The organism is Desulfomicrobium macestii, from assembly GCF_014873765.1.
In the GTDB taxonomy this organism is placed as follows: domain Bacteria; phylum Desulfobacterota; class Desulfovibrionia; order Desulfovibrionales; family Desulfomicrobiaceae; genus Desulfomicrobium; species Desulfomicrobium macestii.
The window spans coordinates 56,629-112,815 of record NZ_JADBGG010000007.1 but is presented as its reverse complement, the minus strand read 5'-3'; the positions used below and the strand labels follow the sequence as shown (position 1 = coordinate 112,815).

Annotated in this window: 57 protein-coding genes, 2 tRNA genes and 1 other RNA gene (2 of these 60 cut by a window edge); 37 read left to right on the top strand and 23 right to left on the bottom strand. The window is 58.6% G+C overall.

What is annotated here, in order from left to right; genetic code table 11:
* The 3 genes in view from H4684_RS06585 to H4684_RS06575 are tightly spaced (at most 52 nt apart) and all read left to right on the top strand, a layout consistent with a single transcriptional unit that may run on beyond the window.
* Positions 1-189 carry the end of a CDP-alcohol phosphatidyltransferase family protein gene (locus H4684_RS06585; protein WP_192623227.1) on the top strand. 399 nt of this gene lie to the left of the window's left edge, so 189 of the gene's 588 nt are visible here — the last part of the coding sequence; its start codon lies off the left edge, out of view; its stop codon occupies positions 187-189.
* Between the two features lie 52 nt (positions 190-241).
* The gene (locus H4684_RS06580; RefSeq protein WP_092193231.1) at positions 242-508 is read left to right on the top strand and encodes a hypothetical protein; all 267 of its coding nucleotides are present in this window, start codon (positions 242-244) and stop codon (positions 506-508) included.
* 17 nt (positions 509-525) lie between these two features.
* Positions 526-1,203 carry a phosphoribosylanthranilate isomerase gene (locus tag H4684_RS06575; RefSeq protein ID WP_092193233.1) on the top strand — a complete coding sequence of 226 codons (678 nt, stop codon included), beginning with the start codon at positions 526-528 and terminating at the stop codon, positions 1,201-1,203.
* 80 nt (positions 1,204-1,283) lie between these two features.
* Here H4684_RS06575 and H4684_RS06570 read toward each other — a convergent pair whose 3' ends face one another.
* From H4684_RS06570 to H4684_RS06555, 4 genes are all read right to left on the bottom strand, one after another.
* Positions 1,284-2,351 carry an oxidoreductase gene (locus tag H4684_RS06570; RefSeq protein WP_092193235.1) on the bottom strand — a complete coding sequence of 356 codons (1,068 nt, stop codon included), beginning with the start codon at positions 2,349-2,351 and terminating at the stop codon, positions 1,284-1,286.
* Positions 2,352-2,426: 75 nt separating this feature from the next.
* Positions 2,427-3,842 carry a PAS domain S-box protein gene (locus tag H4684_RS06565; RefSeq protein WP_092193237.1) on the bottom strand — a complete coding sequence of 472 codons (1,416 nt, stop codon included), beginning with the start codon at positions 3,840-3,842 and terminating at the stop codon, positions 2,427-2,429.
* A gap of 34 nt (positions 3,843-3,876) precedes the next feature.
* On the bottom strand, positions 3,877-4,515 hold the full coding sequence (locus tag H4684_RS06560) for a cysteine hydrolase (RefSeq protein ID WP_192623226.1): 639 nt from the start codon (positions 4,513-4,515) through the stop codon (positions 3,877-3,879).
* A 20-nt stretch (positions 4,516-4,535) separates the two neighbouring features.
* Entirely contained in the window at positions 4,536-4,988 is a 453-nt protein-coding gene (locus H4684_RS06555; protein ID WP_092193241.1) for a PaaI family thioesterase, read from the bottom strand.
* 200 nt (positions 4,989-5,188) lie between these two features.
* On the opposite strand from H4684_RS06555, the gene minC reads away from it, so the two are divergent.
* Genes minC through minE form a run of 3 tightly spaced genes read left to right on the top strand, consistent with a single transcriptional unit; the run spans position 5,189 to position 6,952 of the window.
* Complete coding sequence (gene minC / locus H4684_RS06550) at positions 5,189-5,872, top strand: septum site-determining protein MinC (protein WP_161949164.1); 684 nt, start codon at positions 5,189-5,191, stop codon at positions 5,870-5,872.
* A gap of 17 nt (positions 5,873-5,889) precedes the next feature.
* On the top strand, positions 5,890-6,696 hold the full coding sequence (minD, locus tag H4684_RS06545) for a septum site-determining protein MinD (protein ID WP_092193245.1): 807 nt from the start codon (positions 5,890-5,892) through the stop codon (positions 6,694-6,696).
* 1 nt (position 6,697) lies between these two features.
* Complete coding sequence (gene minE, locus H4684_RS06540; RefSeq protein ID WP_092193247.1) at positions 6,698-6,952, top strand: cell division topological specificity factor MinE; 255 nt, start codon at positions 6,698-6,700, stop codon at positions 6,950-6,952.
* 179 nt (positions 6,953-7,131) lie between these two features.
* Here the strand turns inward: minE and mutM are convergent, their stop codons facing one another.
* The 4 genes from mutM to H4684_RS06520 form a co-directional block, all read right to left on the bottom strand.
* Positions 7,132-7,944 carry a bifunctional DNA-formamidopyrimidine glycosylase/DNA-(apurinic or apyrimidinic site) lyase gene (gene mutM, locus H4684_RS06535; protein WP_192623225.1) on the bottom strand — a complete coding sequence of 271 codons (813 nt, stop codon included), beginning with the start codon at positions 7,942-7,944 and terminating at the stop codon, positions 7,132-7,134.
* Complete coding sequence (locus tag H4684_RS06530) at positions 7,944-9,188, bottom strand: ChaN family lipoprotein (protein ID WP_225940293.1); 1,245 nt, start codon at positions 9,186-9,188, stop codon at positions 7,944-7,946. The genes mutM and H4684_RS06530 overlap by 1 nt, the downstream gene beginning before the upstream one ends.
* The gene (locus H4684_RS06525; RefSeq protein WP_192623223.1) at positions 9,188-10,453 is read right to left on the bottom strand and encodes a phenylacetate--CoA ligase family protein; all 1,266 of its coding nucleotides are present in this window, start codon (positions 10,451-10,453) and stop codon (positions 9,188-9,190) included. The genes H4684_RS06530 and H4684_RS06525 overlap by 1 nt, the downstream gene beginning before the upstream one ends.
* Positions 10,454-10,595: 142 nt before the next feature.
* Positions 10,596-11,435, bottom strand: a complete 840-nt coding sequence (locus H4684_RS06520) for a tRNA (adenine-N1)-methyltransferase (protein WP_092193255.1) — start codon at positions 11,433-11,435, stop codon at positions 10,596-10,598.
* 277 nt (positions 11,436-11,712) lie between these two features.
* On the opposite strand from H4684_RS06520, the gene H4684_RS06515 reads away from it, so the two are divergent.
* From H4684_RS06515 to H4684_RS06495, 5 genes are all read left to right on the top strand, one after another.
* Entirely contained in the window at positions 11,713-13,185 is a 1,473-nt protein-coding gene (locus H4684_RS06515) for an Rne/Rng family ribonuclease (RefSeq protein ID WP_177192962.1), read from the top strand.
* Positions 13,186-13,193: 8 nt separating this feature from the next.
* Positions 13,194-13,742 (top strand): epoxyqueuosine reductase QueH, encoded by a 549-nt coding sequence (locus H4684_RS06510; RefSeq protein WP_092372377.1) that lies wholly within the window; start codon positions 13,194-13,196, stop codon positions 13,740-13,742.
* A 3-nt stretch (positions 13,743-13,745) separates the two neighbouring features.
* The gene (gene hemW, locus H4684_RS06505) at positions 13,746-14,900 is read left to right on the top strand and encodes a radical SAM family heme chaperone HemW (RefSeq protein ID WP_192623222.1); all 1,155 of its coding nucleotides are present in this window, start codon (positions 13,746-13,748) and stop codon (positions 14,898-14,900) included.
* 7 nt (positions 14,901-14,907) lie between these two features.
* Positions 14,908-17,187 carry a DEAD/DEAH box helicase gene (locus tag H4684_RS06500; protein ID WP_192623221.1) on the top strand — a complete coding sequence of 760 codons (2,280 nt, stop codon included), beginning with the start codon at positions 14,908-14,910 and terminating at the stop codon, positions 17,185-17,187.
* 238 nt (positions 17,188-17,425) lie between these two features.
* Positions 17,426-17,800, top strand: coding sequence for a PilZ domain-containing protein (locus H4684_RS06495; protein ID WP_161949166.1), 375 nt, complete (start codon positions 17,426-17,428; stop codon positions 17,798-17,800).
* Here H4684_RS06495 and H4684_RS21115 read toward each other — a convergent pair.
* Both H4684_RS21115 and H4684_RS06485 read right to left on the bottom strand, forming a co-directional pair.
* Complete coding sequence (locus H4684_RS21115; protein WP_318779619.1) at positions 17,769-18,248, bottom strand: methylated-DNA--[protein]-cysteine S-methyltransferase; 480 nt, start codon at positions 18,246-18,248, stop codon at positions 17,769-17,771. The genes H4684_RS06495 and H4684_RS21115 overlap by 32 nt on opposite strands.
* Entirely contained in the window at positions 18,245-19,204 is a 960-nt protein-coding gene (locus H4684_RS06485) for a TIGR01212 family radical SAM protein (RefSeq protein WP_092193265.1), read from the bottom strand. Before H4684_RS06485 ends, H4684_RS21115 begins: the two co-directional genes overlap by 4 nt.
* Before the next feature lie 190 nt (positions 19,205-19,394).
* Here H4684_RS06485 and H4684_RS06480 point away from each other — a divergent pair, with 190 nt between their 5' ends.
* The 21 genes from H4684_RS06480 (at position 19,395) to thrC (ending at position 39,337) form a co-directional block, all read left to right on the top strand.
* The gene (locus H4684_RS06480) at positions 19,395-20,435 is read left to right on the top strand and encodes a rod shape-determining protein (protein ID WP_015775515.1); all 1,041 of its coding nucleotides are present in this window, start codon (positions 19,395-19,397) and stop codon (positions 20,433-20,435) included.
* A gap of 4 nt (positions 20,436-20,439) precedes the next feature.
* Complete coding sequence (mreC, locus tag H4684_RS06475; RefSeq protein WP_192623220.1) at positions 20,440-21,456, top strand: rod shape-determining protein MreC; 1,017 nt, start codon at positions 20,440-20,442, stop codon at positions 21,454-21,456.
* A complete protein-coding gene (locus H4684_RS06470) occupies positions 21,453-21,959 on the top strand; it encodes a hypothetical protein (RefSeq protein WP_092193269.1) in 507 nt (168 codons plus the stop codon). The genes mreC and H4684_RS06470 overlap by 4 nt, the downstream gene beginning before the upstream one ends.
* Positions 21,946-23,739 (top strand): penicillin-binding protein 2, encoded by a 1,794-nt coding sequence (mrdA, locus tag H4684_RS06465; protein WP_092193271.1) that lies wholly within the window; start codon positions 21,946-21,948, stop codon positions 23,737-23,739. The genes H4684_RS06470 and mrdA overlap by 14 nt, the downstream gene beginning before the upstream one ends.
* Before the next feature lie 12 nt (positions 23,740-23,751).
* Complete coding sequence (gene rodA, locus H4684_RS06460) at positions 23,752-24,861, top strand: rod shape-determining protein RodA (RefSeq protein ID WP_092193273.1); 1,110 nt, start codon at positions 23,752-23,754, stop codon at positions 24,859-24,861.
* Between the two features lie 262 nt (positions 24,862-25,123).
* Entirely contained in the window at positions 25,124-25,546 is a 423-nt protein-coding gene (locus H4684_RS06455) for an ATP synthase F0 subunit B (protein WP_092193275.1), read from the top strand.
* A 60-nt stretch (positions 25,547-25,606) separates the two neighbouring features.
* Entirely contained in the window at positions 25,607-26,176 is a 570-nt protein-coding gene (locus tag H4684_RS06450) for a F0F1 ATP synthase subunit B family protein (protein ID WP_092193277.1), read from the top strand.
* A complete protein-coding gene (atpH, locus tag H4684_RS06445) occupies positions 26,173-26,727 on the top strand; it encodes an ATP synthase F1 subunit delta (protein WP_192623219.1) in 555 nt (184 codons plus the stop codon). Before H4684_RS06450 ends, atpH begins: the two co-directional genes overlap by 4 nt.
* 5 nt (positions 26,728-26,732) lie before the next feature.
* Positions 26,733-28,241 (top strand): F0F1 ATP synthase subunit alpha, encoded by a 1,509-nt coding sequence (atpA, locus tag H4684_RS06440; RefSeq protein WP_092193281.1) that lies wholly within the window; start codon positions 26,733-26,735, stop codon positions 28,239-28,241.
* A gap of 20 nt (positions 28,242-28,261) precedes the next feature.
* Positions 28,262-29,134 carry a F0F1 ATP synthase subunit gamma gene (locus tag H4684_RS06435; RefSeq protein WP_092193283.1) on the top strand — a complete coding sequence of 291 codons (873 nt, stop codon included), beginning with the start codon at positions 28,262-28,264 and terminating at the stop codon, positions 29,132-29,134.
* A 13-nt stretch (positions 29,135-29,147) separates the two neighbouring features.
* The gene (gene atpD / locus H4684_RS06430; RefSeq protein ID WP_015775525.1) at positions 29,148-30,557 is read left to right on the top strand and encodes a F0F1 ATP synthase subunit beta; all 1,410 of its coding nucleotides are present in this window, start codon (positions 29,148-29,150) and stop codon (positions 30,555-30,557) included.
* A 21-nt stretch (positions 30,558-30,578) separates the two neighbouring features.
* On the top strand, positions 30,579-31,007 hold the full coding sequence (locus tag H4684_RS06425; protein ID WP_092193285.1) for a F0F1 ATP synthase subunit epsilon: 429 nt from the start codon (positions 30,579-30,581) through the stop codon (positions 31,005-31,007).
* A gap of 242 nt (positions 31,008-31,249) precedes the next feature.
* Positions 31,250-32,632 carry a bifunctional UDP-N-acetylglucosamine diphosphorylase/glucosamine-1-phosphate N-acetyltransferase GlmU gene (glmU, locus tag H4684_RS06420; protein ID WP_192623218.1) on the top strand — a complete coding sequence of 461 codons (1,383 nt, stop codon included), beginning with the start codon at positions 31,250-31,252 and terminating at the stop codon, positions 32,630-32,632.
* Between the two features lie 8 nt (positions 32,633-32,640).
* Positions 32,641-32,820, top strand: a complete 180-nt coding sequence (locus tag H4684_RS06415; RefSeq protein WP_015775528.1) for a hypothetical protein — start codon at positions 32,641-32,643, stop codon at positions 32,818-32,820.
* Between the two features lie 3 nt (positions 32,821-32,823).
* On the top strand, positions 32,824-33,090 hold the full coding sequence (locus tag H4684_RS06410) for a cell division protein ZapA (protein WP_092193289.1): 267 nt from the start codon (positions 32,824-32,826) through the stop codon (positions 33,088-33,090).
* Positions 33,091-33,096: 6 nt separating this feature from the next.
* Positions 33,097-33,277, top strand: a non-coding RNA gene (gene ssrS, locus H4684_RS06405) — 6S RNA.
* A gap of 158 nt (positions 33,278-33,435) precedes the next feature.
* The gene (rny, locus tag H4684_RS06400; RefSeq protein WP_192623217.1) at positions 33,436-34,995 is read left to right on the top strand and encodes a ribonuclease Y; all 1,560 of its coding nucleotides are present in this window, start codon (positions 33,436-33,438) and stop codon (positions 34,993-34,995) included.
* A gap of 7 nt (positions 34,996-35,002) precedes the next feature.
* Positions 35,003-35,779, top strand: coding sequence for a TIGR00282 family metallophosphoesterase (locus H4684_RS06395; protein WP_192623250.1), 777 nt, complete (start codon positions 35,003-35,005; stop codon positions 35,777-35,779).
* A gap of 15 nt (positions 35,780-35,794) precedes the next feature.
* Positions 35,795-36,991 carry a tyrosine--tRNA ligase gene (tyrS, locus tag H4684_RS06390; RefSeq protein ID WP_092193294.1) on the top strand — a complete coding sequence of 399 codons (1,197 nt, stop codon included), beginning with the start codon at positions 35,795-35,797 and terminating at the stop codon, positions 36,989-36,991.
* 12 nt (positions 36,992-37,003) lie between these two features.
* Positions 37,004-37,867 (top strand): UbiA-like polyprenyltransferase, encoded by an 864-nt coding sequence (locus H4684_RS06385; RefSeq protein ID WP_192623216.1) that lies wholly within the window; start codon positions 37,004-37,006, stop codon positions 37,865-37,867.
* A 21-nt stretch (positions 37,868-37,888) separates the two neighbouring features.
* On the top strand, positions 37,889-39,337 hold the full coding sequence (gene thrC, locus H4684_RS06380; protein ID WP_192623215.1) for a threonine synthase: 1,449 nt from the start codon (positions 37,889-37,891) through the stop codon (positions 39,335-39,337).
* Between the two features lie 81 nt (positions 39,338-39,418).
* On the opposite strand, the gene H4684_RS06375 is transcribed toward thrC, so the two are convergent.
* The 13 genes from H4684_RS06375 to H4684_RS06315 all read right to left on the bottom strand — a co-directional run bounded on the left by H4684_RS06375 (position 39,419) and on the right by H4684_RS06315 (position 53,043).
* Positions 39,419-40,231 carry an LpxI family protein gene (locus H4684_RS06375; RefSeq protein ID WP_092193300.1) on the bottom strand — a complete coding sequence of 271 codons (813 nt, stop codon included), beginning with the start codon at positions 40,229-40,231 and terminating at the stop codon, positions 39,419-39,421.
* 7 nt (positions 40,232-40,238) lie between these two features.
* Positions 40,239-41,030, bottom strand: a complete 792-nt coding sequence (lpxA, locus tag H4684_RS06370) for an acyl-ACP--UDP-N-acetylglucosamine O-acyltransferase (RefSeq protein ID WP_092193302.1) — start codon at positions 41,028-41,030, stop codon at positions 40,239-40,241.
* Positions 41,030-41,494, bottom strand: a complete 465-nt coding sequence (gene fabZ / locus H4684_RS06365) for a 3-hydroxyacyl-ACP dehydratase FabZ (RefSeq protein ID WP_371877443.1) — start codon at positions 41,492-41,494, stop codon at positions 41,030-41,032. Before fabZ ends, lpxA begins: the two co-directional genes overlap by 1 nt.
* A 4-nt stretch (positions 41,495-41,498) precedes the next feature.
* A complete protein-coding gene (gene lpxD / locus H4684_RS06360) occupies positions 41,499-42,530 on the bottom strand; it encodes a UDP-3-O-(3-hydroxymyristoyl)glucosamine N-acyltransferase (RefSeq protein WP_192623214.1) in 1,032 nt (343 codons plus the stop codon).
* Positions 42,531-42,541: 11 nt separating this feature from the next.
* Positions 42,542-43,057: an OmpH family outer membrane protein gene (locus H4684_RS06355; protein WP_192623213.1), complete on the bottom strand. Its 516-nt coding sequence runs from the start codon at positions 43,055-43,057 to the stop codon at positions 42,542-42,544.
* Between the two features lie 39 nt (positions 43,058-43,096).
* Positions 43,097-45,784, bottom strand: coding sequence for an outer membrane protein assembly factor BamA (gene bamA / locus H4684_RS06350; protein WP_192623212.1), 2,688 nt, complete (start codon positions 45,782-45,784; stop codon positions 43,097-43,099).
* Positions 45,774-46,451 (bottom strand): ABC transporter ATP-binding protein, encoded by a 678-nt coding sequence (locus H4684_RS06345; RefSeq protein ID WP_092193312.1) that lies wholly within the window; start codon positions 46,449-46,451, stop codon positions 45,774-45,776. Before H4684_RS06345 ends, bamA begins: the two co-directional genes overlap by 11 nt.
* Positions 46,444-47,673 (bottom strand): lipoprotein-releasing ABC transporter permease subunit, encoded by a 1,230-nt coding sequence (locus H4684_RS06340; RefSeq protein ID WP_092193314.1) that lies wholly within the window; start codon positions 47,671-47,673, stop codon positions 46,444-46,446. Before H4684_RS06340 ends, H4684_RS06345 begins: the two co-directional genes overlap by 8 nt.
* A gap of 52 nt (positions 47,674-47,725) precedes the next feature.
* On the bottom strand, positions 47,726-49,234 hold the full coding sequence (gene lysS / locus H4684_RS06335; RefSeq protein WP_192623211.1) for a lysine--tRNA ligase: 1,509 nt from the start codon (positions 49,232-49,234) through the stop codon (positions 47,726-47,728).
* 79 nt (positions 49,235-49,313) lie between these two features.
* Positions 49,314-50,144 carry an amidohydrolase family protein gene (locus H4684_RS06330; protein ID WP_192623210.1) on the bottom strand — a complete coding sequence of 277 codons (831 nt, stop codon included), beginning with the start codon at positions 50,142-50,144 and terminating at the stop codon, positions 49,314-49,316.
* Positions 50,145-50,150: 6 nt separating this feature from the next.
* Complete coding sequence (locus H4684_RS06325; protein WP_192623209.1) at positions 50,151-50,564, bottom strand: acyl-CoA thioesterase; 414 nt, start codon at positions 50,562-50,564, stop codon at positions 50,151-50,153.
* Positions 50,561-51,751 (bottom strand): cofactor-independent phosphoglycerate mutase, encoded by a 1,191-nt coding sequence (locus H4684_RS06320; protein WP_192623208.1) that lies wholly within the window; start codon positions 51,749-51,751, stop codon positions 50,561-50,563. Before H4684_RS06320 ends, H4684_RS06325 begins: the two co-directional genes overlap by 4 nt.
* Entirely contained in the window at positions 51,751-53,043 is a 1,293-nt protein-coding gene (locus H4684_RS06315; protein ID WP_192623207.1) for a homoserine dehydrogenase, read from the bottom strand. Before H4684_RS06315 ends, H4684_RS06320 begins: the two co-directional genes overlap by 1 nt.
* Before the next feature lie 162 nt (positions 53,044-53,205).
* On the opposite strand from H4684_RS06315, the gene H4684_RS06310 reads away from it, so the two are divergent.
* The 5 genes from H4684_RS06310 to qrcB all read left to right on the top strand — a co-directional run.
* Positions 53,206-53,301: transfer RNA gene (locus tag H4684_RS06310), tRNA-Ser, on the top strand.
* 6 nt (positions 53,302-53,307) lie between these two features.
* A tRNA-Ser gene (locus H4684_RS06305) sits at positions 53,308-53,398 on the top strand.
* Between the two features lie 323 nt (positions 53,399-53,721).
* Positions 53,722-54,273 (top strand): dTDP-4-dehydrorhamnose 3,5-epimerase, encoded by a 552-nt coding sequence (rfbC, locus tag H4684_RS06300; RefSeq protein ID WP_192623206.1) that lies wholly within the window; start codon positions 53,722-53,724, stop codon positions 54,271-54,273.
* A gap of 209 nt (positions 54,274-54,482) precedes the next feature.
* Positions 54,483-55,022 carry a menaquinone reductase multiheme cytochrome c subunit QrcA gene (gene qrcA / locus H4684_RS06295; RefSeq protein ID WP_092193327.1) on the top strand — a complete coding sequence of 180 codons (540 nt, stop codon included), beginning with the start codon at positions 54,483-54,485 and terminating at the stop codon, positions 55,020-55,022.
* A gap of 18 nt (positions 55,023-55,040) precedes the next feature.
* Positions 55,041-56,187, top strand: the 5' portion of a protein-coding gene (gene qrcB, locus H4684_RS06290) for a menaquinone reductase molybdopterin-binding-like subunit QrcB (RefSeq protein ID WP_192623205.1). The gene runs 914 nt beyond the window's last position; the window shows 1,147 of its 2,061 coding nt (coding positions 1-1,147); it begins with the start codon at positions 55,041-55,043; the stop codon falls past the right edge of the window.

Below are 56,187 nucleotides of genomic sequence, written 5' to 3'. Positions count from 1 at the left end.
CCCACGTCCGTGGGCAAGAGTTTTCACTATCAGGCCGGGTTGGCCGAACGTAGCGAGGGGTTCCTGTTTTTTTCCCTTATGGCCGTGTGGCCGTCGGGAGTCCCGGAGGTGGCGCTGGTCTTTGCATTGGTGGTACTGTTCACGGCTGGTCAACGTTTGCGGTCGGCGCTGGGATTTTTCAGGGATTGACAATTGTCCCGGGCTTTGAAAGTCCCGGAAACAAACAATTTTGGAGGCAACAGTGCAGGACAAAGACGGAATCTTCTACTACCCGTATCCCGAGAACAAGCGCATCCGCATGTTCGTGCGGGAGCAGGACGGCAATATCGAGTTCAGGCTCAGCAATGTCGATCATCCGGAAATATGGGAGCGGCACGGCTGGCTGGATCTGGACATCATCCGGCGCGGTGCCAAGATGTTCGAAGAGCGTGGCTCCAAGGCCGATCCGACGAAAATCTACGACGTGGAAACCGCGCGTTATCTGCTCAAGGAAGCCAGGAAAAAATAACGCGGGCCGGGGGCTGCATGACCATTGAAGGTTTGGTGCAGGTGGCGGGGATCGGTAGCCTGGCCGAAGGGCGCATGCTGTTGGATTGCGGCGCGGACCTGCTCGGTTTTCCCCTGCGCCTGCCGGTGCATGCGACGGACACCTCGGAGGACGAAGCGCGCGCCATCATCGCGGAGCTTGGGCCGTCGTTCTGCGTGCTCATCACCTATGAGCAGGACCCGGATCGACTGGTGGAGTTCTGCCGTTTTTTGAACGTGAACACGGTACAGCTTCATGCCGACGTTTCCGCGGACACCCTGGCCCGGATCAGGAGCCGTCTGCCCCTGCGCATCTTCAAGAGCTATGTCGTGGGTCGGGAATCCTTGGGGCCCGCGCGCTTCGCGCAGGTTTACTCGCCGGTTTGCGAAGCCTTCATCACCGATACGTTCGACCCCTCGACGGGAGCCAGCGGAGCGACGGGCCTTGTCCACGACTGGGGCGTCAGTGCGGATCTGGTCCGGCACAGTCCTCGTCCGGTCATTCTGGCCGGAGGCCTGAACCCGGCCAATGTGCGCCAGGCCATAAGGACGGTGCGTCCGGCCGCGGTCGATGTGCACACGGGCGTTGAAGCTCCGGACGGCACCAAGGACCCGGTGCTGGTCCGGGCTTTCGTGCGCGAAGCCCGCGCCGGATTTGCCGAGGCTGCCGGGTCCTGATCGTATTTTGTCGGGTATTGCAAATTCAAGCCCTGGTTCGGCGCGAGTTCCGCCGGCCCAGGGCTTGTTTGCGTGGGAATTCAGGGCAGGGGGTCGGTGGTGTAGGCCACGTTTGCCGCTTCGGAGGAATAAAGGGGCAATTCCTTGCCCTGGCGGACATCCTCCACGAAGTCCGGGTTGAGCAGGATGGACTTGCCGGACAGGACAATGTCCGCCTCGGTGAGTGCCTGCTGCGCTGTCCTGCGGTCATGAATCTTGCCGCAGATCATGAGCGGCTTGGTGGTCCGGGAGCGTGTCAGGCCGGACATGGTTTGCTCCGTGTCAAAAGCGCGGGCCTTGAAGTCGTAGGTCGAGAGGGACAGGGCGTCGATGGGTTCGGAATCGATGAGGTCGATGAGCTCTTCCCACTCACGGGCACCCTTGCACAAGGATACGTCCATGTCGGCAATGCCCCAGTTGGAGACGCGAAATGTGAGCAGCGTGTCTTTGGGCAGGACTTCGCGCACTGCACGGATGATCATCCGGGCCAGGCGGAAGCGGTTGGCCAGGGTGCCTCCGTATTCGTCAGTGCGGTGGTTCGAATAGCTGGAGAGGAACTGGCTGATCAGGTAGCCGTGGGCACCATGGATCTCCACTCCGTCAAACCCGGCGGCCACGGCTCCCTTGGCTGTCTCCACGAATCCGTTGACGACATGCGCGATGTCAAAATGACTCATGGCGTCGGGCACGGGGTAGGGCTGGCCAGTGAGTGGATTGAGCTGCCTGGGCGTGACGGGGCTGGGCGCGATGGAACGGCCGGCAGGGTTGATCTCCGGCCAGGCCATTCGTCCGCAGTGGAACATCTGCATGATGGACACGGCCCCGTGCGCACGAATCGCCTCGGTGACGGGTTTCCAGGCTTCGATCTGGGGCTGGGTCAGGATTCTGGCTTGGCCGGGATAGCCCTGGGCGCTCTCGTAGTCCGTGACGATGGCCTCGGTGAAGATCAGTCCCGCGCCGTTTTGGGCACGGCGCACCAGAAAATCCAGTACATCCTGACGAGGAATGGCTTCCCGGCCTGCGGACATGCGGGTCATGGGTGCCACGCCAAGTCGGTTCTTCAATGTGTACGTGCCGAGTGCGAAGGGTGCGAAGATCTCTGGTGTCATGTGGAGCTCCCGTTTGTTAAAGGCTCTGGCGACAGGGTCTTGCCACCTGGTGATTCGGCCTGACAGGGCCGGCCCTTACTTCAGGTCGAACAGAATGCCGCCTGTTCCGTCTGGAACCGGTACGGGCGGTTCCGGTGCATGGTAGATCTTGCGGATTTTCTCGCCGAGCACGCGCAGGTCCTCCAGGGATCGCTTCGAATCGCTCACCTTGCCCAGCAGGCGTGCAAGGAGCTGCTCCTTGCGCGGGCCATCCTCGATGGATTTCAGGGCTTCGATGTAATCCGACATCAGTCCGTACTGCATGGCCTGGGCCTGCACGATGTTGTTCAGCCGGTCCGAGAGGCCGCCCATGGTCCGGCGGTAGGTTTCCAGTTCCGTGCGTTCGATGACCGCGCGCATGTCGTGCAGGATGATCTGGTAGCTTTCCAGCAGGCCCGAGTTGCGGTTTTTTCTGCAGCCCCCCGTGACCACGACTTCCACGGTTTCCCCGGTCAGGGTTTTTAGCCTGGTCGGGTGGTCGGTGATGCTGCCGTCCTGGATGATCGTGGACATGATGGCCTTTCGTTCGTCTTCGTCCGTGAAGTGGTCGATGACGTTGCCCTTCAGCGCGTGCTCGCGGCTTTCGTACCCAAAAAGCGAGATGGCGGCCTGATTTATGTCCACGAAGCTTCCGTCCGGCATGGCCACGAAGATCGGGTCGGTGGAGTACTGGAAGATGCGCCGGTATTTCTGTTCGTTGACGCGCAGTTTTTCCTCGTCGTTCTTGCGGTCCGTGATGTCCTTGATGAAATGGTAGATCTGCTGGATCCTGCCCAGGCCCTGCTCCTTGTAGATCACCTCTCCCTCGTCGCGAACCCAGCGGATGTCGCCGTTGGCGTGCACGATGCGATATTCGATGCGGTCGATCTCCTTTTCTATCAGGCCCGCATAGAAGGCTTGAACCTTCGCGGCGTCCTCGGGGAAAACCAGGTCTATGGGGTGAAAGATGTTCCCGACAAACTGGTCGGCAGGAAGTCCGTAGAGTCCTTCCGTGGCGCTGTTGGCCGACTCTATGCGCGAGTGCTCGCGGTCGAAGGCCATGATCACTTCGGGGATGGAATCGAGAATGCGCTTGAGTTTCTGGCTGGTCTTGGTCTTCTGGGTGATGTCGGTCAGGGAGCAGAGCATCGCCGGCCTGCCCTGGTAGCTGATCTTTCTGGCCTGCATTTCGACGAACGATTCCGCTCCGTTTGCATCCAGCAGGGTGAACTCGATCGGCTTTTGGGAGCAGCTCGGCTCGTCCGGAATGCGGCTCAGGTATTTCTCGACCCGGTCGTGATGCTTGGGGATGACGAAGTCGCAAAAGGACCTGTCGAGCAGGGTCTCGCGCCCGGCGTTGCAGATCGCGGCAAAGCAGAGGTTGGCATGGGAAATCCTGCCGTCTCGGAGGATGACCGCTCCCTGACTCAGGGCGTCGAGCAGCTGGATATGTTCGGGGTTCATGAGGTGCATATGTTCATTCCTGGCCGAGGAAGTTTCCGGCCGATTACTTCGAGGTGATGTCGATCATGTCCAGCCTGGTCAGACTGGCCCGGGCGCGCGTGCCGGGAGCGTTCAGCAGATGCCAGGCCGTGTACTGCTCTGCATAGAGGGTTCCTGCCGACATCCCGTCCACGGGTACTATGACGTTCAAGCCGCGCATGGCGGCTCCGGTGGCGGTGTGCAGGACCGCTCCTTCGGCGGTGGTGCCGGTGATGATGACGTTGCTGACGCCCAGCTTTTTCAGGATCGCCTCCAGCTCGGTGTTGAAGAACTTGTCCACCGATGACTGGACAATGGGCTCTCCGGGCAGGGGCCTGGCCTCGGGAAGAATGGTTTCAGGCGTGCCTTTGCTGGTCAGACTGTGTACCACAGGCATTCCCGCCGCCCTGACCCTGGCCAGGAAGGCCCCGATGCGGGGCGCGGACTCCACGCAGCGCGGCCGCGCCTGCGTGTTGCAGGTTCGTTCTTCGATATCGAGTACAAGAAAAGCCGTATTCGCCGGGCTGACCGTCGCAGCCTTGAGTTCAACGGGCGTGGGAGGCGTTACCGTGTTCCATTCTTCGACAATGGTTCCCGCCAGGGCGGGCGTTATGCATAGGAAGACAAGCGCTGTCAAAACGAAAACCAGTCTTGATTCTTTCATGGATGCCTCCTCGCGGGCTGTCATGGATTGCTGATCGGGATGCACATGTTGTCCGGAGCCTTTGCCCCTGCCTTTCGAATATTATACACGGCCCGCCCTTCGGCAATGACTACATCAAGATTATTGGCGGAGAAAATCTGCACGGTGGCGTTGCCGACCCTGTTGCCCAGCAGCTTGACCTCGCCGATGGCGATGAGATCCGCCGGGTCGGCCGGGCGCAGGTAGTCCACGCGCATGTCGATGGTCGAAACCCGGTCGCGCACCGAGCAGGCCGCCCACACCGCCGAGCCGCCGCAGGTGTCCACGAGCATGGAGATGAGACCGCCGTGCAGCGCCGGGCGCCTTGGGTCGCCGATGAATTCCGGGCGGTAGGGCATGCGCAGCCGGGCATAGCCGGGCCGGATTTCCTCCACCAGAAGGCCCAGAAAGCGGTCGTAGGGAATTTCCTGCTCGATGACGTGCCGAATATCCATGAAGCACCTCGGATTTGATGTGACGTGATGCATTTTCATGTGCAAGACCGGGGGGCCCGTCAAGGGGCGGTTCCGAGAAGGGGTGGATCCAAGAAGGGGGGCTGGGTAGGCTTGTGTTCGGCATCAGGCCAAGGTAAAGCCGCCGTTCATCCTCGGGGCATTCCCCGGATCTTAACGCTTAACTCCTTAAGGACATTGATGTGTCGTCCTTTGAAATAAAGGGAAAAGTCGCGCCTTGCACACTTTTCAGGCCCTTGACGGTCGATTTGGCCGATCTGGGCGCTGATGTTGAAGAACGTCTGGGGCAGACTCCCGAATTTTTCCGCAACATGGCAGTCATAGTGGACCTTTCCGCTTTGGGCGAGATGCGCAACGGGCTTGACCTGAACGGCCTGGTGAGGTTGCTGCGGGATCAGGGCATGATGCCCGTGGGCATCCAGGGCGGGAACGAGTATCATGAGCGGCTGGCACCCAATCTTCATCTGGGCGTTTTTCCGGAGAGCAAGCCTGCTCCGGGACGGGCGGCCAATGGCGGGGCGAGTGCTCCTTTTGGAGATGCGGCGGCCATGGTCGTGGACAAGCCCGTGCGTTCCGGCCAGCAGATCTATGCCAAGGGCCGCGATCTTGTGGTGCTGGCTCCCGTGGGACAGGGCTCCGAGGTCATCGCCGACGGCAATATCCATATCTACGCGCCGCTGCGCGGCCGGGCCCTGGCCGGGGTCATGGGTTTCGAAGGGGCGCGGATCTTTTGCAAGGAACTGCGGGCGGAACTGATCTCTGTCGCCGGGCTGTACCGGGTCAGCGAGGATTTGCCCGAAAACCTGCATGGCGCTTCGGCTCAGATCCGTCTGAGCGGGCGTCAGCTTTTGATTGAATCTCTTTGACAGGACCAGGAGGGACTGTGGGTAAAATTATTGTTGTTACTTCGGGCAAGGGCGGGGTCGGCAAGACCACTTCCAGCGCTTCCCTGGCCACGGGCCTGGCCCGTCGAGGCATGCAGGTCGCGGTGCTTGATTTCGACGTAGGCCTGCGCAACCTTGATCTGATCATGGGCTGCGAGCGCCGGGTGGTCTATGATTTCGTCAACGTCATCCAGGGTGATGCAACCTTGCATCAGGCCATGATCCGCGACAAGCGGGTCGAAAATCTTTTCATACTTCCCGCGTCCCAGACCAAGGACAAGGACGCCCTGCGCATGGACGGTGTGGAGAAGGTGCTGGACGAGCTTTCGGCCCGTTTCGACTTCGTCATCTGCGATTCGCCGGCGGGCATAGAGCACGGGGCGCTCATGGCCATGCATTTCGCCGACGAGGCCGTGGTCGTGACCAATCCGGAGGTGTCCTCGGTGCGCGATTCCGACCGGGTGCTGGGCCTTTTGCAGAGCAAGACCAGAAAGGCCAAGAATGGCGGGAATATACGGGAACATCTGCTTCTTACACGCTACGATCCCGAGCGGGTCGAGCGGGGCGAGATGCTCAGCGTGGCCGACGTGGAGGAGATCCTTGCCATCCCGCTGCTGGGGGTGATCCCGGAATCCAAGTCCGTGCTGGCCGCCTCCAATTCCGGCGAGCCGGTCATTCTCGACGACGGAAGCGACGCGGGACAGGCCTACGAGGACGCGGTGTCCCGATTGATGGGCGAGGATCTGCCGCATCGTTTCCTGACTTCGCGCAAGAAGGGTTTTTTCGCCCGGATTTTTGGAGGCTGACATGGGTATCTTCAGTTATTTCCGCACCAAGAAAAACACGGCTGAGGTGGCCAAGAACCGGCTGCAGATCATCGTGGCCCACGAGCGGGCCCAAAACGGCGGGTACGAATTTCTGCCCCGTCTGCGTCAGGAGCTCATGCAGGTGGTGCAGAAATATGTGCATGTGGAACTTGATGACATCCGGGTGGACGTGAACAGGGACGGCGATTGCGAGGTCCTGGAATTCAACGTGACCCTCCCTGACAACAAGCGCTGATTTGAAAAATTGCCAAGCGCCGGGGCCGCGTTACGCCGCCCCGGCTTTTTTTCAGGGAAAGTGATTCCCGACCAGACATTCCGCATGGCGTTGACAGCTCTGGGAAGGGTCTTTCAAGCACTTCTCATCACATTGAGGCTCTTGCCCCTGCCGTTCTTTGCGATCCAAAAAAATCACTTTTAATATTTTTTCTGACACGTAACGCAGTGCGTCGACGTCCGTCCGGCGATCTTTGCGGCCTGCAAGGGCTTTTTGCAGGCCGGGCAGGGCTCGCCCTTCTTGCCGTAGACCGCGAAGCTGTCCTGGAAGATGCCGCTTTTGCCGTAGGCGTTGCGGTAGTCGCTGATGGTGCTGCCTCCGGCCGCGATGGCCTCAAGCAGGATGCGGCGCAGTTCACTGCAAAGGACGATACGCCGTTCCGGAGGGATGTTTGAGGCGAGGCTGGCCGGATGGATGCGGGCCGCAAAAAGGGATTCGTCGGCATAGATGTTGCCGATTCCGGCCAGGATGGTCTGATTGAGAAGCAGGCCCTTGACGCAGGCCCGACGCGTGCCGATGCGTTCCGCCAGTTCCTCGGCGGAACGCTCCAGCGGTTCGGGGCCGAGGGAGCGGTAAAAGCTCCAGGCTTCAAGGTCTTGCGGCTTATATATTCCGAAAAATCCGAAACGCCGCGTATCCTCGAAGATCAGGCGGTCCCGGCCTTCAAGGTCGCAGACCAGATGTGTGTGTCTGGGCAGTTCCTGGCCCGGGCTTGCGATCCAGACCCGTCCGGTCATTTTGAGGTGAAAGGCCAGACACTCGCCCTGGTCCAGATGGACGAGGAGAAGCTTGGCCCGGCGCGAGACATGGGTGATGGTCCTGCCCGGCAGGGAGTCCGGGTGTCCTGCCCGCAACACGCTCGGCGTGAGCAGATGCGCTTCGAGGATGCGACGCCCCTGGACCAGGGTGTGCAGGCCACGGGCGATGGTTTCGACTTCGGGCAGTTCGGGCATCAGTCTTGAGGGGCGGCCAAGGGGATGGTCAGGCTTATGGTCTGCCCGGCACGCTTGACGGTGAGTTTAAGCGGCTTGTTCTGACGGGAAGCGGCCATGGCCGCGAAGTGCAGATCCATGGCTTCGGTCAGGGGACGACCTGCGGCCTCGACCAGTACATCTCCGGCCATGAGTCCTGCCGATTCGGCCTTTGAGCCGGGTTCCACGCTCTCGACGCGCATGGCCTTTTCCTCGAAAAGGATATTCATGCCGAGGCGGCTTTTGTGCTGGGCCGCGCAATAGAAATAGACCTGCTCCGCAGGCATGGGGCGCTGCGATATGTCGGCCTGGGCCTTGAAATCCTCTGCATCGCGCACGGGCATGACGGAGAGACAGGCGACTTCGGGTTCAAGGGTGCGCAGCCGGTATTCGATGCCCCAGCCGTGCTCCACATGTCCGCTCCCGGCCAGGATCAGCATGGGCCGGTTCAGCCTTTCCCGGGAGAGCAGGGCTTGCTCGGCCATCATGGAATCCCACAGGGCCTGCACGAGGTAGAATTTTTCGGCCATGGCGTTCATGGAAGGGACCTTGCCGGGCATGGCTTTGGACGCCTTGGCATCCTTGGCCGGCGTGTCCGTGGCATCGGAGCCGGGCGCGGTGGCCGTACGCATGCTCTGATGCAGTCCGACCTGCATCTCCAGGGCTGCCTTCTGGGCCGGACTGGCCGGGATGATCCGGCGTGGCAGGGCGTTTCTGTCGGCCTCGCTCAAGGCCTCGTTGCCTTTGTCGCGGAAGGTGACCAGCGTTTGTCGCGGGATGTTCAGGCCGATTACGGGAAGGTCGAATTCTTCGGCCAATTCAAAAATGGGTTTGTAGAGAGCGTAGGGGTAGCCCCAGATCTTTTCCCAGTTCACCGCTTCGCCCAGATCGGCGGCAGCGATGCGCCGTGCGTTGAATTCGTCCAGAACGGTTTGCGTCGTGACCGGCAGCATCTCAAGGCCGATGGAGAAGCGATGTCCGCTTTGTGCCAGGGCTTCGATGAGGCGTGCCTGGACGGTGTGGTCGCAAGGGTTGGTGTGGCTTTCGCCCATGAGAATGAAGTCGGCGGGCCGGGCCCGTTTCACGACGTCTGCGTCGCTCAGGGGCTCGGCCTTGGCCGAGAGAAAGGATCCCGGCGACGGGGAGACCCATGGGGGAGTCACCGCCGCCGGTTTTGCGCATCCGGCAAGCATGGCCAGCAGGAGGGGCAGGATCAGGCTTCTCATCAATCCCAATTGCGCTTGTCCTCGATGAACCGGATCTGCGGAGGCAGGGTGCCGGGGGTGAGGATCTTCAGCGCCGGCCGGATCTTGATCTTCTCGCGGAACATGTGCAGCAGCTCCTCTTCCCGCTTGAAGCCCGAGGTCTCGATCAAGAGTGTCATTTCGTCGATGCCGCCTGGGTTGGTGACTTCGATCTGCCATCTCTTGATTTCCTCGAAGCTGGAGATGACCTGCTCGACCTGGTGCGGGTACACGAACATGCCCTTGATGCGGGCGGTGGTGTCCACGCGGCCGACAATGGTTCCAAGGCGCGGGGACGTGCGGCCGCAGGGGCAGGACGCGCGGTCGATGTAGGACAGGTCGCCGGTGGCCAGGCGGATCAGCGGGTAGGTCTTGTTGAAGGCCGTGACCACGATCTCGCCCACTTCGCCGTCCTTGAGCGGGAAGCCCGTGTCGGGGTGGCAGATCTCCACGTAGGCGCGGTTGGCGATGTGCAGGCCGTTCTTGTGGAAGCATTCGTAGCCGATGCAGCCCACGTCGGCGGTGCCGTAGCCCTGGCGCATGATCAGGTCGAATTTCTTTTCAAGGGTGGAGCGCAGCTTCTCGGAGAATTTTTCGCCGGTGACGAAGGCCACTTCCAGGTACAGGTCCTTGCGCAGGTTGAGGCCCTTCTCCTCGCCCTTCTGGGCCAGGTGCATGAGGTAGCTGGGCGTGCCCACGTAGCCGGTGACGCGCAGCTTCTTCATGATGTCGAGCTGGCTGCCGGTGTTGCCGGGGCCCGTGGGCACCACGGCGCAGCTCAACTGGCGCAGGGGCTCCTCGAACATCAGACCGGCCGGGGTCATGTGGTAGTTGAAGGTGTTCTGGACCAGGTCGCCGGAACGGAAGCCCGCGGCGTAGAAGCTTTCGGTCCAGCCCCAGTAGTCGTCCCCTCTGTCCTCGGGGTCGAAGATCGGGCCGGGGGACAGGAAGACGCGGCGCAATTCGCCCAGGTCCTTGGTCAGAAGGCCGCCCAGGCGCGGGCCCATGGACTGCAGGAAGATGAGTTCCTTTTTCTTGAGGATCGGGACATGTTTGAGGTCGATGAGATCGCGGAATTTTTCCACGGAAAACTGGGCGCGGTCAAAGCGCTTCTTTACGTCTTCGGAATATCTATACGCATAAGAGAGCAGCTCTTTGAGCTGGATCTGGTAGTATTTCTGGCGTTCCGTGGCATCCAGAACTTCGCGTCGGCTGAAAATGCCTTCAGTGCGATCCTTGCGGGTCATCAGCACTCCTCCTTGCGGTGGCAGGGTCCGGCCGTGGGGTCGGGGTTAAAAGGTGGGGAAAAAGGTCTTATACAGGAATAAAAAAAGGATTTGCAAGTGGGTACTTGCAAATCCTTGAAATTGAAGATGAATTAAAGACTGATCAATCTTCGGTCAAAGGCTCCTGCGGCATGTCTTCCTGCGGGAGGGCTTGTGGCTCCTCGGTTTCAGGCGTGTCAAGCTGGGCAAAGGTGCGGGCGAAAACCAGGAAGCCGGTATGGGCAACCATGCGGTCCTCGGGGCGCAGACGCTCGGGCACCGGCTTGTAGTGGCGCAGGAATATCTCCACCACCTCGATCTGCCTGAAGGGGCCGTCCTGCAGTGACTTCAGCAGATCCTGGACCTGATTGGTGGTCGGCAGCAGGAAACCGACAGGCGCGCCGGGCACAACCGCGTTCGGAATATGATGGATATAATCGCAAGGTTCGCGCACATCCAGAAAGAGGGCGTCGGCGGCGTGAGGCTGGAAACCTTCGGCGATGTCGTGATGAAACTGCTCCACGCGGTGGGAGAGGCCGATGCGCTCCAGATTCTGGCGGCAGAGCGTGTAGAATTCTTCACGGCGTTCGTAGGTGTAGACCTTGCCCGTGTCGCCGACCAGCCAGGCCAGAGCCGTGGTCAGACCGCCGGAGCCGCAGCCGGCCTCGACGATGCGGCAACCGGGCCCGATGCCCAGCTTCATGACAATGTAGCCGATTTCCTTGGGATAAATGATCTGGGTGCGGCGTTTCACCGACTTGACCAGATCGTAGAGGGTGGGGCGCATGACGGTGAAGGGATAGCCCTTGTGCGTCATGACCTGTTGTCCCCAGCCTGCGGCGCGGACTTCGTCAAGGTGCAGAAGTCCTTCATTTGTATGCATTACCTGCCCTTCCTGGGCAGTAACAAAATATCGCTTGTCGTTTGCGTTGAGCAGCATTACCAGCTGTCCCGGTTCGAGCATGTGGCCTCCTGTAAAGTGCGTAGGCGGGAGTAGCCACGGCATAATGGTATGTCAAGCAATCCCCCTGGCTCTGAAGATGGTTTTTCTTGCTATAGCTCCGTTGGCCGGTTAAAGAACATACTTGATACTCGGCGTGCTGTGCGTCCGGCAGAGTCCGGTCATTGTCCTGTTTTCTGCGCCACACGCTTCGTTTTCACAAATTTTTTCCGGTTTCTTGATACGCAAATTTTTATTTTTCCCCGGCTTTGCCGGAAACTTTTTTCATTTGAGGATATCTATGGGCGAGAAGCAGAAACGCAAGATGTTCATCAGCGTGCTGCCTGGTGAACAGGTGGAAGTAGCCATCATGGAAGATGGCGTGGTGTGCGAATATTATGTTGAAATGCTCCATCAGAGCAAGACCAAGGGCAACATCTACAAGGGCAAGATTCACAACGTCGATCAGGCCCTGCAGGCCGCCTTCATCAACTACGGGGCGGACAAGAACGGATTTCTTCAGGTCGACGAGGTCCATCCCGAATACTACCAGGGCGACGTGCCCAGCCGGGGCAAGTATCCGCCCCTGCAGAAGGTCCTGAAGCCAGGCCAGGAAGTGTTGGTGCAGGTGGTCAAGGAACCTACCGGTTCCAAGGGCGCCTTCCTGACGACCTATCTGTCCATCCCCGGACGCTATTTTGTGCTCACCCCCGGGCGCGAACAGCTCGGTATTTCCCGCAAGATCGAAGACGAAAAGGAGCGCGACCGCCTCAAGGAAGTCGTCGAGGAGCTCAAGCTCGACGAGGGCCTGGGCGTCATCGTGCGTACGGTCAGCGAATCCCAGAGCAAGAGCAGCCTGTCCCGTGATCTGCAGTTCCTGAAGCGCCTGTGGAAGGACATCCGCAAGAAGGGCATCTCCTCCGAGTCTCCGGCCCTTATCTATGAGGAAAAGGATCTGGCCTTTCGGGCCATCCGCGACTACCTCACTCCCGACATCGCCGAATGCTGGGTCGATGACGACGAGACCGCCAAGCAGATCACGGATTTCGCAGCCCTTATTTTTCCCCGCCGCAAGACCTTCATAAAGGTTCACTCCGAGACCGAACGGACCCTTTACGAGCGTTTTCGCATCGAGGCGCAGCTGCAGAAGATTTTCAGCCGCAGCGTCAACCTGCCCAGCGGCGGACAGCTGGTCATCGACCACACCGAGGCCCTGACCGCCATCGATATCAACTCCGGAAAGATCGGAGGAGAGAAGAATTTCAAGGAGATGGCCCTGCGGACCAATATCGAGGCCGCGCAGGAAATCCCCAACCAGCTCATGCTGCGCGACATAGGCGGCCAGATCGTGGTCGACTTCATCGAAATGAAGGACGGCAAGCACATCCGCGAGGTGGAGAAGGTGCTGCGCCAGGCTCTCAAGGTCGATCGTGCACGCACGGACATAGGCCGCATCTCCAAATTCGGCCTGCTTGAGATCGTTCGCCAGCGTCTTGGCACCTCGGCCCTTTCCGGAAGCCTGGAGCCCTGCCCGCACTGCTCCGGGGCAGGCACCCGCCGCAATCTGGAATGGCGCTCCATGCAGGCCCTCAAGGACATCTACCGCGAACTGCGCAAGGACAAGAGCTCCGAGACGTTCACCTACAAGACCGACGCGGATCTCATGCAGTACCTTGTCAACCGCAAGCGGGAAAAGCTCATGGAATTCGAGCAGACATTCGGTCGCAAGATCTTCGTCATGCCCACGGAAACGCCCAACTGCGCATTTTGCTAGGTTCTTCCATGAAGATTTTGGTTCACATCTGCTGTGGGCCGTGCGCCATCACACCCGTCCGGGCCTTGCTTGAGGCCGGGATGGGTGTGACAGGCCTATATTACAATCCCAACATTCATCCCCTGCAGGAATACCTGCGTCGCCGGGAAGGCGTGGTCCAGATGGCCGAACGCCTGGATATCCCGGTCATCTTCAAGGATGACGAGTACGACCCCAAGGCCTATTTTCGGGCGGTGACCTATCGTGAGCCGAACCGCTGTCTGCCGTGTTATTCCCTGCGGCTGGAGCGGACCCTGTCCATCGCCCGGCGCGGTGGCTTCGACGCCTTCACCTCCACGCTCCTTTACAGTAAATTCCAGAAGCACGAACAGATTCGGACTTTGGGCCACGATCTGGCCGAGGGTTCGGGAGTGGCGTTTCACTATCAGGATTTTCGTTCAGGCTGGTCGGAGGGCATTGCCCAGTCGAAGGATTGGGGGATGTACCGGCAGCAGTACTGCGGCTGCCTTTACAGCGAATTCGAGCGCTACTCCTCGGAGCTTGGCAGGCGCGTCTAGACCATGCTGCTTTACGTTCACGTGCCTTTTTGCGTGCGCAAATGCGGTTACTGCGCCTTCCATTCCGGCCCGTTTTCCCGGGAGGCGGCGAAATTATATGTAGGGCAGGTTCTGCAGGAGATGGAGGGCTGGGGGCGGAGTCTGGGCCGGGTTCGACTTGAGTCGGTCTATTTCGGGGGCGGGACGCCATCGCTTCTGGAGCCCGGGCAGATCGAGGCCCTGCTGCGTGCGGCCGATACCTGTTTTGAACTGAGTTCAGGGGCTGAAATCACGCTGGAGGCCAACCCGGATTCAGCGCTTCGGCCCGGATTTCTGGACAGCGTGCGGAGCCTTGGAGTGAACAGGCTCAGTCTCGGGGTGCAGAGCCTGCAGGACGATCTGCTGGCGATGCTCGGACGCCCACACGACAGCGCGCAGGCGCGTCGTGCCGTGCACGCCGCCAGGGCTGCCGGTTTCTCGAACCTGAGCCTTGACCTGATCTGGGGCCTGCCCGGTCAGACTCTGGATCGCTGGATGAACGATCTGGCTGCGGTCGTGGAGTTGGCACCCGAGCATCTCTCCTGTTATGGGCTGAGTCTGGAGGACGGCACGGCTCTGACGCGCAAGGTCGAGGATGGGGCGCTGGTCCTGCCGGACGAAGAGACTGGAGCCCGGATGTATCTTGACGGATCGGAATTTCTGGAATCGAGCGGATACGCTCACTACGAAATTTCAAGCCATGCCCGTCCGGGCCGTGAGAGCCGCCACAACCAAGGCTATTGGGCCGGGCGTGACTATCTGGGGCTTGGCCCTGCGGCGGTTTCCACCATTGGGGGCCGCAGATGGTCGAACCCTTCGGCGTTTGAAGAGTATGCAGAGGTTGTGGCCAAGGGCGAGGCGCGAGACGAGGTGGAGGTTTTGTCGGCGCTGACCCGCCGGCTGGAAATGGTCATGCTGACCCTGCGCACGGGCGCCGGGCTTGACCTGGATAAATTTAAGGCAACGACCGGAACGGAATTTCCGTGGCGCCACCCGGCTGTCGAGCAATTGCGCTCCAGCGGGTTGGTTCGCCTCCGGACCGGTCATCTTCAACTGACACGTAAGGGCATGCTGGTCAGTAATTCCGTCATCGAAATGGTGCTAGGAGTTTTGGATCGCATGCACGCAGACACTGTGTAGGACACGTATGACAGACAACAATGATTTTGGTGACGCCCAAAATGAGGGCTCCCAAGCCGAGAATTTCGAAGGCAAGGCATTTTCCATGGCCGACCTGCCGCAGACACTGCAGGCTGCCGCGACCCGTTTGAACTGGGCCGAGCTCATGCCGGTGCAGGTGCAAACCATTCCGCACATGCTTGGCGGACAGGACGTCATGGTCCAGTCCCAGACCGGCAGCGGGAAGACAGGGGCCTTCTTGCTGCCCATTCTGGACCGCATCGACACCGGTCTTGGCGCGCCGCAGGCCCTGGTCCTGGTTCCCACCCGCGAATTGGCCGTGCAGGTCACTCGCGATGCCGAGGAACTGGGCCGGGAAGCGGGCATCAAGCCGCTCTCCATTTACGGCGGCGTGGGCTACAAGGGCCAGATCCAGGGACTGGAAGACGGGGCGCAGCTCATCATAGGCACGCCCGGCCGCATCCTGGATCATCTGCTCAAAGGGAACCTCAATCTGGACCGGTTGAAAATCCTGGTCTTCGACGAGGCCGACCGCATGCTGTCCATGGGTTTTTATCCGGACATGAAACAGCTTCAGCGCTACCTGCCGCGCGGGCTGCAGTCGACCATGTTCTCGGCGACCTATCCCGGGCACGTGAAACGTCTGGCCCAGCAGTTCCTGAAGGATCCGATTTTTGTGTCCCTGAGCCAGTCCCAGGTTCACGTCAGCGACGTCCTGCATGTGGTTTACAAGGTTCCGGCCATGCAGAAGAGCCGCATCCTCGTCAAGATCATCGAGCAGGAGAACCCGGCCTCGGCCATCATCTTCTGCAACACCAAGGCGGACGTGCATTTTGTCTCCACAGTGCTGCGGCGGTTCGGATACGACGTGGGCGAGATCAGCGCCGACCTGACCCAGGCCGCGCGGGAAGAGGTGCTTGAGAAACTGCGCCTGAACAAGCTCAAGTTCCTGGTGGCCACGGATGTTGCCGCACGAGGTATCGACATCCACGAGCTGTCCCATGTCTTTCAGTATCAGCCGCCCCAGGATCACGAGGCCTATGTGCACCGCACCGGTCGCACCGGACGGGCCGGCGCCGCCGGGGTCGCGATATCTTTTGTGTCGGGTATGGAAGAGATTGAGCTTGAGCAGATCGCCAAGAAATTCTCCATCCCGATGATCGAGCAGCCCCTGCCCGCCGACGAGGAGCTTGAAGCGCTCATCTCTCAGCGGGCCGTGTTCCTGCTTGAAGCCCGTCTGCGCAAGGCCGACAATATCCAAAAGGAGCGGATGCAGCGGTTCATGCGCACCGTGGGCGAGCTTGCCGCCAACGAGGAATCCCGCGCACTGTTAGCCATGCTGGTGGATGAATTCTATCAGGGTACATTTCATGCCCCGCTGGAGCAGCCCTCGGAAAAACTGGTCGACATGGTACGTCCCGCCAGGCCCCAATCCCGCCCAGCCCAGCCTGCCGCGCCCAGAGCGCCTAGGCAGCCCGCTCCCCAGCCGCAGTTGCGGGACGAGGCTGTCCAGGCCGAGCAGCCCGGAGATGAAGCCGTTCTGCCGGCCGAGGGCGTTCGGCCAGAAGGCGAGAAGCGCCGACGCAAGCGGTCCCGCAAGAAACCGGCCGGTGCCGCTGATGCCGCCCTGCGCGATCAGGCCCGTCCTGAGAAGTCATCGGAAGCGCCGGGAGTTCGGCAGACTTCATCCGAGCCGGTGGCGGCCTCTGAACCCGTGACGGCCTCCGAGCCGGTGGTGCCCTCCGCGCCTGTCGCGGCTCCTGCGGTTGCTCCCGAGCTGACCGCTGAGCCTGCGTCCTCTGCGCCGGAAGCCCGCCCGGAAAAGAGTCAGGCCCCCCGGACTCCCCGGCCGCCGAAGCCCGCTATGCAGCCTGCGCCCGCTCGGGTGGAACCCAAGGACGAGGCTCCGGCGGAGGACTCCCCGGCGCCTGTCGCGGCCACCGAAAATGTGGCTGGAGACGAGCAGCCGGCGGCCGCACCCAAGAAGCGTCGTCGCCGCCGTCCGCGCAAGCCCGCCGCTGCAAAGCCCGAGGGTGGCAATGATGTCGCGGCTGATGCGGGCTCATCCTCCGGGACTCCCGCCGCTGCGCCAAGCGTTGCGCCGGCTCCGGTAGCTCCCGCGCAGACTCCTCGCCCACCACGAGCGGAACCAAGGCCGAGACCTGCGGATGCTCCGGCCGAAGAAGGCGCCTCGCGGACCAGGGAGGTCCCACGCCCAAGTCGCAAGAAACCGGCCGAGGCCAAGACCGAGCCGCCCAGGCCCAAGAAAAAGATATTCCTGGAATAAACGTCAGCCCCGGCCAAGCTCCGGGGCTTTCTTTTGGGGGCCTGCGCGGCTGGTGCGACCGGTCGTGCGGTCATCCTTGTTGGCAGTTGCGCGAGGCTCGGGGTTGGGTGTCGACGAGGAGTTTAAATTCGCGTAATTGGCTTATGGTGTTGTCCGCGATGATTCAGCGGAAATTGCCGCATTCGCGGCCGACAAATCCGGATTTTTAGAGATGGTTCATGCATGGGCGGGAGGGAGCATGTCAGAAGAGCGACGTAAACGAAGCCGGGTCAGCCTTGAATTTCCGCTGACAATAGCATTTGAGGGCAAAAGAGTCCGGGGGAAGGTTCACGATTTGAGCCTGAAGGGCCTCTCGTGTTCCACGGAAGAGTGGATTCTGCCGGGCAAGGAATGCGATATCACCCTGGAACTTGAGTCTGGATTGCGCATGCACATCCATGGGCGAATCATCCGTGCCGGACAGGACGGGGCCATCGATTTCATCAGTATGGACGAGACGAGCTTCGCGCATCTGCGCAATCTGGTCAGGCTCTACGCCGAAGATGCGGATCAGGTCGACGAGGAGTTGCGTCGCCCTGCGTTCAAGTCGGAAGAGGAGCCTTTTCCAGAGTGAGCAGGGTCTTTTTCAGTTCGATGCCGGGGCCGAATCCGCCAAGCCCCAGATTGGCCGCCAGCACCCGATGGCAGGGATAAAGCAGGGGCCACGGGTTTCTGGTCATGACCCCGCCAACAGCTCGCGCCGCCCGGGGCGAGCCGCAGAGTGCGGCCAGTTGCCCATAGGTCGTGACAATCCCTCTGGGCGCGTGCAGGCGCAGGTTGTCCAGCACCTTCATGGTGAATTCGCTCAAGTTTCGGCTGTCCAGGGGCAGGTCCGGCCATTCGTCGACATGAAGGTCTCCGTACTGGGTCACTATTCGCTCCAATACGCTTCCGTAGGGTGATTTTGGCGGGGTGGCGGCCTTGAGTTCGGCGTTCAGGTCTGTCTGGACCAGAAGCCCGTCCTTCCAGACGAAGGTGACCGAAAACCAACGGTTTGCAAAGGTTTCTGAAAAATCGTTCATGGTTGTTTCCGTTTCTTCGGGGGGTTCATCCATTCCGGGCGATCTTGTCCCAGAGCCTTGCCTTGCCATGTGTCCGTGTCATGCAGGAACTGTGTGACCGCGTTCAGATACGCGGTTTTTTTGTTGGCCCATGCCGGTGCGAGCAGTTCGTCGTGCTCGGGGTCGCTGTTGATGCGATGGACGACCACATCCTGTCGCAGGAGGGCCAGTCCGCGCACGAGCCAGGTCTGGGATTCTTCCTGCGAGAGGAGTTCGATCTTCCCGGCGCGCCAGGCTGATTCCAGCGGTGTGTCCCGGCAGACGTACAGATTATGTATTTTTATGCCGGACACGGGCAGACTGTTGACAAAGAGAATGGTTTGTTCGAAGTCCGCCAAATTCTCGCCCGGCAAGCCCGTGATGACATGGGCGCAGACCTTGATCCCCCGCTCCGCGGCTTTTCGTGCCCAGGTTGCAAAGCACTCTGCGTCATGCCCCCGGTTGATGCGTTTCAGGGTGGCGTCATGGGCCGACTGAAGTCCCAGGTCCAGCCAGATTTCCTCGAAGGGCGAATTTTGCAGGATGTCGAGTTTTTCCTCATCGAGACAATCCGGCCGGGTACCGATGGCCAGTCCGATGAGGTCCGGGACTTCCGCCAATTCCTCCAGCAGCGTCCGCAGTCGCGCGGCGGGTCCGTGAGTGTTGGAGAAGGACTGGAGATACCCCAGAAAACGCGTGCCTGTGTCGCGGTCCCTGGATAATTCCCGGTACGCGAAGTACTGCTCTCGCAGGGACATGCCGGTTTCGGCAAGGCCCGTCCCGGTTCCTTTCTGGTTGCAGAAAGCGCAACCGCTCCGGGAAAGGGTGCCGTCCCGGTTTGGGCACGAACTGCCGGCGTCCAGCGGTATTTTGCGGATTCGCTGACCGAAGCGTTGCTTGAAGTAGAGAGACAGTCGGTAGAATCTGTATGGAGACATGCTTGGTATGATTGAGGTTTGTGCATGGTCGCGGTGCGGGTTGCCTGCGCGTTGAAATTCAGATAAACAGTGCGGCTCATTACACATCTTTTTCGGGATCGCTCCATCCGTGTCCCGTGGTGGTCCGTGCTCCGGAACGGGCGACGCTTTTTCCAGCCTACAGCGCTGAACATGATAAAAGAGGAACTATATGTCCAGGATTTTGGATAAGATTTTGGGGTTCTTTTCGAACGATCTGGCGATCGATCTCGGCACCGCCAACACCTGCGTATACGTCAAGGGCAAGGGGATCGTCCTGCGGGAACCGTCCGTGGTCGCCGTCAAGCGCGACAATCGGGGCAACAACAAGGTTTTGGCCGTGGGCAGCGAAGCCAAGCGGATGCTCGGCCGTACCCCCGGCAACATCGTGGCCATCCGTCCCATGAAGGACGGAGTCATCGCCGATTTCGAAGTCACGGAAGCAATGCTTCGCCATTTCATATCCAAGGTGCACAACAGCCGGCGGCTGGTGCGGCCCCGCATAGTCATCTGTGTGCCCACCGGAATCACCCAGGTCGAAAAGCGGGCCGTCCGCGAATCCGCCCAGAGCGCTGGCGCGCGTGAAGTTTTCCTGATCGAGGAGCCCATGGCCGCGGCCATCGGCGCGGATCTGCCCATCACCGAGCCGACCTCGAACATGGTCGTCGACATCGGCGGTGGAACCACCGAAGTGGCGGTCATCTCCCTGGCTGGCATCGTCTATTCCAAATCCGTGCGCATCGGTGGCGACAAGATGGACGAGGCGATTCTTCAGCACGTCAAACGCAAATACAATATGCTCATCGGCGAGAGTTCCGCCGAGGACATCAAGACGACCATCGGTTCCGCGTATCCCATGGACCCGGAATTGGTCATGGACGTCAAGGGCCGCGACCTGGTTTCAGGCATCCCCCAGAACATCACCATCACCTCGGAGGAGGTCCGCAAGGCCATTTCCGAACCCGTCGATTCCATAGTTCAGGCCGTGCGCATCGCTCTGGAGCAGACCCCGCCCGAACTGGCGGCGGACATCGTCGACCGGGGCATCGTGCTGACCGGCGGCGGCGCTCTCCTTAAAGGGCTCGACAGCCTGCTGCGCGAGGAAACCTCCCTGCCCATCACCGTGGTCGATGATCCCCTGTCCACAGTGGCGCTGGGTTCCGGCAAGGTCTTGGACAATCTGGATGTCCTGCGCGAGGTAACCATCGAGTAGAGTGATGTCCCCTCGCTTCAAACGTCTGGTCCTGTTTTTCTTCCTCCCCCTGTTTCTCTATTTTTCCATGTACACATGGAACTGGAAGACGGGCTACCTCGATCGCCTGGCGGCCTTGACCGGGCTGGAGTTGACCGGATGGGTCCTGGCCCCGGGGAGATGGCTGCAAAACAACGTCGATGAATTCTGGTCGCGCTACGTCTATCTGGTCGGAGTGCGTCAGGAGAACGAGGACCTGGTCTTGCGGGTGCGGGAGCTCGAACAGGAGCTGACCCGCGTTTCCGAGAAGGCCAAGTCCGCCGATCGCCTGACCTCGCTTTTGCGTTTCAGCCCCGAGGCCTCCTGGGAGATGCGCGGAGGGCGGGTCATCGGCCAGAAGCTCGGTCCCAACGCCATTCTTGAAACCATACTTGTCGATGTGGGGCTGCGCCACGGCGTGGGACTCAACGACCCGGTCATCTCGCCCAAGGGCGTTGTCGGAAGAATCGCCAAGCCGGGTCTTCATTTTTCCTCCGTGGTTCTCCTATCCGATCCTTCCAGCCGGATTCCCGTCATCACCAGCGAGGGGCGTGTCCCGGCCATCGTGCAGGGGCAGGGCGCCGGAGCTTTCCTTGAAGTCAAGTTCATCCCCCGCAACGATCCGGTCAGCCCCGGGGAGATATTGCTCAGCTCCGGGCTGGGCGGTGTCTTTCCCAAGGGCATTCCCGTGGCCAGGGTGGTGGAAGTCACTCCGGCGGATGTCTCCCTGTTTCAAAGGGTCTACGCCGAACCTCTTCTCGCCCTGCGCTATTACGAGGAACTGCTGGTCCTGAGCCGCACCGACGGATTCGATGCCGGCCAGCCCGTCATGACTCCGGCGGTGACCAATGCGTCCTCCCCGGATGTTCCCCCGGGGGACGAAAAGAGCCCGGAAGACAAGCCCGCTGCCCAAGCTCCTCCCGCGGCCGGTCCGTCTGTGACGCCTCCGCCCGTCCCGGAGCCTTCCACCATTACCCGGCACCCTGTGCGCAAGAAGCCGTGAGACTCTCAGCCGCGCATCCCTCGACTTCTAAAAAGGGTCAAATTCCCGCGATCATCTGGTGGACAGACTTTCTGATCATCGCCCTTTGGGCGCAGGAACTGTCCGGTGGACTTGATTTCCTTTCTCCCGGCGTGCTTATTTGCCTGCAAACCGGACAGTGGTGGACCGCGCTCTGGATGGGGGCGCTGTGGGTTCTTGTTCAGGAGGGAGGGGGAAATCTGGTTTTTGGCGTGAGCATTCTATTTTATGCCGGTATGTTGGTCTTTTTTCTGCTTTCGAAATGGCTCCTTGAGCCGGAGAATCCTCTTTTCATAATCCTGTTTTCCTTGCTGCTGGCTTGCTGGTCCTGGGTGGTGCTCAGCGGGGCGATCAGCTTTCAGGAACTGCCGGCCCGGCCGTATTCTCCCTGGTCCTGGATTGCCAGGCAGTGGGCCGCATACGTGTTTTTCTGGGGTACGGCCCTCTTGATTTACAGGCGCGGAGGCAGAAATGGGCGCGTTTAACTCCCCGGAGCGGCCCCAGATATTTTCCGGCCCGCCGCTGTTGCTCGTTTTTCTGGTGATCCTCTTTTGCATCTTCGGTATCCGGCTGTGGTACCTGCAGATTTACAAGAGTGATTTCTATCAGGGACGCGCCCAGGAGAACAGAACCAGACAAAGCACCATGTTTTCCCCAAGAGGCATCATCCGGGACCGTACCGGAGTGCTGCTGGCGGAAAACAATCCCGCCTACGCCCTGGCGCTGGTGCGCGAGGACTGTCCGGACATTCCTAAAACCCTGGACCAGATCAGCCGCTGGACCGGTCAGCCCCGGGACGAACTGCAAAAAGCCTTCGAAATCGGCCGCAAGCGGGTCAAGCATTTCGACGAACAGGTCATCGTGCCCAACATTCCGTTTGAGCTGGTGGCCCTGGTCGAGGCGCACCGGCAGGACTGGCCCGGGCTTGTCATTGCCGTGCGGCCCAAGCGTTCCTACGCCCATGGGGAGACCCTGGCGCATGTCCTTGGATATGTGGCTCGGGCCAACGAAGAAGAACTCAACAACGACCCTGATCTGCAACTGGGCGACAACGTCGGCAAGCAGGGCGTGGAGCTGATGCTCGAACGCAGGTTGCGCGGGACCAAGGGGCTTCAAGAGTTTGAAGTCGATGCCTCGGGCCGAGTGCTGTCCTCGCGGATTGTTTCTTCGCCGGTGATGGGCGAGGACCTCAATCTGAGCATCTCTTTGCCCTTGCAGGAAGTCGCGACCAAGGCGCTGGACGGCCGGGCCGGATCGGTCGTGGCCATGGACGCCGACACGGGCGAGGTGCTGGCGTTGGTCAGCCTGCCCAGCTACGATCCCAACGAGTTTGTTGTCGGCATCAGCCATGCGAAATGGAAGGAGCTGCTGGAGGATCCTTTGCATCCCCTGCAGAACCGGCCGGTGCAAAGCACCTATCCGCCCGGCTCTATCTTCAAGCTCGCAGTGGGCGGGCTTGGGCTTGAGAGTGGCACGGTCAAGCCTTCCTCGACGGTGTTTTGTTCCGGCAGCTACAAGCTCGGCAAGCGTGTCTTCAGGTGCTGGAACAAGGGCGGGCATGGAACCACAGATTTCAAGAAATCTCTGCGCGAGTCCTGCGACGTCTATTATTACCAGTTGGGAGAACAGCTCGGGGTGGAGGCTATCAGCGATTTTGCGACCCGCTGTGGGTTCGGGGCCAAGACCGGCGTGGAGTTGCCCCACGAGCGGGCCGGCAACATGCCCACCCCGGAATGGAAGTTGAACCGCTTCGGAGAGAAGTGGCAGGGCGGCGAGACCTTGAACTTCGCCATCGGCCAGGGATACACCTTGACCACCCCCCTGCAGGTGGCCAGATTTGTTGCGGCGCTGGTTAACGACGGGAAAATTTTGCGGCCGACGCTCCTTTTGTCCGAAGAGCCTGACGTGCTGGGTGAACTGCCCATGCGACCCGCGACCAGGAAGCTGGTTCTCGACGCCATGGTGGCCACGGTGGAGGAAGAACGGGGCACTGCCCGGGTTCTTCGCAGGCCCGGCCTGAGAGTCGGAGGCAAGACCGGCACGGCCCAGGTCGTGAAACTGCAGGAAAAATACGAGAAGAAAAAGACCCAGGAGATCCCCTACAAATACAGGGATCACGCCTGGATGGCCAGTTTTGGTGAAAAGGACGGAAAGCGTTTTGTGGTCGTGGCCATGGTGGAACATGGCGGTCATGGAGGCTCGGACGCGGGGCCGGTGGCCGGGGCAGTGCTCGATGTGCTTCTGGATGTGCGATCAGGGGACTGACCAGGAAAGAAAATGTTCGATAGACGACTCATATTTCATATCAATTGGGGTCTTTTGATCCTGACGGCGCTCCTTTTTCTTGTCGGGGTCATGAACCTCTATTCGGCCAGCACCCTGCGCCTTGCTTCCGGCCTTGAAATCGACACGTATTTCAACAAGCAACTGCTTTGGGGCGGGGTCGGCCTGTGCGTGATGACTGCGTTGGTGCTGATAGACTATCGTCATCTGAAATCTGTTTCGTGGCCGTATTTCATCCTTTGCCTGGTTCTGCTGCTCGGAGTCAGTGTTGCCGGGAAAACCATCTACGGAGCCAAGAGATGGCTTGATCTCGGGTTTTTCAATCTCCAGCCCACGGAGCTGACAAAAATCGCGGTCTTGATCCTTGGCGCCAGACTGATGGCGCGTATGGAAGGCAAGCTGGGCTGGCTCAACCTGGGTAAGGCGCTCCTTGTCGGGCTGGTGCCTGCTGTCCTGGTGGTCAAACAGCCTGACCTCGGGTCGGCCTTGAACATCCTGCTCATTCTGGGGGGCATGATCCTTTTCAAGGGAGTCACCGGCTCCGTGTTCAAGGTGCTGGTTGTCGTGCTGCCGATCATGATCCCATTTGGCTGGTTTTTTCTGCACGACTACCAGAAGCAGCGCATAATGACTTTTCTTGACCCGGGTAATGATCCGCTCGGAGCCGGTTACCACATCATCCAGTCCCAGATTGCGATTGGCTCAGGAGGGTTCTGGGGCAAGGGCTTTTTGGAAGGCACCCAGAGTCAGCTGCGCTTCCTGCCGGAAAAGCATACGGACTTCGCTTTTGCCGTGTTCGGCGAGGAGTGGGGCTTCTTCGGGTCCATTATGCTGCTCATTCTATTCTGTTCTTTTCTCTATCAGATTTACATCGTCACCATGGAAGCCAAGGACGATTTCGGGAGCTACCTCGCGGCCGGGGTCTTCTTTTATTTCTTTTGGCAGATCCTCATCAATATCGGCATGGTGCTCGGGATCATGCCTGTCGTCGGAATTCCACTGCCCTTCATCAGCTATGGAGGCAGTGCATCCGTGGTCAACTTTTGCATGGTCGGACTCGTTCTCAATGTGGCCATGCGCCGTTTCGTTTTCAAAAAAGGCTGACAGTTTTTGGTGTTTTCATGCGGCCAGATTTTTTTTGGCCGCCAATCCGAAAGAAGGCGTGGACGCGACGTGAGCGACCCACTTTTTTTTCGAAAAGAAAAGCGCGAGCTAGACACGTGAAATTCCGAACAAACTACGAAAACCCATGCCATGCCAATCATTTTGCTGATGCTTTGTCCAAAAAGATTTTGACACGAAAATGGGAATCAGATAGAGGCCCTGTGACTTTGAACAAAAATTCACATACTTTTTAGGGGGCGGCATGATTGATCTAGATTACACTTTTTTTGTTCAGCTCGTGAACTTTATGGTCATCCTGACGGTCTTGAATTTGATCTTGTATCGTCCCATCCGAGGGATCATCAAGAAACGGGCCGAGGTCATGAGCCAGAAGCTGGGATCCATCGAGGATTTCGCCGCCAAGGCGGAGGCCAAGCTTGAGAGCTACAAGGTCGCACTGAGCGGAGCCCGTGTTGAAGCTCAGCAGATGCGGGTAGCCCTGAAGGCTGAAGGCGTCGCGGTGGAGTCTTCCGTTTTGGCCGAGGCCGGAGCCGAAGCCGCCGAAAAGATTGCCGCCGCCCGAAAGGAGATCGACGGTCAGAAGCAGACAGCCCTCAAGGCTCTGCGCCAAGAAGTCGCCACCTATGCCAAGAACGTCGCCAACAAGGTGTTGAGCAAGGCTTGATAGGTTCGGGATTTTCTTATGTGTCATAGATTTACTTTTTCATATAAGGAGGGCGGAATTTTGAAAAAGTTCAAGACTGTCGGATTGGTGACGGCAGCACTGGTTCTCTGCGCGGCGATAGCTTTCGCCAGCGAGGGAGATGGCGGGGGGCACAACAAGCTGCTCGACCTTCTCTATCGCGTAATCAATTTCGGCATTGTCGCGTTCTTGATCTATAAGTTCGCGGGCAAGCGTATCGCGGACCTGCTGTCCGGGCGCACCAAGCAGATCGAGACGGACCTTGCCGATCTCGACGAACGCAAGGAAGATGCCGAAAAGCGTTTGCTTGAAGTTGAGGCGAGTATCGCGAATCTTGAGGCGGAAAAAGCCAAGATTCTGGATGATGCAAAGGCTCAGGGTGAGGCCATGCGTCAGGCGATTATCGACAAAGCGGAGGCCCAGGCTACTCAGATCAGGGCTCAGGCTGAAGTATCGGCGGCCCAGGAAGCCAAGTTGGCTATCGACGCCATCCGTGAAGAACTGGCCGAAAAGATTACCACTGCCGCTGAAGATCTTGTCAAGAAGCAGCTCAAAAAGAAAGATCACGAAGATTTGGTCAACGAATATCTTAAAAAGGTGGTGCTCAATTGACTGGGAATATCGTAGCAAGACGGTATGCCAAGGCTTTGTTCGCCGTTGCGCAAGCGCAGTCCGACAAGGGTGCGATGGCGAAATACGGTGACGACTTGGCCAGGCTGGCTGGACTCCTGGAGAATGCGCCTGAGCTCACGAAGATCTTCCGCAACCCCATTTTTGGTGTGGAAGAAAAGAGAGGGGTAATCATCAAGATTCTGGACAAGGTGGCGCCCTGCGCCATGGTTCGGAATTTTTGTCTGCTGCTCGCGGACAAAAACAGATTGTCTTTTCTCCCCGAGATCAACGCATCCTATGGAACGCTTTTGGATTCAGCCCAGGGTGTTCTTCGCGGCAAGCTGGTGACGGCTGTAAAGCTTTCCGATGTTGTGCAGAAGAACGTTGTCGATAAATTGCAACGCGAGTCGGGCCAGCAAGTGGTCCTTGATTACGAAGTGGATCAGGAGATTATTGGCGGGCTTATGCTCAAGATCGGTGACAAGATCCTTGACGCCAGTATTCGCGCTCAGCTGCAAATTTTGAAAGAAAATATCAAAAGGGGTGAGTAGAGGCTATGCAGATTAAAGCAGAAGAAATTAGCCAGATCATCGAAGGCCAGATCAAGAATTACGAGAAAAAGGTTGAGATGAGCGAAACTGGCGTGGTCTTGTCAGTGGGTGACGGTATCGCCCGCGTTTACGGCTGCGAAAACGCGATGGCAATGGAACTCCTCGAGTTCCCCGGTAACGTCATGGGAATGGTCCTTAACCTTGAAGAAGATTCCGTAGGTGTCGCCCTGCTCGGCGAGACGGAGCACATCAAGGAAGGCGACATCGTCAAACGTACGGGCCGGATTTTCCAGGTTCCCGTCGGTGACGCTGTCCAGGGCCGGGTCATCGACCCTCTGGGCAACCCCATCGACGGTCTCGGACCGATCCAGACGGATCAGTTCCGTAACGTTGAAATCAAGGCTCCCGGCATCATCGCCCGTAAATCCGTACATGAGCCCATGTACACGGGTCTGAAGGCCATCGACGCCATGACGCCCATCGGCCGCGGCCAGCGCGAACTCATCATCGGCGACCGTCAGGTCGGCAAGACCGCGGTTGGCGTTGACGCCATCATCGCGCAGAAGAACAGTGACATTCACTGTTTCTACGTCGCCATCGGCCAGAAGCGTTCCACTGTCGCCCAGGTGGTTGAAGCCCTTCGTCAGAACGGCGCCCTGGAATACACCACCGTCATTTCCTCCACCGCCTCCGAGCCGGCTCCGCTGCAGTTCATCGCTGCCTACTGCGGTTGCACCATGGCGGAATTCTACCGTGACAACGGCAAGCATGCCCTGATCGTTTATGACGATCTTTCCAAGCAGGCCGTCGCTTACCGGCAGATGTCACTGCTTCTGCGCCGCCCTCCGGGACGCGAAGCTTTCCCCGGCGACGTTTTCTATCTCCACTCCAGACTTCTGGAGCGCTCCTGCAAGGTCAACGACAGCCTGGGCGCCGGTTCCCTGACCGCCCTGCCTGTAATTGAAACCCAGGCCGGTGACGTTTCGGCGTACATTCCGACCAACGTTATCTCCATCACCGACGGTCAGGTCTACCTTGAGCCCAACCTGTTCATGGCCGGCATCCGCCCCGCCATCAACGTCGGTCTGTCCGTATCCCGAGTTGGCGGCGCCGCACAGATCAAGGCCATGAAGAAGGTTGCTGGCACGCTGCGTCTCGATCTGGCCCAGTATCGCGAACTTGCCGCTTTCGCGCAGTTCGGTTCCGACCTGGACAAATCCACCAAGACCAAGCTGACCCGTGGCGAGCGTCTGGTTGAACTGCTCAAGCAGCCTCAGTACCAGCCAATGCCCGTCGAAGAGCAGGTTGCAGTTCTTTACGCCGGTACCCGCGGTTTCCTCGATGACATCGCAGTGACCGACGCCATCCGCTTCGGTGCCGAACTGGTTGACTTCATGCGCAACCAGAAATCCGACGTCCTGGCTGAAATCGTTCAGACCAAGGACCTTGGCAGTGAAACCGAAAAGAAGCTGGCTGATGCGATCAATGAGTTCAAAGCCGGTTTCAAAGCCTAGGATCGTTTAAGGAGTCGTAAATGGCATCACTCAGGGACATTCAGAACAAAATCGTCGGTGTAAAGAAGACCAAGCAGATTACGAAAGCGATGAACATGGTCGCTTCCGCAAAGCTGCGCGGTGCTCAGAGCCGCATCGAGCGCTTTCGTCCCTATGCTGATAAGTTCAATGACATTCTTATCGATCTGGCTTCCCGCGCCGACGCCAGCGCGCATCCCTTGCTTGAAAAGCGCGAGGTCATTCAGAACATCGGAATTGTACTGGTGACTTCGGACAAAGGGCTGTGCGGCAGTTTCAACGCGAACTTGTGCAATGCCGCCAACAGGCTGGCCAAGCAGAAGGAAGCAGAAGGCAAGACGGTCAAGTTTATCTGCATTGGAAAGAAAGGCAGAGACTTCATCCGCAAGACAAAATTCGAGATTACTACCGCTTACGCTGAAAACATGACTCATTTTGATTTTCAGTTGGCAAGCGAAACAGGAAATCTCGTCATTGACGGATACCTCTCTGGACAGTTTGACGAAGTGCACATTGTTTACGGAAAGTTCGTAAACATCGCGAAGCAGGAAGCGACATGGTCGCAGATTCTCCCCGCCGAAACGCCAGAAGTTGAGGCTACGGCCGGTGCTTCGAGCGAATACATCTTTGAACCGTCAGTGGAAGGCCTTTTGGCCGAACTGCTGCCTAGGTATGTCAAAGTTCAGATGTATCGCGGCCTGCTCGACACGTCGGCCAGTGAGCACGCAGCTCGCATGTCGGCCATGGATAACGCGACAAAGAACTGCGACGAAATGGTCGGCAGCCTGACCAAAGTCTACAACAAGGCGCGCCAGGCAAGTATCACCACCCAATTAATGGACATCGTAGGCGGTGCCGAGGCACTGAAAGGATAAGGGGGCATAACGCATGAGTGCTGTTAATACCGGTAAAATAGTGCAGGTCATCGGACCTGTTGTTGACTTGGAGTTTGCCGAAGGCAATCTTCCGAGTATTTTGAACGCTGTTCTCATTACGAACCCGACCATTGACGCCGAGGAAGACAACTTGGTTGTCGAAGTCGCGCAGCATCTTGGCAACAGCGTCGTCCGCTGCATCGCCATGGACAACACCGATGGTCTTGTTCGCGGTCAGATCGGCAAGGACACGGGCAAGCCCATTCAGGTGCCCGTCGGCAAGGCTTCCCTGGGACGAATCCTGAACGTCGTTGGTCGCCCCGTGGATGAAAAGGGTCCCATCTCCTCCGAGAAGATGTACCCCATCCATCGTCCTGCTCCCGGTTTCACGGAGCAGTCCACCAAGATTGAAGTGCTGGAGACCGGCGTCAAGGTTATTGACCTGCTCGTTCCCTTTCCCAAGGGTGGAAAGATGGGCATGTTCGGTGGTGCCGGCGTCGGCAAGACCGTTATTCTCATGGAAATGATCAACAACATCGCCAAGAACCACGGTGGCATCTCCGTGTTCGCCGGTGTTGGTGAGCGCACACGCGAAGGAAACGACCTTTACCATGAAATGATAGAAGCTGGCGTTCTGGATAAAGCCTGCCTCGTCTACGGTCAGATGAACGAACCTCCGGGAGCCCGTTCACGCGTTGCGCTGACCGCTCTGGCCGCTGCGGAATATTTCCGTGACGAAGAAAACCAGGACGTGCTGCTGTTCGTCGACAACATCTTCCGTTTCACCCAGGCAGGCTCCGAAGTCTCCGCGCTTCTTGGCCGCATGCCTTCCGCTGTTGGTTACCAGCCGACGCTGGGTACCGACCTTGGTGAACTGCAGGAACGCATCACCTCTACCAAAACGGGTTCCATTACCTCGGTTCAGGCCGTTTACGTCCCTGCCGACGACTTGACCGACCCCGCACCTGCAACGACCTTCTCGCATCTTGACGGAACCATCGTTCTGTCCCGTCAGATCGCGGAGCTTGGCATTTATCCTGCGGTGGATCCTCTTGACTCCACCTCCCGCATTCTGGATCCCAACGTCATCGGCATGGACCACTACATGACTGCCCGTGCCGTGCAGCGTCTGCTCCAGAAATACAAGGATCTGCAGGACATCATCGCGATCCTGGGCATGGACGAGCTGTCTGACGAAGACAAGCTGTCCGTCTCCAGAGCGCGCAAGATTCAGCGTTTCCTGTCCCAGCCGTTCTTCGTTGCCGCCCAGTTTACCGGCAAGGAAGGCCGCTATGTTAAGCTTGAAGAGACCATCAAGAGCTTCAAGGAAATCATTGAAGGCAAGCACGATTCTGTTCCGGAGTCCTGCTTCTACATGGTAGGCGGACTTGAAGAGGCATTGGAAAACGCCAAGAAACAGTAATTCTTGCTCTGGGGTATTGATATGGCTAAAACAATTACGCTTGAAATAGTGACACCAGACAAGATGGTGCTCAAGGAAGAGGTCGATTATGTCGGCGCTCCCGGCATCAATGGCGAATTCGGTGTCCTGCCCAATCATATCCCGTTTCTCTCTGCACTTGGTATCGGGAGCCTTTACTACAAACTCAACGGCAAGAAGTACTTCGTTTTTGTTGCCGGCGGTTTTGCCGAAGTCTCCCCTGCAAAGGTGACGGTTCTTGCCGAAGTTGCGGAAAGAGCTGAAGACATCGATCTGGAAAGAGCTCGCAGAGCTCAGGACAGAGCCGAGCAGCGCGCCAAGCAGCAACAGGAGAAATTGGATCACGCAGCCGTGCAGGCTGCATTGGCCAGAGCACTTCATCGCATGAAATGCCGGCAGACAGCTGTAAGTGAAGGCACTTGCCGCATGTAATGACCGACAATCACGGTATCTAGAAAGCAGGCTCTTCGGAGCCTGCTTTTTTTTTTACGACTATTCAATCTTGAGAATAATATAATATACCGATATCAAAGATTAAGAATTTTTGGACAGTTATCGTGAAATGGGCTCTCAGGGAACCTTGGCATTGAGCGCTTTTTTGTTGGTTGCGTGGCTCAAAAGCCAGCGAGAGTATTATTTGAAAGGACAGAGCCGAATACTTTTCGAGGAAAATCATGAAGCCAGAACTGGGATACGTCATCTTGGCAGCGGGCAAAGGCACGCGCATGCACTCCGATTCCCCCAAGGTTTTACAGCAGGTTTTGGGAAAGCCGCTTCTTGGCTATGTTTATGACGCGTTGACGCACGTGCCTGCGGCTCAGGTCTGGACCGTGGTCGGTTTTCAGTCCGCAAAGGTTGAAGACTGCTTTCCGGGGCAAAAGGGACAGTTTGTCCAGCAGGAGCAGCAACTGGGCACGGGACATGCGGTCATGCTCTCGTGGGAGCGCGTTGCCGCCTCTGGCATTTCTTATCTTTGCGTACTCAACGGAGACACCCCGCACGTTCCGGTTGATGCCATAGCCGATTTGGTTGAATTATGCGCTGCCCGTAACGCGGGCATGGGTATGTTGACCTTGCGGCTTGAAAATCCCTTTGGGTACGGCCGAGTCATCCGCAATGCCGAGGGCTGCGTGGAGCGGGTGGTAGAAGAAAAGGATTTCTGTGCAGCGGATCATGGCGGTGAGGTTTTTGAGGTCAATTCAGGGGTCTATGTGTTCGACGTTAAGCGCTGTGGGCCTCTGCTGGAAAAGATGGACCGCAACAATGCCCAGCAGGAATATTATCTGACCCAGATGATCGCCATCTGCGCTGCCGCAGGGTTGCCGGTCGCGGGATTGCCGTTTGGCAGCTCGGACCTTTTGCGGGGGATCAATTCGCCACGAGAGCTGGTTCGTTTTGAAGATTCCCTGCGTCGCCAGATCGTGGAAGGCTTGCTCGATTCAGGAGTCATCCTTCGTAATTGCGAGACAATTTTCATCGGGCCCGACGTTGCCGTCGCTCCCGGTGCCGAAATAATGGGGCCATGCGAAATTTACGGCTGTTCGCGAATCGAGCGCGGCGCGTTTATCTCTTCTCATTGCTGGATCAAGGATTCGATTCTTGGTCCTTGCCAAGTGAAATCCTTTTCTCATATTGAAGGATCTCACATCCGGGCGGGAGCGAGTGTTGGCCCGTACGGTCGGATCAGACCCGGCTCCGATATCGGAGAGGACGCGCGCGTGGGCAATTTCGTCGAAGTCAAGAAATCCGTGCTCCATGCCGGCGCCAAGGCTGGACATCTTTCCTACCTGGGCGACAGCGATATCGGTCCTGGAGTGAATATCGGCGCGGGAACCATCACCTGCAATTATGACGGCGCGAAGAAACATCGCACCGAAATTCATGAAAACGCCTTTATCGGCAGCAACACGGCGTTGGTCGCTCCCGTGGTCGTGGGAGCCGGCGCTCTTGTCGCCGCCGGTTCAGTGGTTACTAAAAATGTTCCGGATGGTGCCCTGTGCGTGGCCAGGGCCAGACAGTCGAATTTGGACCGCAAGAAAAAATCACTTCAATCCTAGGATAACTTATGGATATTCTTAATCAGTTGACAGAGAAGATAACCCTCCTACTGGAGCGCCAGGAAGCCTTGAAACTTGAGAATATGCAATTAAAGGAGTCCCTTGAGCAGGAGCGGCAGACCAAGGAGGCCGTTCTGTCCAGGGTGGAAAATATCTTGAACAGCCTGCAAGAGGTTGATAGAAACTAAGTAATGCCAGGATACAATTTGACAGTGCTCGGCCTCGATCTTTCCTTCGCGGCCGACGTCTCGCCCGAGCGGATTCATAAAGCTGTTGACCTGGTTCATCAGCGCTACAAGGATCTCGAAGGGCGGGTCAGTCACATGAGCAAGGAGCGGCTTCTGACATACCTGGCGTTGAGTCTGGCCGACGATTATTTACATGATCAAGGGAAGATGTCGCAACTTGAAGGCACGTTGCAGCAGCTTCTTTCGAAGATAGATAGTCCTGAAGAATAGTGAACAAGTACCCTGGAGGGTCAGTGATTGGTGATGCGTTTTTGAGCCAATAAAGCGCAATACGGGTAGCTTACAACGGTCTTGTGTGCACGCTTCGGGCAGCCGAAGAAGCCTGATGGGCTGTAGCCAACCCCCTCTTAACTTAAGAGGTTCAAAATGATTCCCAACACTGCCTTCCGGGGCTTTTATCTGGTTCGCCCCTTCCAACAGCCAGTCTCTCATACACTCCTTGCCGATCGTAATTAAGCGCTCGCGCTGTTGTCTCGTCAGTCCGATTTAAGGACAGGGACGACGTATCATGGTCGTTGCGCAGCCATCTTAAATATATTGTGCCAAGGAGTTTCCATGACCAGCCAGATCATAATCACCGCTTTCATTTGCACCGGGCTTGGTGCGGTTGCGGGTTTTTTGTTCAAAAAATACATCACCGATCAAGAGAACGACGACGCTCGCAAATTGTCCGAGCGGATTCTGGATGAAGCCAAGAAAGATGCGCAGGCGCACAAGAAAGAGGTTTTGCTCCAGGCCCAGGACGAGGTTTTTGCCCTGAAGAAGGAAGTCGAACAGGATGCCAAGGACCGTGAGCGCGAGCTGAAAAAGAACGAGGCCAGGCTGCAGGCCAAGGAAGAGCGTCTGGAAAAGAAGGTGGAGTCCCTGGCCTTGAAGGAAAGCGAGCTGGTCAGCCTTGAAAAGAAGGTTGCCAAGCAGGAGCGCGCCGTCGAGGAGAAGGAGGAGGGGCTGCAGGAGCTGATCGTTGCCCAGCAGACTCGCCTGGAGGAAATTTCCGGATTGACCGCCGAAGAGGCACGCGCCCGCCTCATGCAGGAAATTGAGAGCAAGGCTCGCCATGAGGCGGCCAAGATGGTGCGGGTGATCGAGGTCGAGGCGCAGGAGACCGCGCATCGCAAGGCGCAGAGGATCATTGCCAGCGCGGTTCAGCGCTACGCAGGCGATTATGTCTCCGAGCATACGGTCAGTTCGGTGGAGTTGCCCAGTGAAGACATGAAGGGCCGCATTATCGGCCGTGAAGGCCGCAATATTCGGGCCATTGAAGCGGCTACGGGTGTGGACCTGATTATCGACGACACGCCGGAAACGGTCATTTTGTCCGCATACAACCCGTTGCGCCGCGAGGTGGCCAAGCGTTCGCTGGAAAGGCTGATCAGCGATGGCCGCATTCATCCCGCACGTATCGAGGATATCGTCAAGAAGGTCGAAAAGGAGATGGATGTCCAGATCCGTGAAATCGGCGAGCAGGCCACTTTCGATCTCGGCGTGCACGGAATTCATCCCGAGATTGTCCGCCTGCTGGGGCAGCTGCGCTTCCGCACCAGTTTTACCCAGAATGTTCTGCAGCATTCCCTTGAGGTTGCTTTTTTGTGCGGAATCATGGCCGCCGAGCTTGGGCTGGACATCAAGAAGGCCAAGCGGGCCGGCCTGCTGCATGATCTGGGCAAGGCCGTGGACCACGAAGTCGAGGGCCCGCATGCGCTCATCGGTGCCGATCTGGCCAAGAAGTACAACGAGTCCGCCGAAATCGTGCACGCCATCGCCGCGCACCATGAGGATGTCCCGCCAAAGTCCGTCTATGCCGTGCTGGTCCAGGCCGCTGATAGCCTCTCCGGAGCACGCCCCGGAGCGCGCAAGGAGCTTTTGGAGAGCTACGTGAAGCGCCTTGAGGAGCTCGAAGGGATCGCCACCGGATTTACCGGCGTGAGCAGGGCCTTCGCCATTCAGGCCGGCCGCGAAGTTCGCGTCATGGTGGATTGCGAGGCGGTCAACGACGACCAGATCTACATGCTGAGCAAGGATATCGCCAAGCAGATAGAGGAAAAGATGACCTACCCCGGTCAGATCCGGGTTACGGTCATCCGCGAAAAGAGGGCCGTTGGCATTGCCAAATAGTTCCCGAATGCGGATTCTCTTTCTTGGTGACATCGTAGGAAATAGCGGGCGGCAGATGGTCAAGGATCATCTGCCGCGTTTGCGTCAGGAATTGGAGCTGGACGTGGTCCTGGCCAACGGCGAGAACGCTTCCGGCGGACTTGGGCTCTCGGCCAAAAGCGCCCAGGAGCTGCACAGATGCGGCGTCGATGTCCTGACCACCGGCAACCATGTCTGGAAATTTCCCGACATCCGCCCAGCGCTTGAGAATGAACCGTGGCTGCTGCGTCCGGGCAATTATCCCGTAGTGGCGCCGGGACGTGGCGCGGGCGTTTACGAACTGGGTGAAAACCTGCCGCCGCTCATGGTCGTCAATCTGCAAGGCCGGACCTTCATGGAAGCCATCGACTGCCCGTTCGCGGTTGCCGAGACTCTGGTCGCAAAGGCTCCGCCCGAGGCCGTGATCGTGGTCGACATGCATGCCGAAGCCACCTCGGAGAAGCGCGCACTGGCCCATCTGCTGCGCGGGCGGGTTCAGGCAGTGGTCGGCACGCACACCCATGTTCAGACCAATGACGCACGAATTTTGGACGGAATGACCGGCTACATCTCCGATCTTGGGATGTGCGGTCCGGAAGACTCCTGCCTGGGCATGGACAACGACATAATTTTGCGCAGATTTCGGACAGGACTACCCCAGCGTTTTGAACTGGCCAAGGGGCCGTGCATGCTGAACGGGGCGCTTATGGAAGTGGATAACGGCCATTGCCGCGGCATTTCGGCATGGCAATACAGGGCATCTTAAAGAACAGGAACCGTCATGACAGATATGGAGCTTGCTCGGCAGCTTGAGCAGATCCGGCGCGGAAGCGTCGAGATCATCAATGAAGAGGAACTGATCACAAAACTGCGCAGCGGCACTCCGCTGCGGATCAAGGCCGGTTTTGACCCCACCGCTCCGGACCTGCACCTTGGGCATACGGTACTGATCCAGAAGCTCAAGCATTTTCAGGAACTCGGACATCAGGTCATTTTTCTGATCGGTGATTTCACCGGCATGATCGGTGATCCCTCCGGAAAATCCGAAACGCGCAAGAAATTGACCCGCGAAGAGGTTCTCCGCAACGCCGAAACCTACAAGAAGCAGATTTTCAAGATCCTGGATCAAGAACGAACCGAAATCGCTTTTAACTCCACCTGGATGGACACGTTTTCCGCTGCGGATTTCATTGAGCTCTGCTCGCGTTACACTGTGGCCCGCATGCTTGAGCGCGATGATTTCGAGAAGCGCTTCAAGGGTAACCAGCCCATCTCCATCCACGAATTCCTGTACCCGCTGGTCCAGGGATACGACTCCGTGGCCCTCAGGGCCGATGTGGAGCTTGGCGGGACGGACCAGAAGTTCAATCTGCTCATGGGCCGCCACCTGCAGCGTGAGCACGGTCAGGCATCGCAGATCGTTTTGACCATGCCCATTCTGGAAGGCCTCGACGGAGTCCAGAAAATGAGCAAGTCGTTGGGCAACTACATTGGCATAGACGAGGCTCCGGGCGACATGTTCGGCAAGCTGATGTCCATCTCCGATGAGCTCATGTGGCGTTATTACGAGTTGCTTTCCGACAGTTCCCTGGACCGGATTTCTACCCTGCGGGAGCAGGTTGCCTCCGGGGCCCTGCATCCCAAGACCGCCAAGGAGGATCTGGCCCAGGAGATCACGACACGGTTTCACGGGGCAACGGCCGGCGCGGCAGCGCGTGAGGCTTTCAACGCCGTTTTCGCCAAGCAGGGCATTCCTGAGGACATCGAGGTTTTCACGGTTCAGGCCGGGGCGCTGCTGGTGGATGTTTTGAGCGAGAGCGGCGTGTGCTCTTCCAAGGGCGATGCCCGCCGGATGTGCAAGCAAAACGCCGTGACCATTGACGGACGCAAGGAAGACGACGCTTCCTTCGCATTCGCGCCGGGGGAATATGTGCTGAAGATCGGCAAGAAAAGATTCCTGAAGCTCGTGGCGGCTTAAGGGGGCAGGCTGATGTTTTCGATCTGGCGTAAAACCGTTCTGCTGGCGCGCATGGTCAAGATAGAACATTCGATCTTTGCCCTGCCGTTCGCCTATCTCGGGATGCTCTGGGCTGCGGATGGCTGGCCGGGCTGGAAGATATTTCTGGCCCTGACCGTGGCCATGGTGGCCGTGCGCTCCTTCGCCATGGCCGTCAATCGCCTTGCGGATCTTCCCATTGATTCCAAAAACCCGCGCACCCTGACCCGGCCCTTGGTGACGGGCGAACTCAAGGTTTCTGAAACGCTGGTTTTCATAGCCGTCAGCGCCCTTGTCTTCGTCGGGGCGTGCTGGCAGCTCAACGCCCTCTGTCTGGCGCTTTCTCCCTTGGCACTGGTCTGGTCCGCACTCTACAGCTTTACCAAACGGTTCACCTTTCTGTGCCATTTTTTTCTGGGCACGGTGCTTGGGCTTGCACCCCTGGCGGGATGGCTCGCCGTGTCTCCGGAGATTGCGCTTGCTCCCGTCCTTTTGGGCCTTGGAGTGACATTCTGGGTGGCCGGATTTGATATCCTTTACGCCTGTCAGGACGCCGAATTCGATCGGGCCGAGGGCCTGCATTCCTTGCCGGCAGGCAAGGGGGTGCCGATCGCGCTGTCTCTTTCGACCTTCAGCCATGTGACAACAGCCCTCTTTTTTCTTCTGGCCGGCTGGTCTGCCGGGGCCGGGCTTGTTTATGCGGGTTTTTGCCTGGTCGTGGCAGTGATCCTGCTTTTCGAGCACCGCCTGATAAGTGCCGATGACCTGAGCAGGGTCAACCTAGCTTTTTTCACCTTGAACGGGTTTGTAGCGGTTTTCTTGTTTGCGGGCGCGGTCATCGACACGACGCTTGGGTAATTAATCTTCAGGGAGCATCTCATGCGCGAAGCCAACGTTTTTCCCACCTACAGAGGGGAAATGGAATATGTCTGCCTCGGTTGTAAGGCCAGGTACCCCATCGACGAATTGCATTACACGTGTCCCAGCTGCAAGGGTGTTTTTCTGCTGGAGGACACACGCTTTTCCGAGTTGGAAAAGACACCCGGCACTGCCTGGCGCGATATCTTCGACCTGCGCGCGGCGACCAAGAATCCGGCCCTGCGTGGCATCTTCCGTTTTTACGAGCTGATGGCCCCTGTCGTGGGTGAAGAGGACATTGTCTACCTCGGGGAGGGCAACACCCCCGTGACCCGCTCCTCGCCCGCCCTGGAGCGTCTGGTGGGGCAACCCATGGCCTTCAAGAATGACGGACAGAATCCGTCCGCATCATTCAAGGATCGCGGCATGGCTTGCGCCTATTCGTACCTGCGCCATCTGGTCGCCAGACACGACTGGGACAATGTTCTGACCATCTGCGCCTCCACCGGCGACACCTCGGCCGCTGCGGCGCTCTATGCGGCGTATGTGGGGGAGCCTTTGACCTCGGTCGTGCTTTTGCCGCAGGGCAAGGTCACCGCACAGCAACTGTCCCAGCCTCTGGGCAGTGGGGCGAAAGTGCTCGAAATCCCCGGCGTTTTTGACGACTGCATGAAGGTGGTCGAATATCTGGCCGATCATTATCGGGTGGCGCTCCTCAATTCCAAGAACGCCTGGCGCATCCTCGGGCAGGAGAGCTATGCCTTTGAAGTGGCGCAGTGGTATGATTGGGATCTGCGCGGCAAAGTTGTTTTCGTGCCCATCGGCAATGCCGGAAACATCACGGCCATCATGAGCGGATTCCTGAAACTCCTGCGGCTTGGGATCATAGAGGCCCTGCCCCGCATCGTCGGTGTACAGTCCGAACATGCGGATCCGGTTTTCAGGTACTATGCCCAGGACACGGAGCAGCGCAGGTTCGAGGCCGTGAAGGTGCGGCCGTCAGTTGCCCAGGCGGCAATGATCGGCAATCCGGTGTCGTTTCCCCGGGTGGCGTATCTGGCCGAGCAGTACCAAAAGCTGGGTGGCGCGGGTTCGTTCCAGGTCGTGCAGGTCAGCGAACAGCGCATCATTGAGTCCATGCTGCTTGCCAACCGGCATGGCCACATCGCCTGCACCCAGGGCGGCGAATGCTTGGCCGGACTCCTGAAGGCCAAGGAACTCGGACTCATGGAAGAAGGCGAGCTTGCCGTGCTTGACGCCACGGCGCACGCTTTGAAGTTCGCCGGATTTCAGGACATGTATTTTCATGATGGCTTTGGTCCCGAATTCGAGATCACGCCGGACAGAAAACTGGCCAATGTGCCGCGCCTGGTCATTGATCAGGATGAGAAGGCGCGTCTGTCCGAGGAAGCGTTTACGGTTCAGGCCGCCCAGAATGTGGTCGGCATACTGGGGCTCGACAAAAAATGACGGCGTGTGTCTGAAACGCTCGAAAACAAAAATGGCCGGTGTGCGTAACCGGCCATTTTTTTTGAGGTAAGCGTATCTGCGCTAGATTCCAGGCGGAAGTCCGAGCAGGGCGATGCCGCGGGCGTTGGCAAAAGCCAGGGCCTGGTCCTGTTCGAAAAAGATGCACCCGCCAGCCTCAAAGGCCAGGCACGTCGCGCCGACATCGGCCATGGCTTGCAGCGTCTTCAGGCCAAAAGCCGGAAGGTCGAGCCTTTTATCCTGGGTCGGCTTTGGCCGCTTTACGACCACCGCGCCGGGGCCCCCGAGTTGGCCACCGCGTCGTATGGCTGCATCGGTGCCTTCAATGGCCTCGACGGCAAGAACGATTTTTTCCCGCACGACCAGGCACTGGCCGATGTCGAACTGTCCCAGGGATTGGGCCAGTTTCCATGCGAATTCCACATCCTCGCGTTCGGCCTGCGTGGGTTTTCTCTTGGTTAGCACCCCTTCGGGAGCGAGCAGGTCCGGCGAGTAGTGATGAGGCGCGACGACAGCGAGGCCTTCGCGTTCAAGTTCGGCAGTGAGCGCGCGCAGCAGGACGTCATCCCCGCGGGTCTTGATGGAAAAAAGAAGCCGTGCCGCTCGCCAGTCGGGCCGAAGATCAAGAGCCCTTGGCTTGTTGATGGGACCTGCCATGACCACGTGCGTGACGTGGTTAGCGGTGAAGAAATCGATGAGTTTGCCAAGCTGGCCAAGTTTGAGCCAGGAGAAATTGTCGCAGTGGGCCCTAAAGGCAGGGTCGGTGTCGGATGCGAAGCCGACACCGATGACGCGTTCGCCGCGTTCTTTAGCCGTATTGGCCACGGTGATGGGAAATGAGCCGCCGCCCGCGATGATGCCAAGCGTTCTGGTCATGGCCTGTCTAGATGCGTTCAGGCGTTATCGTGCCTCGTTTGCTGCTGCGGATGAAGTCGAGGAGCTTCATGACCTGGGAGAAGTTGCCAAGCTCCGTCTCGACCTGCTGCATGACTTCGTTGCGTTCCTGGTTGGACCGCCAGATCAGCTTGTATGCGGACTTCAAGGCGTGAATCTCCTCGGAGGAAAACCCGTGCCTGCGCAAACCGATGAGGTTGAGTCCGCGCAATGTGGCGCGCTCGCCAACGGCCAGCATGAAGGGCGGCACATCCTGGGCGACACCGGTTTTCCCGCCGATGAATGCGAAGTCACCGATGTTCACGAACTGGTGCACGGCCGAAAGGCCGCCCACGACCACTTCATTGCCTACGACGACATGACCGGCAAGGGTCGCGGCGTTGGCCAGGACGTTGTTGTCACCAACCACGCAGTCGTGCGCGATGTGGGAGTAGGCCATCATCAGGTTGTCCGACCCGACCTGGGTTATTCCGCCGCCACCTTCCGTGCCACGGTGGATGGTTGAAAATTCGCGGATTCTGTTGCGGTCCCCGATGACGAGCCTGCTCTCTTCTCCGCCGAATTTGAGATCCTGTGGCTCACCGCCGACGCAGGCCATGGAATGGACATGATTTTTCGTGCCCAGGGTAGTAAAGCGCTTGATCTGGGCTCCGGCGTCGATGACTGTCTCGTCACCGATGTGAACCCCGTCTTCGATAACTGCAAAAGGGCCGACCGTGACACCGGTGCCAAGGTACGCATCCGGATGAACTACCGCTGAAGGGTGTATGTTTGTTTGCATCAGTCCTCCCTCGGAACCACGGAAGCGGTCAGGATGCCTTCAGCCACGACCTTTCCGTCGACCATGGCCTTGCCGTTGGTTTTCCACATGCTCATCTTGTGACGTTCGTAGGTGACGTGCAGGTGCAGCTGGTCACCGGGAAACACGGGGCGGCGGAAGCGAACTTTCTCCATTCCGGTGAACAGAAAAATCTTGCCCACGGTGTCCGCCGGAGGAAGACTCTTTATGACCATTATTCCACCAGCCTGGGCCAGTGCTTCAAGAATGAGCACTCCGGGCATGACCGGATAGGACGGGAAGTGACCCTGAAAAAAAGGTTCGTTGATGGATACGCTTTTGATGGCGTGCACAGATTTCATGGGCTCGAAGGAGAGCACCCGGTCAACCAGCAGGAAAGGATAGCGATGTGGAAGCAGATCCAAAATGTCACGGCTTACGATTTCGCCATTCTCAGGTTTGTTGATCATATCATTTTCCTTTGTTCGCAAGTTCTTCCCGGAGTGCGGCCAGTTCCTTTTCAAGTTTGCCAAGCCGTCGCTTCATTTCCGGCAGCTTGGGCATGATGGCCGAGGTCCGAAGGAATGATCCGTGGGACATGACCGGAATGCCGCTCAGGTCCTGGCCCGGCGGTACATCCTTGCCCACTCCGGATTTGGCGCCGATTCGGCATCCGTCGCCAAGATTGATGTGGCCGGCGACACCGACCTGCCCGGCCAGAACCACCCCGTTGCCCAGGGTGGTCGATCCTGCGATGCCGACTTGCGACACGATGATACAGTTTCGTCCGACCCGTACATTGTGGCCAAGCTGAACCAGATTGTCGATCTTGGTCCCTTGCCCCACACGGGTTTCTCCCAGGGCAGCACGATCTATGGTCGTGTTTGCCCCGATTTCCACATCGTCCTCGATCACGGTACGGCCAATCTGGGGAAATTTGGTCATCCCCGAGGCCGCCTGGGCGAATCCGAATCCGTCGCTGCCCAGAACCGTTCCGGCATGCAGAATGACACGTTTTCCGACCAGCGTGCCGGCCATGAGCGAGCAGTTGGGATAGATTATGGCGTCTTCGTCGACCACGCAGTCTTCGCCGATGTACGAGCCGCTGAATACGCGAACCCTCGCGCCGACCCTTGCCCCTCTGCCGATGAAAACAAAAGGGGCGATGGCGGCACTTGGGTCAATGCTTGCATCTTCATGCACAAAGGCCAGGGGGCTCATGCCTTCAAAAGAGCCCTGCGGCTTGGCAAAAAGCTGAACGGCGCGCGCAAAATCAAGATACGGATTGGCGCTGATCAGGCAGGATTTGGAATCCGGGGCCTGATCAGCGCTGACGAGGACTGCACCTGCGCCGGTCGTTTCGAGCTGCGGCGCGTATTTGGGATTGGCCAGAAAGGACAGTTCGGATTCTGAAGCCTCGGCCAGGGTGTTGACCCCGGAGATCTCCATGTCACTGCCCTTTAAGGATATACCCAGACGGGATGCGATTTCGGAAAGAAGCATTGCGGGCCCTGTTATTTGCCGCGCATGGCTTTGTTGAGTTCCGCCAGGATGGCATTTGTGAGGTCAACGCTGTCCTGCCCGTAAATCACTCCACTGGCCTGCTTGTCGAAAATGGCCGTGTATCCGTTTTTCTTTCCGTAGCTCTCAATGACTTCAAGGAGCTTGTCGATGATGGGCTTTGAGAGGCTCTGCTCGGCCTGCTGCAGCTTGCGCTGGTAGCTTTGGCCCATGTCCTGGAAGTCGCGCACTTTGCGCTTGTACTGGGTTTCCTTGTCCATTTTGGCTTCCTGGCTGAGCATCATGGACTGTTTCTGAAGTTCGTCCTTCAGTGTATCCAGGGCCTTTTTCTGGGTGTCGAGATTGTCCTTCATGTCCTTGAATTGGGACTTGAGCTGCTCCATGGCCTTGGAACCGGGCTCGGACTTGGCGATGACCGCCTTCATATCGATAAAACCGATTTTGGTTTCCGCTCCAGCCGTCAGGGCCATGCAAAATACGAGAAAAATTGTCAGGGTAAATGCACGCATGTAAAACTCCTCACCAATAATGTGTAATTTGACTTGATGTTAAAAGAACTGTCCAACGGAAAATTCAAAGCGACCCTTTTTATCATCATCAACTTCGACCGTGTCCAGAGGATATCCATACTCCAGACGCAACGGTCCCAGAGGCGAGTACCAGCGCACGCCGGCACCGACGCTCTTGTAGAGATCCATGTCAATGGATTCGTCATCGTCCCACGTTTTTCCGGCATCAAAGAAGACCAGCCCCACGATGCCCATCTCCTTGTGCAGTGGCACCAGATATTCCGCGTTGAAGAAGAAACTCTTGTTTCCGCCTTTCTCATCACCTTCATCATAGCCGTCCTGCCCTTCCTTTTGGTCATAGACGGGGGAGATGGTGCGTTCCTTGTAGCCGCGTACCGAATTCATGCCTCCAAGGTAGAAACGCTCGAAGGGCGGAATGCGGTCGCTGCCGTTCTGCATCACGTATCCGGCCTGTGCATGCAGGTGGATGATGGTTTCCAGGAAGATCGGAAAATAGTGATTGGCGTCGGCAATGTATTTGACGAAATCGTCATCGCCTCCAATCAGGCCGCCGGCGTATTCCACGGAAAATTGGTGGGTGACGCCCTTGGAGGGATTGATGCGCCTGTCGGTCGTGTCGCGCTTGATGGATGCGAACAGCGCACTGGCCCAGTTCTGCCCTTCGATGTCTTTAATGACCTTGTCGGCGTCATCGTCGACGTTTTCGATGGTGTAGCGCTCAAGTCGGTAGTTCCAGGACAGGTTGGTGTATTCCCCGAGCGGGTATCCGAAGAGCAGCCTGGCTCCCATGGCCTGCTTGTCGTAATCGGAGTACTCGTTCATCGTGTTGTAGAGGCTCATGCCGACGCCAAGGTCCGTGTCGTCGTAATGGGGGTTCCAGAACGTGGCGGTGTAATCGGCAGACTTTGCGCTGATGGTTCCCTTGAAACCAAGTTGGTAACCCATGCCGAAGAGATTGCGCTCCAGCACCTGACCCGAGAAGAACACCTGCGAATAGCTGGAATAGCCTACGCCCGCGGAAAACTGCCCTGTGGGTTTCTCCTTGACCTTGACGCGCAGGTTGAGGGCGCTGGGATTGGCCGTGGGTTCCGGGGTGATCTCCACGGTCTCGAAGAAGTCGAGCCTGTTGAGGCGGGCATTGGACCTGCGCAGCAGTGATCCGTCAAAGAGGTCGCCGTCGACGAGACGCATCTCGCGGCGGATGACATTGTCCCTGGTCTTGGTGTTGCCCTCGATCAGGACGCGGTTGATGGATATCTTGTTGCCCTTGGACAACAGGTAAGTGATGTCCAGCTTCTTCTCTTCTTCGTTGCGGGCCATGTTTACGTCAGCTTCGGCGAAGGCGTATCCGAAGTTGGAGTAGTGTTCCACGAGCTTCTGCAGGTCGGAGCGCAGAACCGAGCGGTCAAAAAATTCATTTTCGGCGGCCAGATCGTCCAGGGCGATGACGCTGTTCAGGTCTTCAGGGGTGGCGATCATTTCCCCTTCATACTTGACGGAAGCCACCGTGTAGCGCTCGCCTTCCTCGACCTGGAATGTGACGGTGATGCCGTCGTCCAGGTAAGTGACTTCGGGCTGCCCCACCTTGGCGTTCAGGAAACCGCGGTTGCCGTAATAGGCTTCCAGGGCCGCCGCGTCGCGGTCCAGGATTTCCTCGCGCAGCACGCCCGTCCCTGTCATCCAGGAAAGCATGCCGCGTTCGGTCAAGGCCAGTTCGTCCTTGAGGTCGGAAGGATCGAGTTGCTTGGCGCCCTGAATGACGATGTCCGTCACGTAGAGCTTCTTGCCTTCCTTGACGAGGATGTTGAGCCGTGCGCGCTTGGCGTCGGCCTGGGTCAAGGTGTAGTCGATCTCGGCGTTGTAGAAGCCGTCCTTACGGTACAGTTCGCGTATCTTGCCCATGTCGTCAGCCAGGACCCGGGGGTTGAGCACCGCGCCGGTCTTGGTGGCGATGGTGGCCAGCAGGTCGTCGGCGTCAAGCTCTTCCGCACCCTCGACGCTGATGGCCGAGATGAGCGGTTTTTCCTTGACGGTTATGATCAGGCGCTTGCCTTCGGCCGTGTCTTCCAGCGCGATGGCGATGTCGTCGAAATATCCAAGTTCGTAGAGGCTCTTGAGTTCAGTGTTGACGGCCTTGGGGTCGTAGACGTCACCGGGCTGGATTCTGAGCCGCATCAGGACCACGTCGTCGTCGAGGATTTCGTTCCCGCGTACATCGATGGAAGCGATCCTGTCTTTTTGCTGCACGCCGGTCTGGATTTTGGCCGCCGTGTCTTCAATGGCCGGCAGGATGTTGATCACACCCTCCTTGACCACGAAAAACGGTTTCGGCTCACGGACGCCGTAGGCTTCCACAAGCCTGGTGTCGATGCTGATGGTCTCGCCGACCTGGCTGAAGCTGCCGTAGACGGCGTAAGCCGCGCCGGAGAGCAGCGCCATGTCCCTGGCGACTCCAAGATCCAGGTACTCGACCTGCTGTTCCTGAAGGAGACGCGTGGTTTCCTCTTGCGGAATCACTTCCAGGCCCAGGGCCGTCAGGCGATCCTGAAGCAGCTTGGGCAGGCTCTCCTCCAGGTAGGCCAGCTCCGGTGCCGCATTCACGGCAAACGGAAGTACGATGACCTTTTTCGTCGGTTCAGCAAACCCGGGGAGGGTACAGAAGAGACTCAGGATGACGATCAGACACAGGAGGGCATTACGCTTCATACAATTCTCCGGAACGCAGCTCCAATGTGCGGTGCATGCATTGGGCAAGTTCAGCATTGTGGGTAACGATGACCAGGGTGACTCCCTGATCCTTGTTCAGATGCAATAAAAGATCATTGACTTCCCGGCCTGTCCGTTCATCAAGGTTCCCGGTAGGTTCGTCGGCAAGCACCACGGCGGGTTCAAGCAGAATGGCCCGGGCAATGGCCGCCCTTTGTCTCTCTCCCCCGGACAGGGTGGTTACCCTGTGATGGCGTCGATGCGCAAGCCCCACCCGGGACAAAGCCGCATCGGCCTTTTCAAGGGCCAGGCTTCTGGCCATGCCGCCGATGATGCCCGGCATGGCCACGTTTTCGCGAGTCGAGAATTCGGGAAGCAGATGGTGGAACTGGAAAACAAAGCCCATGTTCCTGTTGCGGATACGGGCCCGTTCTTTCCAGCCAAGGGTTGAGATGTCCGCCCCGTTGAAAAGGATGGAGCCGCTCGATGGCACGTCAAGCGTGCCCATGAGCTGCAGCAGCGTGCTCTTGCCCGATCCCGAGGCGCCGACGATGGCCAGGGAGTCTCCGCCGAGCACGGTGAGGTCGACGCCGGAAAGGACTGTGATGGTTTCCTCGCCCTGTTCATAGGCCTTGCCGACGCCTTGCAGGCGGTAGACTTCACTCATAGCGCAGCGCCTCTGTCGGATGCATTTTCGCGGCCTGCCTGGCCGGGTACAACGTGGCCAGGAAGCATAGCGCCATGGCCGCGACGGCGATGAGGGACATGTCGAGAAATTCTATTTTCACGGGCAGATGGTCCAGATAATAGACATCCGCGGGAAGTTTGATGAACTGGTACTTCTGGAGCAGGGAGCAAATGGCAAGTCCCAGCCCGAATCCGATGCTCGTCCCTACGGCACCTATGAGCGAGCCCTGCAGGATGAAGATGTTGCGGATCTGGGGGGGCGTCGCACCAAGAGCCATGAGCACGGCGATGTCCTTGGTCTTCTCCATGACCATCATGACCAGGGTGGTGATGATGGAAAAGGAGCCGACCAGCACGATCATGATCAGGATGACCGCCATGGCCGTCTTTTCAAGCTTCAGCGCCGCAAAGAGGTTCTGGTTCATCTCTATCCAGTTGCGCGAATAAAGGGGAAATCCGCCCAGCGCGCGGACCAGCGCTTCGCCGATTTTCTGCACGCCGTCTATGTCCGAAACCTTGTATTCGATCCCGGTCACGAAATCTCCGTCAAAGCCCAGGATTCTCTGTGCCTCGGGGATGGACACGAAAGCCAGCGACGAGTCGTATTCGAACATGCCGGAACTGAAGATGCCGACCACGTTGAAGAAAACGATCTTCGGAGAAAATCCGGCGGCCGATTTCTTTCCGCTCGGCGCAAGCAGACTTACCCTGCTGCCGATGGTCAGGCCCAGCCGTGAAGCCAGTTCCTTGCCGATGACGATGCCCGGGATGTCGCCCGTGTTGCCCAAATCCGCGAGGCTGCCGCTGATCAGATCCTTTTCGACGGTCAGGACCGTCCCGGCGCTTTGCGGGTCCACGCCACGCAGCACGACGCCTTTGACCCCCGAGGGAGTGGAGAGCATGACTTCGTAGTAGATGAATGGCGTGGCGGCGACGACGCCCTCGACCTTCAGGCTTTTTTGCACCAGACGATCATAATCGCCGATGGTCTGTTTGACCGAGCCGAGGATGAGGTGGGAGTTGATGCCCAGAATCTTGTCGCGCAGGTTGTCGCTGAAGCCGTTCATGACCCCGAGGACCACGATCAGTGAGGCCACGCCAATGGCCACGCCCAGCACGGAGATGAGCGAGATGACGGAAATGAAGGCCTGCTTGCGCCGGGCCAGGAGATACCGCAGGGAAACGAACAATTCAAAGTGCATGGGTTCTCGCTCTGAAAGACCGGTGCCACACCGCGCCCAGGCCAGGTCGGATCTAGCCGACGATTTCAGGCCGTAGCAGCGGGAAGAGAATGACTTCCCGGATGGACGGAGAGTCCGTCAGCAGCATGACCAATCGGTCAATGCCGATACCCTGTCCGGCTGCCGGAGGCATGCCGTATTCCAGGGCGCGGATATAGTCTTCGTCCATGGCGTGGGCCTCGTCATCGCCGGCGGCTTTTTCCCGCACCTGTTCCTCGAAGCGATCCTTCTGGTCGTACGGATCGTTCAGCTCGGAAAAGGCATTGGCCATTTCTTGCCCGCAGATGAACAGTTCGAATCGGTCCGTGATTTCGGGATTCTGGTCGTTCTTGCGGGACAGGGGGGATATGTCTGTCGGGTAATGATAAATGAAATGGGGCTGGATCAGCTTGGGCTCGACCAAATTGTCAAAGAGCTTGGCCTGGAGCTTACCGAGCTTCTCCTTGGGGTGCACGGTTTCGCCCAGCTTCTGGGCCAGATCCTTGCACTTGCCGTAATCGAGGTAGATTTCCGGGGAGACGCCGCCGATGGTTTCCAGGGATTCATGAAAGGGCATGCGCACACAGCCATCCTGAAGATCGATGACATTGCCCTGGTATTCAACCAGATGCGTCCCGCAGACGGACTTGGCCAAGGCGCAAAGGAGTTCCTGGGTCAGGTCCATGAGGTCGACGAAGGTTGCATACGCCCAGTAGAATTCGATCATGGTGAATTCGGGATTGTGGCGGGTGTCGATGCCTTCGTTGCGGAAGTTGCGGTTGATCTCGTAGACGCGGTCAAATCCGCCCACAAGCAGGCGCTTGAGGTAAAGCTCGGGAGCGATGCGCAGAAAAAGGTCCATGTCGAGCGCGTTGTGATGCGTGCGGAAGGGCTTGGCCGTGGCGCCGCCAGCGATGGGCTGCATCATGGGCGTCTCCACTTCCAGGAACCTGCGTTCGTTCAGGAAGTCGCGGATGAACTGCACTATGGCCGTGCGTTTGCGGAAGATGTCGCGAGCCCGGTCATTCACCAGCAGGTCCACGTAGCGCTGGCGATACCGCGTCTCTACATCCTTCAGGCCGTGGTATTTTTCCGGCAGAGGACGCATGGACTTGGAAAGCAGCCGCACCTCGGAAGACTTGATCGTCAGTTCCCCGGTCTTGGTGCGGAAAAGGGCGCCGGTGACACCGACGATGTCGCCGATCTCGAATTTCTTGAATACGCCGTACTGCTCGACTCCCAGATCATCACGCTGGGCGTAGACCTGAATCTTGCCGCTGGTATCCTGAACATGGAAGAATGTCGCCTTGCCAAAGGAGCGATGGGCCATGATCCGGCCGCTCAGGGCAAAGGTCAGTCCTTCCTGTTCAAGGACGCTCTCGTCCTTTTCGCCGTGCGCTTCGAGAACGTCGCCAATTTCCGCGGAACGGCGAAAATCATTGGGATATAAGGGAATGCCCGCATCAAGCAGAAACTGCGCCTTTTCCTTGCGGTGGCGCAGCAGTTGCTTCTCGCTCGGGGCATTGGTCTGGTCTTTTGTCAAGGAAAGTCTCCGTTTCGGGAATGATAGCGTCAAACAAACAAATTCGGGTATTGGAAATTGGACCTATCGTCAAGAAAAGTCAATGCCCGGGAGGTGGCGCTAGATCTGGAAATCCGCCGGTTTGGAGTCTTCTTGCCAGGCTTGCGCCGTTTCTGAAGACCTTTTCGGAGGGCATGCCGATCTTTGTCAAAAGTCGGCCCAGGGCTGCCTGCTGCTTATCGGGGGCGAAGAGTGGGTAATCACTGCCGAAAAGAATCCGTTCGGGATCATGCCGCTTCAGGATTGCCGCAAATGCCGGTTCGGGAACCACCCCTGGGCAGCAGGACGTGTCCATGTACAGGTCGAGACCGGCGAGGTGGGCGAGAGTCTCTTCCCAAAGGTAAAGTCCGCCCAGGTGCGCGGCGATGACCTCAAGGCCGGGGAAGCGTTTCAAGATCACGGCCAGGTCGCGGGGGCGGGACAGGGTCGCGCCGTTCTCCCTGATCGGGCCCATGTGGATCATGAGCAGGAACCGCCCTTGCGCGGCTTCCCAGACAGGATTCCAGCGTGGAGAATCCAGCGCGATGCCGCAGAGGTCGGGGTGGATCTTGAGGCCCCGGATGCCGTTTCGTTCCAGCCGGTCCAGTTCGGTTTCCCAGGACGGATGGTCCGGGTGCACGGTGCCGAGGGGAATGAGCCGGGAGTGCGCGCGGCGCAGGGAAAGCATCCATGAATTGGCCGGAATCAGCTGGTCCGGGCGCAGTGCGGCGGTGAAGCACAGAGCATGGGACAACCCGGCGCGGTCCAGGTGCTTGAGGAGATCCTCTGCCGAGCCGTCTCCGGCCGGGTGTGTTCCAAACTCGTGGCCAATGGCCGCGGCAAGCTTGGGCGCAATCTTCGGCGGGAACACATGGGTGTGGCAGTCGACCATGCGCCGCTAGCCGAACAGGGCCGAGAGCCAGTCCGGAATGCGGACAGGCCTGCCCTGGGCGTTGATCACCGCATGCTGGGTCGAGCCACGGGTCAGGACCGCGCTCTGGTCCGCATTGGTGATTTCATAGACAAAGTTCAGGCTGGCCCGTGACTGACCGGCCAGACCGGTGCGGATGTGGATGATCTCGTCGTAGCGGGCGGGAGCGAGATAACGGCACGTGGCGTCGCGTACCGGCAGGAAGATGCCGCGTTCCTCCACGGTTGCGTAGCTGAAACCAAGGCCCCGGATCAGTTCTCCCCGGCCGCGCTCGAAGAGATGCAGATAATTGGCGTAATAGACCACGCCCATGGCGTCGGTTTCACCGTAAGAGACGCGGTGGGCGAGCCAGCACGAAGGCTGTGGAAAATCAGCCTTCATGCGCCGGGTTCCAGGCAGAAGTTCAGCAGATCGCGGCCTTCCTTCAGAAAAAGGCCCGCGCCCTGCGCCGTGTCCTCATTGAAGACGGCGGGTCCGTCGGTCCTTGGCGTCTGTGTCCTGTAGACCAGGAAGGGCACGGCATCCTCGGTGTGCGTCCGGCGGACGACGGGGGTGAAATGATCGCAGGTGACCACGATGGTCGCGTCCTCATGCGCAAGGGCGGCCAGAATTGGAGCCACGATGCGCTGGTCGAAAAGCTCGATGGCGCGTTTTTTCAGTTCCGCGTCGCCCATGTGTCCGCACTCGTCCGGGGCCTCGACGTGCAGATAGACAAAGTCGCCGTGCTTCAGAAAATTCAGTGCAGCCTCGACCTTGCCTTCGTAATTGGTGTCGATGAGGCCGTTTGCGCCCTCGACCTCAAGAACATCCATGCCTGCGGCCCGTCCAAGTCCCTTGACCAGATCCACGGCCGAGACCACCGCCCCGCGCAGGCCGAAGCGGTCGGCAAAGGCGGGCAGGGTCAGCGGGCGTCCCTGTCCCCATGGCCAGATCGATGTGGCTTGGGAGGTTGTTTCGGCGCGCAGATATTCGTGAGTCGAGCGCATGAATTCAAGCATTTCCGGGAAGGATGCGTACGCATCAAGGTCCTGGGCGATGTTCTGGTCCAGGATGTCGTGTGGCGGACGAATGGCCAGATCCGCCGCACTTGTCAGCGCACCGCCCCGTTGCACCAGAAGATGGCGGTACTGGATGCCCTGCACCGGCTGGAAAGGGCCGCCTTCGGCCATTGTCGCCAGTCGGGCCACAAGGGGGGCGGCTGTGGCGGTGTCTATATGGCCGGAGGAATAGTCCTCCATCACGCCATCGCCTGCGAGTTCAGTCAGGCGAACCAGGTTCATGCGCCAGACCAGGTCGTTTGGGTCAAGGGTCAGCCCCTGGGCGGCGGCTTCGATGGGCCCGCGTCCGGTGTGATGCGTTCGCGGGTCGTAGCCCAGCAGGCTCATGTTGGCCACGTCGGAGCCGGGCGGCATACCCTGGGGAACGGTCTGGCAGAGGCCGCAGCGGGATTTGGGCGCAAGAAGGTCGAGCGTCGGGGTGCTCGCGGCCTGCAGGGAGGTGCGCCCTCCCAGAATGTCGAGGGGCCAACCGGCCATGCCGTCGGCCACCAGAAAAACGGTTTTTGACATCAGATGATCCTGTAGTGCACCGGCGGGTCGAGCACGAAGCTGAATTTCTTGATGGTGTCCAGGGCCGCGGTCACATTCTGCATCTGCGCCGAATGGCTGATGAACACTATCGGAACGCCGTCGTTGGGCGCGTACTGGCGCTGCACGACCTGGGCGATGCTGATGTTGTACTCGCCCATGACCCCGGCGATGGAGGCCATGACACCGGGACGATCGACCACCGTGAAGCGGAAATAGTGGCGGAACACGGTCAGTTCGGGGGCCAGAATCTGCGCCTGGGGCAGCCTGGTCTCCAGGAAGCCCGTGTTGTTGGGTACGCAGTTGGTGCGGGCCAGGGCCAGAATGTCGGCCAGGACCGCGCTGCCCGTGGGCAGATCGCCCGCGCCCTGTCCATAGAGCATGACCGGTCCCACGGCGTTGCCTTCGAGCAGGATGGAATTGAAGGGGCCGTCGACCTTGGCCAGGATGTGGTCCTGGCGCAGCAGGGCCGGGTAGACACCGGCGTGCAGCATGCCGGACTTGTCGCGGACCTGGGCCAGGAGTTTTAAGCGGTAGCCGAATTCCTTGGCCAGGATGATGTCGAACTGCTCGACTTTGGAGATGCCTTCCACCGTGAGCTTGCTCATGGGGTAGTCCTGGCCGTACGCCAGCCGGATGAGGATGACCAGCTTGTGGGCCGCGTCGATGCCTTCGATGTCCAGGGTCGGATCGGCCTCGGCGTAGCCCTTGGCCTGCGCCTTGCCCAGGACCGTGGCGAAGTCCTCTCCCTTCTCGGACATTTCGGACATGATGAAGTTGGCCGTGCCGTTCAGTATGCCGGTCAGTGCCTTGATGCGGTTCCCGGCCAGGCTCTCCTTGAGGGTCTGGATGATGGGAATGCCGCCCGCGACGCTGGCCTCGTAATAGAGGCCGAGGTTTTTGGCGGCAGCCAGCTCGAAAAGTTCCGGGCCGTGTTCGGCCAGAAGCGCCTTGTTGGCCGTGACCACGGATTTGCCGCTGCCGAGGGCGCGGGTGATCAGGGTGCGCGGAAATTCGATGCCACCGGCCAGCTCGACGATGATGTCGATTTCGGGATCGTTTATCAGATCGTCCATGCTGGTCGTGAAGGTCGTGTCCGGGGATGGGATGACGTTTCTGGCTTTGTCCAGATCGCGGACCATGATGGTTTTGACCTTCAGGGTTTTGCCAAGTCTGCGTTCGATCCAGTCGTTGTTTTCCTGGATGATCTTTATGAGCCCGGAACCAACGGTGCCAAGGCCGGCCAAGCCGAGATGGATGACAGAGTCTTTCAAGGAATTCCTCCACGCCGCAGCATTGAGAAAAAGATTGTGGAGCCAAAAAAAGCTATTTGCCGCATCCTTCACGCGCTGTCAAAATGACAAAGGTGCGAAGTCGGGTCATTTTTTGTTGACGCCCCATGTGCTTTTGGATAACTAGCCACTTCTTCAACGGACGGAGAGGTGGCCGAGCTAGGCTGAAGGCGCTCGCCTGCTAAGCGAGTATAGGGGCTTAAACCTCTATCGAGGGTTCAAATCCCTCCCTCTCCGCCATCCCCTGGAGGGTTGGCAGAGCTGGTTGATTGCACCGGTCTTGAAAACCGGCATGCCTTTGCGGGCATCTGGGGTTCGAATCCCTAACCCTCCGCCATTTGCACTTGTTCCGCTGGAATCCCAATGATTTCGGCGGTTTTTTATTTGGTTTCTCGTCCAAATTGATAAATTGATAAAAGGTTCGGCTTTGCAGCCGGGCCTTTTCCTGTTTCTGGGGTGAAAATTCGGTGAGTCCGTTTTGGCCGATGCTGGACAAGGCGCTTGATACGCGCATTTTTTGGTGTCCGTCTTTTTTTGTCGGCCGGTCTGCGAGTTTCGGGTTTTGGCGCGCGGGGTGCGATCCTGGATGGCATTGTTTTCCGGTTGCGCTTGCTATACTCCAAAAATCTCTCAATCTTAGACGACAAGGAAGGCAATATTATGGATGTGACCCGGACGAAGATTCCAGGAGTGCTGCTTTTTGAGCCCAAGGTTTTTGGCGATCATCGAGGATTTTTTTGCGAAACCTACAGCCGCCGCCAGTTTGCCGCGCACGGGCTGGATGTCGACTTCGTGCAGGACAACGAGGCTTTTTCCGCTCAGGCCGGGGTGTTGCGCGGACTGCACTTCCAGGCTCCGCCCATGACCCAGGCAAAGCTGGTTCGGGTGGGGCGGGGCGCCGTCTATGACGTGGTGGTCGATATGCGCAAGGGCTCGCCGACCTTTGGCCAATGGCAGGGGTTCACTCTCAGCGCAGCCAATTTTCTGCAGCTGTTCATTCCGGCGGGGTTCGCCCACGGGTACATGACCCTGGAGGCAGACACGCAATTTCTTTACAAGGTCGACCAGTTTTACTCGCCCGTGCATGACGGCGGGATCTCGTGTCTGGACCCGGATCTGGGCATTGACTGGCCCGGTCTTGCGCCGATCATGTCGGACAAGGATCTGCGATTGCCGCGTTTTGCGGATTTTGATTCTCCGTTCTCCATGTAGGGCGCTGAGCGATTGCCGAGCGGATTGGTATGGTAATACCCGCGCCGGCCGTGAATTTTCATGTATTGCGAGGGGGTTAGCTTGCGATGGAAGATCGTGATTTTTTTCATTATCTCTTGACACAGGATGACCCTCTTGAATACAGGTTGGCAATTATTCCGTGTCTGTTTTTTTCAAATTTCATCTCAACGCGGTAGGAGGAGAGGACTGTGGCAAAATGCAAAAGCTGCGTGGTGTTGCCATTCCTGGTCGGTTTGGTGGCATCGATCGTGCTTGGTTGGTGGGGCTTTCCCAAAGTCCTGTACAGTCAGAAGACCCAACCCATCCGGTTCGATCACGTCGTGCATGTGGAAGATCAGGCCATGGCATGTGAAGATTGTCATGCGTTTCGGGATGATGGCTCTTACGCCGGCATGCCCACCAACGCGAACTGTGTCGGATGCCATGAGGATGTTCAGGGGGAAGATCCTGATGAAGCTCGCTACGTGGCCGAGTATGTGCAGCAGGAAAAGGAAGTTGAATGGCTTGGTTATCAGAAACAGCCGGACAATGTGTACTTCTCTCACATCGCGCACAAGGAACTTGACTGCACATCATGTCATCCGGACGTGGCCAACATGAGCACCCCGCCTGTCTATTATGAAAACAGGCTTTCGGGCTACAGCAAGGACACCATGAAGATGTGGCAATGCGAAGAGTGCCATGCCCAAAGTGGCGCCAGCAACGCCTGTTTTGTCTGCCACAAATAAGAGAGGAGTGGATTTACGATGGGACTCGACAGAAGAAGCTTTATTTCTTTGGTGGCTGGCGGTGTAGCGGGCAGCCTCTTCACTCCCGTAATATGGAAAACCCTGGATGACGTGTCCATCTGGACACAGAACTGGCCCTGGATTCCGCGGCTGCAGTATGGCGAGGAACTGACGTTTCCCGCGCTGTGCAAGCTGGGCTCGGACGCCTACGGCGTCAAGGTCAAGACCGTGGGCGGAAGGCCCGTCACGGCCGAAGGCAATCCGGATCATCCGTTGAGCCTCGGCGGCATCTGCCCTCTGGGCGCGGCCAGCGTGCATCTTCTTTACAGCCCTTCCCGGGTCAAGAACCCCAAGCTCAAGGACGGCTCTTCCTTCAAGGACATCACTTGGGCCGAAGCCGAAGAACTGCTTGCCGGGAAGATCAGGGAAGCTGGATCGAACGTGGCCATGATCAGCGGTGACGAGACCGGTTCCGTGACGGATGTGCTGTCCGGTTTGGTCGGCAAGGCCGGTTCGGATAAATCTTTTTTCATGCCCGGCGAGAGCGCCCCGGCGGCAGCGGCCCTGGCCATGCTCGGTGGTGACGGCCAGGTCGGCTACGACATCGAAAACGCGAATTACGTGCTTCTGCTCGGCGCCGACGCGCTGGGTTCCTGGGGCAATGTGGCCCGCAACGGCAAGGCATTTTCCGCCAGTCGCGAAAAGGGCGTCAAATTCGTGTACGTCGGGCCTGCCCAGAACGGCACCTCCGCCGTGGCCGACAGCTGGGTTCCCTGCAATACAGGCACCGAGCCGGTCCTGGCGCTGGGAATTGCGGCTGTCATAGCCGGCACGAGCCGTGACCGTTCGTCCTGGCCCGGTTTTGCCTCTTTCGCAAAATTTGTGCAGACGGCCTATCCGCTGGATAAGGTGGCCGAAATCACCGGTGTCAAGGCGGCGGTCATCACTGGCTTGGCTCAGGAACTGGTCCGGGCCGGACGGCCGCTGGTTCTGACGGCCGCCGAGGCCGGACAGGGCCTCGGTGCGTTCGAGCTTGCCGCCGGGATGAGCCTGAACATGCTTTTGCAGCGCGTCAACGCGGTCGGCGGCGTTCGGATTTTGCCCTGGGCCCCCAAGGTGGTCGAGGCTGCCGCGGACAGAAAGACAATGTTCGCCAATGATCTTG

Bases quoted from the DNA above. Each gene is read 5' to 3' on its own strand.
- atpD (WP_015775525.1), top strand. From the start codon at position 29,148: ATGAGTGCTGTTAATACCGGTAAAATAGTGCAGGTCATCGGACCTGTT.
- H4684_RS21115 (WP_318779619.1), bottom strand. From the start codon at position 18,248: ATGAACGATTTTTCAGAAACCTTTGCAAACCGTTGGTTTTCGGTCACC.
- H4684_RS06320 (WP_192623208.1), bottom strand. From the start codon at position 51,751: ATGTCAAAAACCGTTTTTCTGGTGGCCGACGGCATGGCCGGTTGGCCC.
- H4684_RS06520 (WP_092193255.1), bottom strand. From the start codon at position 11,435: ATGCTCGAACCGGGACAGCTGGTAATGCTGCTCAACGCAAACGACAAG.
- mrdA (WP_092193271.1), top strand. From the start codon at position 21,946: ATGGGCGCGTTTAACTCCCCGGAGCGGCCCCAGATATTTTCCGGCCCG.
- H4684_RS06345 (WP_092193312.1), bottom strand. From the start codon at position 46,451: ATGAGTGAAGTCTACCGCCTGCAAGGCGTCGGCAAGGCCTATGAACAG.
- H4684_RS06560 (WP_192623226.1), bottom strand. From the start codon at position 4,515: ATGAAAGAATCAAGACTGGTTTTCGTTTTGACAGCGCTTGTCTTCCTA.
- rodA (WP_092193273.1), top strand. From the start codon at position 23,752: ATGTTCGATAGACGACTCATATTTCATATCAATTGGGGTCTTTTGATC.
- H4684_RS06500 (WP_192623221.1), top strand. From the start codon at position 14,908: ATGACAGACAACAATGATTTTGGTGACGCCCAAAATGAGGGCTCCCAA.
- thrC (WP_192623215.1), top strand. From the start codon at position 37,889: ATGCGCGAAGCCAACGTTTTTCCCACCTACAGAGGGGAAATGGAATAT.
- H4684_RS06375 (WP_092193300.1), bottom strand. From the start codon at position 40,231: ATGACCAGAACGCTTGGCATCATCGCGGGCGGCGGCTCATTTCCCATC.
- H4684_RS06480 (WP_015775515.1), top strand. From the start codon at position 19,395: ATGTCCAGGATTTTGGATAAGATTTTGGGGTTCTTTTCGAACGATCTG.
- tyrS (WP_092193294.1), top strand. From the start codon at position 35,795: ATGACAGATATGGAGCTTGCTCGGCAGCTTGAGCAGATCCGGCGCGGA.
- H4684_RS06495 (WP_161949166.1), top strand. From the start codon at position 17,426: ATGTCAGAAGAGCGACGTAAACGAAGCCGGGTCAGCCTTGAATTTCCG.
- H4684_RS06555 (WP_092193241.1), bottom strand. From the start codon at position 4,988: ATGGATATTCGGCACGTCATCGAGCAGGAAATTCCCTACGACCGCTTT.
- mreC (WP_192623220.1), top strand. From the start codon at position 20,440: ATGTCCCCTCGCTTCAAACGTCTGGTCCTGTTTTTCTTCCTCCCCCTG.
- lpxD (WP_192623214.1), bottom strand. From the start codon at position 42,530: ATGCTTCTTTCCGAAATCGCATCCCGTCTGGGTATATCCTTAAAGGGC.
- atpA (WP_092193281.1), top strand. From the start codon at position 26,733: ATGCAGATTAAAGCAGAAGAAATTAGCCAGATCATCGAAGGCCAGATC.
- H4684_RS06425 (WP_092193285.1), top strand. From the start codon at position 30,579: ATGGCTAAAACAATTACGCTTGAAATAGTGACACCAGACAAGATGGTG.
- H4684_RS06395 (WP_192623250.1), top strand. From the start codon at position 35,003: ATGCGGATTCTCTTTCTTGGTGACATCGTAGGAAATAGCGGGCGGCAG.
- H4684_RS06455 (WP_092193275.1), top strand. From the start codon at position 25,124: ATGATTGATCTAGATTACACTTTTTTTGTTCAGCTCGTGAACTTTATG.
- H4684_RS06385 (WP_192623216.1), top strand. From the start codon at position 37,004: ATGTTTTCGATCTGGCGTAAAACCGTTCTGCTGGCGCGCATGGTCAAG.
- H4684_RS06410 (WP_092193289.1), top strand. From the start codon at position 32,824: ATGCCAGGATACAATTTGACAGTGCTCGGCCTCGATCTTTCCTTCGCG.
- mutM (WP_192623225.1), bottom strand. From the start codon at position 7,944: ATGCCCGAACTGCCCGAAGTCGAAACCATCGCCCGTGGCCTGCACACC.
- H4684_RS06435 (WP_092193283.1), top strand. From the start codon at position 28,262: ATGGCATCACTCAGGGACATTCAGAACAAAATCGTCGGTGTAAAGAAG.
- H4684_RS06330 (WP_192623210.1), bottom strand. From the start codon at position 50,144: ATGGTCGACTGCCACACCCATGTGTTCCCGCCGAAGATTGCGCCCAAG.
- H4684_RS06525 (WP_192623223.1), bottom strand. From the start codon at position 10,453: ATGACCCGCAAGGATCGCACTGAAGGCATTTTCAGCCGACGCGAAGTT.
- H4684_RS06575 (WP_092193233.1), top strand. From the start codon at position 526: ATGACCATTGAAGGTTTGGTGCAGGTGGCGGGGATCGGTAGCCTGGCC.
- H4684_RS06530 (WP_225940293.1), bottom strand. From the start codon at position 9,188: ATGAGAAGCCTGATCCTGCCCCTCCTGCTGGCCATGCTTGCCGGATGC.
- H4684_RS06355 (WP_192623213.1), bottom strand. From the start codon at position 43,057: ATGCGTGCATTTACCCTGACAATTTTTCTCGTATTTTGCATGGCCCTG.
- hemW (WP_192623222.1), top strand. From the start codon at position 13,746: ATGCTGCTTTACGTTCACGTGCCTTTTTGCGTGCGCAAATGCGGTTAC.
- H4684_RS06485 (WP_092193265.1), bottom strand. From the start codon at position 19,204: ATGTCTCCATACAGATTCTACCGACTGTCTCTCTACTTCAAGCAACGC.
- glmU (WP_192623218.1), top strand. From the start codon at position 31,250: ATGAAGCCAGAACTGGGATACGTCATCTTGGCAGCGGGCAAAGGCACG.
- H4684_RS06515 (WP_177192962.1), top strand. From the start codon at position 11,713: ATGGGCGAGAAGCAGAAACGCAAGATGTTCATCAGCGTGCTGCCTGGT.
- H4684_RS06415 (WP_015775528.1), top strand. From the start codon at position 32,641: ATGGATATTCTTAATCAGTTGACAGAGAAGATAACCCTCCTACTGGAG.
- H4684_RS06340 (WP_092193314.1), bottom strand. From the start codon at position 47,673: ATGCACTTTGAATTGTTCGTTTCCCTGCGGTATCTCCTGGCCCGGCGC.
- rny (WP_192623217.1), top strand. From the start codon at position 33,436: ATGACCAGCCAGATCATAATCACCGCTTTCATTTGCACCGGGCTTGGT.
- bamA (WP_192623212.1), bottom strand. From the start codon at position 45,784: ATGAAGCGTAATGCCCTCCTGTGTCTGATCGTCATCCTGAGTCTCTTC.
- H4684_RS06510 (WP_092372377.1), top strand. From the start codon at position 13,194: ATGAAGATTTTGGTTCACATCTGCTGTGGGCCGTGCGCCATCACACCC.
- minE (WP_092193247.1), top strand. From the start codon at position 6,698: ATGGGTATCTTCAGTTATTTCCGCACCAAGAAAAACACGGCTGAGGTG.
- rfbC (WP_192623206.1), top strand. From the start codon at position 53,722: ATGGATGTGACCCGGACGAAGATTCCAGGAGTGCTGCTTTTTGAGCCC.
- H4684_RS06565 (WP_092193237.1), bottom strand. From the start codon at position 3,842: ATGCACCTCATGAACCCCGAACATATCCAGCTGCTCGACGCCCTGAGT.
- lpxA (WP_092193302.1), bottom strand. From the start codon at position 41,030: ATGCAAACAAACATACACCCTTCAGCGGTAGTTCATCCGGATGCGTAC.
- H4684_RS06570 (WP_092193235.1), bottom strand. From the start codon at position 2,351: ATGACACCAGAGATCTTCGCACCCTTCGCACTCGGCACGTACACATTG.
- H4684_RS06325 (WP_192623209.1), bottom strand. From the start codon at position 50,564: ATGAAGGCTGATTTTCCACAGCCTTCGTGCTGGCTCGCCCACCGCGTC.